The sequence below is a fragment of the Aquimarina sp. genome, assembly GCF_977115655.1.
In genome coordinates this window covers 1-54,347 of record NZ_CDSBKO010000042.1, presented here as the reverse complement: position 1 = coordinate 54,347, position 54,347 = coordinate 1, and the positions used below count along the sequence as shown (strand labels likewise).

General features: G+C 32.9%; 44 protein-coding genes and 3 tRNA genes. 18 read left to right on the top strand and 29 right to left on the bottom strand.

Features of this window, described 5'->3' with window-relative positions; translation table 11 throughout:
• Positions 1-727 precede the first annotated feature (727 nt).
• Positions 728-2,188, bottom strand: coding sequence for an aminoacyl-histidine dipeptidase (locus ACZIYX_RS16500; RefSeq protein ID WP_462683352.1), 1,461 nt, complete (start codon positions 2,186-2,188; stop codon positions 728-730).
• A gap of 168 nt (positions 2,189-2,356) precedes the next feature.
• Here ACZIYX_RS16500 and ACZIYX_RS16495 point away from each other — a divergent pair, with 168 nt between their 5' ends.
• From ACZIYX_RS16495 to ACZIYX_RS16485, 3 genes are all read left to right on the top strand, one after another.
• A complete protein-coding gene (locus ACZIYX_RS16495) occupies positions 2,357-3,424 on the top strand; it encodes a DUF3810 domain-containing protein (RefSeq protein ID WP_462683351.1) in 1,068 nt (355 codons plus the stop codon).
• Between the two features lie 428 nt (positions 3,425-3,852).
• On the top strand, positions 3,853-6,831 hold the full coding sequence (locus ACZIYX_RS16490; RefSeq protein WP_462683350.1) for an amidohydrolase family protein: 2,979 nt from the start codon (positions 3,853-3,855) through the stop codon (positions 6,829-6,831).
• Positions 6,832-6,882: 51 nt separating this feature from the next.
• Positions 6,883-8,178 carry an amidohydrolase family protein gene (locus ACZIYX_RS16485; protein ID WP_462683349.1) on the top strand — a complete coding sequence of 432 codons (1,296 nt, stop codon included), beginning with the start codon at positions 6,883-6,885 and terminating at the stop codon, positions 8,176-8,178.
• Positions 8,179-8,438: 260 nt separating this feature from the next.
• On the opposite strand, the gene ACZIYX_RS16480 is transcribed toward ACZIYX_RS16485, so the two are convergent.
• From ACZIYX_RS16480 to tgt, 7 genes are all read right to left on the bottom strand, one after another.
• The gene (locus ACZIYX_RS16480; RefSeq protein ID WP_462683348.1) at positions 8,439-9,257 is read right to left on the bottom strand and encodes a lipoprotein; all 819 of its coding nucleotides are present in this window, start codon (positions 9,255-9,257) and stop codon (positions 8,439-8,441) included.
• A gap of 82 nt (positions 9,258-9,339) precedes the next feature.
• The gene (locus ACZIYX_RS16475) at positions 9,340-10,665 is read right to left on the bottom strand and encodes an asparagine synthetase B (RefSeq protein ID WP_462683347.1); all 1,326 of its coding nucleotides are present in this window, start codon (positions 10,663-10,665) and stop codon (positions 9,340-9,342) included.
• On the bottom strand, positions 10,640-12,187 hold the full coding sequence (dnaB, locus tag ACZIYX_RS16470) for a replicative DNA helicase (RefSeq protein ID WP_462683346.1): 1,548 nt from the start codon (positions 12,185-12,187) through the stop codon (positions 10,640-10,642). The genes ACZIYX_RS16475 and dnaB overlap by 26 nt, the downstream gene beginning before the upstream one ends.
• A 168-nt stretch (positions 12,188-12,355) precedes the next feature.
• Complete coding sequence (locus ACZIYX_RS16465; protein WP_462683345.1) at positions 12,356-13,309, bottom strand: acetyl-CoA carboxylase carboxyltransferase subunit alpha; 954 nt, start codon at positions 13,307-13,309, stop codon at positions 12,356-12,358.
• A gap of 50 nt (positions 13,310-13,359) precedes the next feature.
• Complete coding sequence (locus ACZIYX_RS16460) at positions 13,360-14,292, bottom strand: DMT family transporter (protein WP_462683344.1); 933 nt, start codon at positions 14,290-14,292, stop codon at positions 13,360-13,362.
• Positions 14,279-15,349, bottom strand: a complete 1,071-nt coding sequence (locus ACZIYX_RS16455) for an LptF/LptG family permease (protein WP_462683343.1) — start codon at positions 15,347-15,349, stop codon at positions 14,279-14,281. Before ACZIYX_RS16455 ends, ACZIYX_RS16460 begins: the two co-directional genes overlap by 14 nt.
• Positions 15,350-15,426: 77 nt before the next feature.
• Positions 15,427-16,557 carry a tRNA guanosine(34) transglycosylase Tgt gene (gene tgt / locus ACZIYX_RS16450; RefSeq protein WP_462683342.1) on the bottom strand — a complete coding sequence of 377 codons (1,131 nt, stop codon included), beginning with the start codon at positions 16,555-16,557 and terminating at the stop codon, positions 15,427-15,429.
• A gap of 280 nt (positions 16,558-16,837) precedes the next feature.
• Between tgt and ACZIYX_RS16445 the strand changes: the two genes are divergently transcribed.
• From ACZIYX_RS16445 to ACZIYX_RS16435, 3 genes are all read left to right on the top strand, one after another.
• On the top strand, positions 16,838-17,683 hold the full coding sequence (locus ACZIYX_RS16445) for a transketolase (RefSeq protein ID WP_462683341.1): 846 nt from the start codon (positions 16,838-16,840) through the stop codon (positions 17,681-17,683).
• A gap of 22 nt (positions 17,684-17,705) precedes the next feature.
• The gene (locus ACZIYX_RS16440; protein WP_462683340.1) at positions 17,706-18,659 is read left to right on the top strand and encodes a transketolase family protein; all 954 of its coding nucleotides are present in this window, start codon (positions 17,706-17,708) and stop codon (positions 18,657-18,659) included.
• 162 nt (positions 18,660-18,821) lie between these two features.
• Positions 18,822-19,406 carry a porin family protein gene (locus ACZIYX_RS16435; protein WP_462683339.1) on the top strand — a complete coding sequence of 195 codons (585 nt, stop codon included), beginning with the start codon at positions 18,822-18,824 and terminating at the stop codon, positions 19,404-19,406.
• 180 nt (positions 19,407-19,586) lie between these two features.
• Here ACZIYX_RS16435 and ACZIYX_RS16430 read toward each other — a convergent pair whose 3' ends face one another.
• Entirely contained in the window at positions 19,587-20,561 is a 975-nt protein-coding gene (locus ACZIYX_RS16430) for an FKBP-type peptidyl-prolyl cis-trans isomerase (protein WP_462683338.1), read from the bottom strand.
• 174 nt (positions 20,562-20,735) lie between these two features.
• Here ACZIYX_RS16430 and ACZIYX_RS16425 point away from each other — a divergent pair, with 174 nt between their 5' ends.
• The 3 genes from ACZIYX_RS16425 to ACZIYX_RS16415 all read left to right on the top strand — a co-directional run bounded on the left by ACZIYX_RS16425 (position 20,736) and on the right by ACZIYX_RS16415 (position 22,303).
• Positions 20,736-21,125, top strand: a complete 390-nt coding sequence (locus ACZIYX_RS16425) for an RNA-binding S4 domain-containing protein (protein WP_462683337.1) — start codon at positions 20,736-20,738, stop codon at positions 21,123-21,125.
• Positions 21,122-21,706: a methyltransferase domain-containing protein gene (locus ACZIYX_RS16420; protein ID WP_462683336.1), complete on the top strand. Its 585-nt coding sequence runs from the start codon at positions 21,122-21,124 to the stop codon at positions 21,704-21,706. Before ACZIYX_RS16425 ends, ACZIYX_RS16420 begins: the two co-directional genes overlap by 4 nt.
• A gap of 96 nt (positions 21,707-21,802) precedes the next feature.
• On the top strand, positions 21,803-22,303 hold the full coding sequence (locus ACZIYX_RS16415) for a phosphoribosyltransferase family protein (protein WP_462683335.1): 501 nt from the start codon (positions 21,803-21,805) through the stop codon (positions 22,301-22,303).
• Here the strand turns inward: ACZIYX_RS16415 and ACZIYX_RS16410 are convergent.
• Positions 22,295-22,816 (bottom strand): shikimate kinase, encoded by a 522-nt coding sequence (locus ACZIYX_RS16410; RefSeq protein ID WP_462683334.1) that lies wholly within the window; start codon positions 22,814-22,816, stop codon positions 22,295-22,297. The genes ACZIYX_RS16415 and ACZIYX_RS16410 overlap by 9 nt on opposite strands.
• A 133-nt stretch (positions 22,817-22,949) precedes the next feature.
• On the opposite strand from ACZIYX_RS16410, the gene ACZIYX_RS16405 reads away from it, so the two are divergent.
• From ACZIYX_RS16405 to ACZIYX_RS16395, 3 genes are all read left to right on the top strand, one after another.
• Positions 22,950-23,022: transfer RNA gene (locus tag ACZIYX_RS16405), tRNA-Lys, on the top strand.
• A 76-nt stretch (positions 23,023-23,098) separates the two neighbouring features.
• A tRNA-Lys gene (locus ACZIYX_RS16400) sits at positions 23,099-23,171 on the top strand.
• Positions 23,172-23,236: 65 nt separating this feature from the next.
• A tRNA-Leu gene (locus tag ACZIYX_RS16395) sits at positions 23,237-23,320 on the top strand.
• 99 nt (positions 23,321-23,419) lie between these two features.
• Here ACZIYX_RS16395 and ACZIYX_RS16390 read toward each other — a convergent pair.
• The 4 genes from ACZIYX_RS16390 to ACZIYX_RS16375 all read right to left on the bottom strand — a co-directional run bounded on the left by ACZIYX_RS16390 (position 23,420) and on the right by ACZIYX_RS16375 (position 28,440).
• Entirely contained in the window at positions 23,420-23,614 is a 195-nt protein-coding gene (locus ACZIYX_RS16390) for a hypothetical protein (protein WP_462683333.1), read from the bottom strand.
• Positions 23,615-23,672: 58 nt separating this feature from the next.
• On the bottom strand, positions 23,673-23,813 hold the full coding sequence (locus tag ACZIYX_RS16385) for a transposase (protein ID WP_462683332.1): 141 nt from the start codon (positions 23,811-23,813) through the stop codon (positions 23,673-23,675).
• A 136-nt stretch (positions 23,814-23,949) separates the two neighbouring features.
• On the bottom strand, positions 23,950-27,192 hold the full coding sequence (locus ACZIYX_RS16380; protein WP_462683331.1) for a TonB-dependent receptor domain-containing protein: 3,243 nt from the start codon (positions 27,190-27,192) through the stop codon (positions 23,950-23,952).
• An 84-nt stretch (positions 27,193-27,276) separates the two neighbouring features.
• Positions 27,277-28,440, bottom strand: coding sequence for a FecR family protein (locus tag ACZIYX_RS16375; protein WP_462683330.1), 1,164 nt, complete (start codon positions 28,438-28,440; stop codon positions 27,277-27,279).
• Between the two features lie 85 nt (positions 28,441-28,525).
• Between ACZIYX_RS16375 and ACZIYX_RS16370 the strand changes: the two genes are divergently transcribed.
• Together ACZIYX_RS16370 and ACZIYX_RS16365 are read left to right on the top strand one after the other, a co-directional pair.
• Positions 28,526-29,083, top strand: a complete 558-nt coding sequence (locus tag ACZIYX_RS16370) for an RNA polymerase sigma factor (RefSeq protein WP_462683329.1) — start codon at positions 28,526-28,528, stop codon at positions 29,081-29,083.
• Between the two features lie 233 nt (positions 29,084-29,316).
• Entirely contained in the window at positions 29,317-30,213 is an 897-nt protein-coding gene (locus ACZIYX_RS16365; RefSeq protein WP_462683328.1) for a MerR family transcriptional regulator, read from the top strand.
• A gap of 164 nt (positions 30,214-30,377) precedes the next feature.
• On the opposite strand, the gene ACZIYX_RS16360 is transcribed toward ACZIYX_RS16365, so the two are convergent.
• From ACZIYX_RS16360 to ACZIYX_RS16315, 10 genes are all read right to left on the bottom strand, one after another.
• On the bottom strand, positions 30,378-30,938 hold the full coding sequence (locus tag ACZIYX_RS16360) for a TlpA family protein disulfide reductase (RefSeq protein WP_462683327.1): 561 nt from the start codon (positions 30,936-30,938) through the stop codon (positions 30,378-30,380).
• A 563-nt stretch (positions 30,939-31,501) separates the two neighbouring features.
• Complete coding sequence (locus ACZIYX_RS16355) at positions 31,502-32,410, bottom strand: hypothetical protein (protein ID WP_462683326.1); 909 nt, start codon at positions 32,408-32,410, stop codon at positions 31,502-31,504.
• Positions 32,411-32,483: 73 nt separating this feature from the next.
• The gene (locus ACZIYX_RS16350; protein ID WP_462683354.1) at positions 32,484-33,152 is read right to left on the bottom strand and encodes a Crp/Fnr family transcriptional regulator; all 669 of its coding nucleotides are present in this window, start codon (positions 33,150-33,152) and stop codon (positions 32,484-32,486) included.
• Positions 33,153-33,496: 344 nt separating this feature from the next.
• The gene (locus ACZIYX_RS16345) at positions 33,497-35,767 is read right to left on the bottom strand and encodes an aconitate hydratase (protein ID WP_462683325.1); all 2,271 of its coding nucleotides are present in this window, start codon (positions 35,765-35,767) and stop codon (positions 33,497-33,499) included.
• 903 nt (positions 35,768-36,670) lie between these two features.
• Complete coding sequence (locus ACZIYX_RS16340) at positions 36,671-37,099, bottom strand: hypothetical protein (protein ID WP_462683324.1); 429 nt, start codon at positions 37,097-37,099, stop codon at positions 36,671-36,673.
• 149 nt (positions 37,100-37,248) lie between these two features.
• Complete coding sequence (locus ACZIYX_RS16335) at positions 37,249-38,442, bottom strand: IS4 family transposase (RefSeq protein ID WP_462683353.1); 1,194 nt, start codon at positions 38,440-38,442, stop codon at positions 37,249-37,251.
• A 545-nt stretch (positions 38,443-38,987) separates the two neighbouring features.
• Positions 38,988-39,944: an AAA family ATPase gene (locus ACZIYX_RS16330; protein ID WP_462683323.1), complete on the bottom strand. Its 957-nt coding sequence runs from the start codon at positions 39,942-39,944 to the stop codon at positions 38,988-38,990.
• 1 nt (position 39,945) lies between these two features.
• Positions 39,946-41,394, bottom strand: a complete 1,449-nt coding sequence (locus ACZIYX_RS16325; RefSeq protein WP_462683322.1) for a peptidylprolyl isomerase — start codon at positions 41,392-41,394, stop codon at positions 39,946-39,948.
• A complete protein-coding gene (locus ACZIYX_RS16320; RefSeq protein ID WP_462683321.1) occupies positions 41,387-42,235 on the bottom strand; it encodes a peptidyl-prolyl cis-trans isomerase in 849 nt (282 codons plus the stop codon). The genes ACZIYX_RS16325 and ACZIYX_RS16320 overlap by 8 nt, the downstream gene beginning before the upstream one ends.
• Before the next feature lie 49 nt (positions 42,236-42,284).
• A complete protein-coding gene (locus tag ACZIYX_RS16315) occupies positions 42,285-44,240 on the bottom strand; it encodes a peptidylprolyl isomerase (protein WP_462683320.1) in 1,956 nt (651 codons plus the stop codon).
• Between the two features lie 170 nt (positions 44,241-44,410).
• Between ACZIYX_RS16315 and ACZIYX_RS16310 the strand changes: the two genes are divergently transcribed.
• From ACZIYX_RS16310 to ACZIYX_RS16300, 3 genes are all read left to right on the top strand, one after another.
• On the top strand, positions 44,411-44,866 hold the full coding sequence (locus ACZIYX_RS16310; protein WP_462683319.1) for an SRPBCC family protein: 456 nt from the start codon (positions 44,411-44,413) through the stop codon (positions 44,864-44,866).
• Between the two features lie 76 nt (positions 44,867-44,942).
• Positions 44,943-45,182, top strand: coding sequence for a hypothetical protein (locus ACZIYX_RS16305; protein WP_462683318.1), 240 nt, complete (start codon positions 44,943-44,945; stop codon positions 45,180-45,182).
• 85 nt (positions 45,183-45,267) lie between these two features.
• On the top strand, positions 45,268-45,786 hold the full coding sequence (locus ACZIYX_RS16300) for an OmpH/Skp family outer membrane protein (RefSeq protein ID WP_462683317.1): 519 nt from the start codon (positions 45,268-45,270) through the stop codon (positions 45,784-45,786).
• A gap of 81 nt (positions 45,787-45,867) precedes the next feature.
• On the opposite strand, the gene guaB is transcribed toward ACZIYX_RS16300, so the two are convergent.
• Entirely contained in the window at positions 45,868-47,343 is a 1,476-nt protein-coding gene (gene guaB / locus ACZIYX_RS16295; protein WP_462683316.1) for an IMP dehydrogenase, read from the bottom strand.
• 311 nt (positions 47,344-47,654) lie between these two features.
• Here guaB and ACZIYX_RS16290 point away from each other — a divergent pair, with 311 nt between their 5' ends.
• On the top strand, positions 47,655-47,990 hold the full coding sequence (locus tag ACZIYX_RS16290; RefSeq protein WP_462683315.1) for a hypothetical protein: 336 nt from the start codon (positions 47,655-47,657) through the stop codon (positions 47,988-47,990).
• A 299-nt stretch (positions 47,991-48,289) separates the two neighbouring features.
• On the opposite strand, the gene ACZIYX_RS16285 is transcribed toward ACZIYX_RS16290, so the two are convergent.
• From ACZIYX_RS16285 to ACZIYX_RS16270, 4 genes are all read right to left on the bottom strand, one after another.
• Positions 48,290-48,769, bottom strand: a complete 480-nt coding sequence (locus ACZIYX_RS16285; protein ID WP_462683314.1) for a hypothetical protein — start codon at positions 48,767-48,769, stop codon at positions 48,290-48,292.
• Between the two features lie 401 nt (positions 48,770-49,170).
• On the bottom strand, positions 49,171-50,406 hold the full coding sequence (locus ACZIYX_RS16280; protein ID WP_462683313.1) for a DUF3999 family protein: 1,236 nt from the start codon (positions 50,404-50,406) through the stop codon (positions 49,171-49,173).
• Positions 50,390-52,756 (bottom strand): DUF2339 domain-containing protein, encoded by a 2,367-nt coding sequence (locus tag ACZIYX_RS16275; RefSeq protein WP_462683312.1) that lies wholly within the window; start codon positions 52,754-52,756, stop codon positions 50,390-50,392. The genes ACZIYX_RS16280 and ACZIYX_RS16275 overlap by 17 nt, the downstream gene beginning before the upstream one ends.
• Positions 52,757-53,371: 615 nt before the next feature.
• Positions 53,372-53,809 carry a hypothetical protein gene (locus ACZIYX_RS16270; protein WP_462683311.1) on the bottom strand — a complete coding sequence of 146 codons (438 nt, stop codon included), beginning with the start codon at positions 53,807-53,809 and terminating at the stop codon, positions 53,372-53,374.
• Between the last annotated feature and the right edge of the window lie 538 nt (positions 53,810-54,347).

Here is a 54,347-nt window from a genome sequence, read left to right as displayed (position 1 = left end):
AAACTTTCATTTAAGCAGTATTGGTCGTGGATTCCGTTTTGCAACGGAATGACAACACTTTGACTGCCCTACTTGTTCTCGATACATTTTCTTTGCTTTGCAATCCAAGAAAACACTCGAACTGACCCAGATGATACATTTTCTTTGTTCTGTAACGGAATGACAAATCCGATTATGTGTGTGCCCTGTAATTGTTGTACTGTAGGTAAACTTTTACTTAAACAGTATTGGTCGTGGATTCCGTTTTGCAACGGAATGACAACACTTTGACTGCCCTACTTGTTCTCGATACATTTTCTTTGCTTTGCAATCCAAGAAAACACTCGAACTGACCCAGATGATACATTTTCTTTGTTCTGCAACGGAATGACAAATCCGATTATGTGTGTTCCCTGTAATTGTTGTACTGTATGTAAACTTTTATTTAAGCAGTATTGGTCGTGGATTCCATTTTGCAACGGAATGACATATCAGGTCACTATTATGTCTTAATTTTTTGTCTCATAGGTATCCAAAACTAGTATCTATAGTTCTACAAAAAAAATGAGGCTGTCTAAAAAGTAATTTTTGATAAAATTAAGCTGAATTATTTGTAGTATTTTCTAAAAAAAACTTTATTTCTTTCAGTAAAACCTTCTTTTAGAGTCGGTTTTTTGAAGTATTCATAATAAAAAAGAGGGTATCTAAAAAGTCAGACACCCTCTTTTTTTAATACACTATTTTTTATTTATCGCTTAGGGATTTCTTTTAAAATCTCTTTTACAAATTTCCAATATTTTTGCACCGATGATATGCTTGCTCTTTCGTCCGGAGAGTGTGCTCCTAATATTGTTGGCCCAAAGGATATCATATCCATATCTGGATAATTTTGCCCAAGGATACCACATTCTAAACCAGCATGGCAGGCAGCAACATGTGCTTTTTCGCCATTTAATTTTTCATATAGTGTATCCAATACTTTTAATATTGGCGAATCCATATTTGGTGCCCATCCCGGGTAATCTCCACCTGTAGTTACCTCGCATCCTGTAAGCTCAAAAGTGGCTCTTAGTTTGTTTACCAAATCTTGTTTAGAGGTTTCTACACTACTACGGGTTAAACACTTTACAGAAATTTCTCCATCTGCAATAGTTACTTTTGCTATGTTATTTGAGGTTTCTACCAAATCGGGTATCGATGCACTCATGGTATACACCCCATTATGTGCTGCATACAATGCTTTTATAATCCCTTCTTGCACCCCTAACTCCATTACATTATCCGGGGTAGCTATTGCAGTAACTTCTATTACCAAATTAGGTTCTGTTATAGCCAGTTCTTTCTGAATTATTTTAGACAACTCTCCTGTTTCAAACTCAAAAGCTTCTGCCTGTATCTTATCTACTACTACAGTGGCAAAACTTTCTCTTGGAATTGCATTGCGTAGGCTTCCTCCTTCTATATTGTTTATTTGTAACCCAAAGTTTTCGAACCCGTCAAATAAAAGACGGTTCATTATCTTGTTTGCATTACCCAAACCTTTATGAATATCCATACCCGAATGCCCACCATTAAGTCCTCGTATGGCAATAGTATATGCTGTTTTACCTTCTGCTACCGTTTCTTGTTTATAACTTCTTGTTGCAGTAACATCTATACCACCGGCACATCCCACTCCTATTTCATCATCCTCTTCGGTATCCAGATTTAGTAATATCTCTCCGTCTAACAAACCTCCTTCTAGCCCCATTGCCCCTGTCATCCCTGTTTCTTCATCGATAGTAAACAATGCTTCGATTGCAGGGTGTGGTATATCTGTAGATTCCAGAATCGCCATAATAGTTGCTACTCCCAATCCGTTATCTGCTCCCAGAGTAGTGCCATTAGCTCTCACCCAATCCCCATCGATACGCATTTCTATTCCCTGAGTATCAAAATCAAAATCGGTATCTGCATTTTTTTGATGTACCATATCCAAATGCGATTGCATCACTATCGTTTTGCGATCCTCCATACCTGCCGTAGCTGGTTTTTTGATAATAACATTACCTACGGCATCAACATGCACAGGTAATCCCAAGGATTCTCCATAGTTTTTCATAAATGCAATCACTCGTTCTTCTTTTTTTGAAGGGCGCGGTACTGCATTAAGGTCTGCAAATTTATTCCAAAGGTTTTGGGGTTCTAAAGCTCTTATTTCTGAATTCATAGATCTGTTATTTTTAGAACTGCGAAATTCTATATTTTAAATTAAGTATCAAAGTTTAAGAAGAGTAAAGTGTATAAGTTTATAAATTACTTTTAATAGATACTAAAAAACTCTTAATTCTTGATTCTTCTACCAATTTAACTTTGAAATTGTACATATATTTACGCAATGCAAGCAAAGACAAAACTATATCTTACTATATTATTACCTGTTCAAATCCTTATTATTAAGGGGATTTCTTTCTTTCCTGAAACTGTAGAACGGTTTTATAGTAACGGTTTATTTGTGTATACTTCAAAAATTTTGCGATATGTATTTGGATGGTTACCGTTTTCGTTTGGGGATATTTTATATAGTGTATGCATCGTTTTACTTATTCGGTTTTTCATAAAAAAAATACGCTCAAAAGCTTTATTTAAAAAAGAAGTTCTACTTGATATTGGCGCCACACTATCTATTATTTATGCCAGTTTTCATATACTATGGGGGATAAATTATTACAGGTTACCGTTACATGAAATATTAAAGATTGAAGATACTTATACTGAAAAAGAATTAATCATGGTTTCTGAAAAACTAATCGCTCATGCCAATTCTTTGCATGCTACTTTAGAGCCCAAAGATTCTTTATCTATACAAATACCATATAATAAGGAGCTAATATTTGAAAAAACCATTCCGGCTTACGATCAATTACATACACTACTGCCAGGTTTAAAATACCATCCAAAAAGTATTAAAAAATCTATATTAAGTCTCCCGCTTACATACATGGGATTTAGCGGATACTTAAACCCTCTTACCAACGAGGCACAGGTAAATGGTTTGATCCTTAACTATAAAACCCCTACAACAAGCTGCCACGAAGAGGCACACCAATTAGGTTTTGCCAAAGAAAATGAAGCTAATTTTATTGCTGCATTAACTACCATGAATTATGAGGATCTGTATTTTAAGTATAGTGGAACCACTTTTGCTTTAAAATTTTGCCTTAATGATTTATACCTGCGCAACGAAGAAAAGGCAATTTGCCTGGCAGAAGAATTAAGACCCGGCATACGAGCAAATTATCGTGAGGTAAATGAGTTTTGGGAGTCTTATGAAAATCCGTTAGAGTTTATTTTTGAAAGTACTTACGACAAATACCTAAAAATCAACAACCAACCCGATGGTATGGAAACCTATAGCTATGTGGTGGCTTTGCTGGTTAATTATTATAAAACAAAACCGATCTAATACGTAAGGTCGGAGGCTGGAGGCTGGAGGTCGGGTGTCCGAAGTCGGGTGTTTGAAGTCGGGAGACGGAGGTTGAGAGTCGGGTGTTTGAAGTCGGGTGTCCGAAGTCGGGAGACGGAGGTCGGAGGTCGGGTGTTTGAAGTCGGGAGTCGGAGGTTGGGAGTATAGAAATGTCCGTTTACTTGTAAATGTTGTAGCACCCTACAAACTCCCTTCCCTTTGGGAAGGGCCGGGGATGGGAGAAATGTTGAAGTGTGAAGCCCGATGCTGAAAGACGGGAGACAGAGGTCAAAAATTAAAACACTTCCCTAAACTAAAAAACCTCAAAATTTCAAAAACCATCCTGTTAAAAAATTATTAATTAACAGTATCTTCGTAGTGCAACTACTATCTTTAAAACCTATTCAATTTACTTTACACTATTTTCTATGAAAAAACTTCTATTATCGCTTACGGTGGTATGTGGGATTTTAAATTCTTATTCTCAGGATTATTTTCCTAAAAATGACGGGGTTAATACTACAGATTCTAACTATACCGTATTTAAAAATGCTACCATTCATACCACACCCGATTCTGAAATTAAAAACGGAACGCTGGTAATCCAAAAAGGTAAAATTGTAGAGGTCGGAAACTCTGTTACTATCCCTGCCAATAGCGTTATTATTGATCTAAAGGGAAAGCATATTTATGCTTCTTTTATCGACCCTTACACCAATTTTGGTATAGAAAAACCAAAACCTAAAGGAGGAAGCCCCTTTGAAGGCAATCCTCAATATGAAGCATCCAGAGAAGGATATTATTGGAACGATCATATTCGACCAGAAACCAATGCACTTACTCATTTTAAATATGATGCAAAAAAAGCTACAGAATATATCCAACAAGGATTTGGAGTCCTTCATACCCATAGCCCCGATGGTATTGTAAGAGGAACAGGATTACTAATTGCTTTAAATAATGAAGGAACCGAAGGAGAACGATTATTAAGCGATCGGTCTGCACAATTTTTGTCTTTTTCAAAAAGCAATAAAAGTAAGCAACTCTACCCTACCTCTTTAATGGGAGCAATAGCATTATTAAGACAAATGTATTATGATGCCAATTGGTATGCTACCGGTAACGCAAACAACAAAGATTTATCTTTAGAAGCTTTACACCGAAATAAAAACCTTCCGCAAATTTTTGAAGCAGGAAGCAGAATAAACGGTCTTAGAGCAGATAAGATAGGAGATCAGTTTAATACACAATATATTATTGTTGGTGGTGGAGATGAGTATGCAAAAATTGATAAAGTAAAGGCTACCAATGCCAAATATATTATCCCTTTGGATTTTCCTGATGCCTACGATGTGTCTGATCCTTTTGCTGCCAACTTAGTAAGTTTGGGAGATATGCGCCACTGGAATCAGGCCCCCACAAATCCATCGGTTTTATCCAAAAACGGAATCTCTTTTGCGTTGACCACACACAAACTAAAAAAAACAGAAGACCTTACCTCCAGAATAGAAAAAGCAATCCAACATGGTTTAGACAAAAAGACTGCTATTGCTGCTCTTACCACTATTCCTGCGCAAATTTTAGGAAAAAGTGATCTGCTAGGGAGCCTTAAAAAAGGAAGCTATGCCAACTTTTTGATTACCAAAGATGAATTGTTCTCTAAAGACAATATACTGTATGAAAACTGGGTACAAGGTCATAAAAATGTAATCAACGACAGGACTGCTCCCGATATAAATGGTACTTATAATCTAACCGTTGCAGACACTACCTATGAGATGTCTGTCTCAGGAAAAACTTCTGATCCCAAGGTCGAAATCAAATTAGGAGAGACTAAATTAGGAACAAAAATAAGCCGAACAGAGGATTGGGTACATCTTACTTTTACGGATGCCGATACCACAAAGACCCAATATACCAGAATTGTATCCCGGGTTAATGACACTGCCACACTTTGGAGTGGTAAAGCAATTCTGCCCAATGGATCTGAAACTTCTTTTTCTATACAAAAGAAACCAGAAGATGCTTCTGCTAAAAAACCGGAAGAAAAACCAGAAGAAAAACCAGAAATACTGCCTGTTACCTATCCAAATATTGCGTATGGTAATGCTCAATTACCAAAATCAGAAACCATCCTGTTTAAAAATGCTACGGTTTGGACAAATGAAACTGATGGAATTTTAACAGAAACCGATGTATTGATAAAAGATGGTAAAATATCTGCCGTTGGTAAAAATCTTAGTGCCACAAATGCAACTATAATAGATGCCACAGGAAAACATATTACTGCAGGAATAATAGATGAACACTCTCATATTGCAGCAGCAGCAATTAATGAGGCGGGGCACAACTCCTCTGCAGAGGTAACTATCGAAGATGTGATATCCCCGGATGATATTAATATCTACAGAAACCTTGCCGGCGGGGTTACTTCTATACAAATACTGCACGGGTCTGCAAACCCTATTGGGGGCAGGTCTGCAATTATAAAACTAAAATGGGGACAAGATGCCGATAACCTTATATTTCCTAACTCTCCTAAATTTATAAAATTTGCTTTAGGTGAAAACGTAAAGCAAAGCAACTGGCAAAGTTTTAGCCGTTTTCCGCAGTCCAGAATGGGAGTAGAACAATTGTATATGGATTATTTTTCTCGTGCAAAAGAATACGAAAAACTTAAAAACAGCGGAAAATCGTATCGTAAAGATACCGAGATGGAGACTCTTGTTGAAATCCTTAATGGAGAACGCTATATAAGCTGCCACTCTTATGTACAAAGTGAAATCAATATGCTTATGAAAGTTGCCGAAAAATTCAACTTTAAGATCAATACTTTTACGCATATTTTAGAAGGATATAAAGTAGCCGATAAAATGGCGGCTCATGGTGTTGGAGGATCTACTTTTTCAGACTGGTGGGCATATAAATATGAGGTTAATGATGCTATCCCCTATAATGCTGCTATCATGCACAATCAAGGAGTAGTTACCGCTATCAATAGTGATGATGCCGAAATGGCTCGTCGTCTTAATCAAGAGGCTGCTAAATCTGTGAAATATGGTGGTGTTAGCGAAGAGGACGCTTTAAAATTTGTAACCCTTAACCCTGCCAAATTACTACATATAGATAATCGGGTAGGAAGTATAAAAGCAGGAAAAGATGCAGATGTGGTGTTATGGACAGACCACCCATTATCCATATACGCTAAAGCCGAAAAAACAATAATTGAAGGAGCTGTCTACTTTGATCTCGAAAAAGATAAAGCAATGCGAAAGTCTATTGCTGCAGAAAAAAATAAACTTTCAGCATTATTATTAAAAGCCAAAAACAATGGTCTTAAAACACAACCTGCAAAGAAAAAAGAAAAGCAGCATTTTGAGTGTGAAACTTTAGAAACTATTAATTAAAAATAAAATTATGTCAGACTGAGCTTGTCGAAGTCCAATACAACAAAAAACATGAAAAAAATAATATGCATAACAGGACTGTTCTTAATTTTCTTCGGAAATCTGACAGCACAACAAACTCCTGCTAAGGCGCAAAGCGAAATAATTACCATAACCGGTGCTACCGCTCATATTGGTAATGGAAAAGTTATAGCAAATAGCAGTATAACTTTTGAAAACGGAAAGATAACCGCCATTGGAGTTAAAGGAAATTCTCCTGCTACAGGAAAAATAATCGATGCTACAGGAAAACATGTATATCCCGGGTTTATCGCTCCTAATTCTACATTAGGGCTTGTAGAAATAGGCGCGGTTCGAGCAACCGATGATGATAGTGAAATAGGAAATTACAATCCCCATATACGTAGTGTTATTGCTTATAATGCAGAAAGCAAGATTGTAGAAAGTATGCGTCCAAATGGTATTCTAACCGCGCAAGTTACTCCTCGCGGAGGAAAAATTTCAGGAACCTCATCGATCGTACAATTAGATGCATGGAACTGGGAGGATGCTGTAATAAAATTAGATGATGGCATACATATACATTGGCCTGGTACTTTTACCCAAGGTCGTTGGTGGCTTGGTGAAGATCCTGGTTACAAACCTAATAAAGATTATTCTAAACAAGTTACAGAATTAGTAGATTTTATACATCAGGCAAAAGCTGCTACCCCATCAAACCATACGACAACCAATCTGCCATATCAGGCAATGCATGGTATTTTTGATGGATCTAAAACCCTATTTGTAAATGCCGACACCGAAAAGCAAATTTTGGATGTAATCGATTTTGCAAAAGAAAACAATATCCAAAAACTGGTATTAGTTGGTGCATACCAAGCGCATAAAGTGGCCTCACAACTAAAACAAAATAATGTTTCGGTATTGATCGCAAGAACACATAGTACTCCTGCATTAGAAGATGACGATTACGATTTACCGTATAAAAATGCTAAGCTACTTATGGATGCCGGTGTGCTGGTTGCATTGCAAAACAGTGGTCAAATGGAACGTGCTAATGCCCGAAATCTGCCTTTTCAAGCAGGAACTGTTGCTGCACATGGATTAGATAAAGAAAAAGCAGTACAGCTTATTACGGGGAATAGTGCAAAAATTCTTGGTATTGATGCTACTACAGGCACTCTGGAAGTTGGTAAAGATGCTACTTTATTTATTAGCATTGGAGATGCTTTGGATATGCGAACAAATCAATTAGAAAAAGCTTTTATACAGGGACGTGATATTAGTTTAGAAAGTCACCAGACCAAACTTTGGAAACGATATAAGGATAAGTATACTAGTAAATAAAACAGAATAATATAAAGTGAGGCTGTCTGAAAAGGCAGCCTCCTTATTTTAAATAGGTTCATCCTACTAATAATACCATTTTAACTTTGAAACAGCACTAATAAATTATTTCTTTTTCATCTATTCTTTGTTAAAAAATATAACCGTAACTACAGCTATGCTTGATACCAGATCAAGTCTGACACAAGCTTTTTGCCTTGAATACTTAAAAAATAAATTCAATTTCTATACATACTATTTCAAAGTTAAAATGGTATAAACTATAAATTTTCGGCTTTTTCTTCTTTCGGCTTTTCAAACAACCAAGAAGAAGATTTTTCTTTACTTACTTTAGTATTTATAAAACTTACTTCGCTTTTAACATCTCCTACTTTACCATCTTTATATTCTCTCCACTTTAAAGTCTTAGGTAGTAATAACCCATTTACATCATTCCAATCTGCATATTCTACTAAACTAATTTTATCGCTGGTTTCTTTACTAAAAAAAGTAACCGTATACCCAAGAAACTTCATTTTTTTAGAATCTTTATCATAGTATAAAAAATAATTATCTTTTGGAGAATCTCCTACTCCATCACCATAAGAGATTTTATATCCCGGATACGAAATTCCTTCTACTTCCAGATTCTCTGCTTTTTGAAAGGAAATTCCTTGATCTCCTAATACAAAAGGCATTGCATAAAAGTAAAACATTAGATTATGATAGAATCTGGGGTCTCCTTTAAAATAGGCAGAGTCTTGTACTATCCAGGCTTCTTTACCATCAAAACCTAAGACAAATTTATCTGTTTCTATACGAGCATGTCGGGTTTTAAGATCTGTAGTATGCTTTTCGTTTCCTTCTGGGTTAACCATTTCAAAAACTAAGGTATTCATTTGATCAAAAGCCAAAATACCGCCATGTGCTTTAAAAACAGCAGTTATATCTTCAGGAAAATCAGCAGACCTGTCTGGTGTAGTTTCTTCTTTGAGTCCTTCTTTTTTAGATTCCTCTGTTAATTGTTGTTCTTTATTTATTTTTGAGTTACAAGATGCTAATAAAACTATTGCAAATAATAGTGTGAATATTTTTTTCATAATTGAGGTTATACAAAGTTCATACTTTAAAACACAAGTAGTCGAATTTGCTATACAACCTTACAGAAATAACTCGCTAATATCAGGTTTTTTGCTTTTTCTTTTTTGCAGCTGGAAACAATACGTTGTTCAAAATTAAGCGATACCCGGGAGAGTTAGGATGCAATTCCAGTTCTGTTTTTGGATCACCAACTCTATGTGTATAATCTTCTGGATCATGTCCTCCATAAAAGGTAAAAAAACCTTTTCCTTTAATTCCATGTATATAACGAGCTTCAGAATTAGTTTTGTTTTCACCAAGAATTAATACATTAGATTTTATTTCGTTAGGGTTATATGCGGTTGTTTGCCCCATAAAACCTTTAACCAAAGCCGTATGGTTTTGGCATAACATGGTAGGAATTGGATCCCACTTAGCCGAAAAATCCATAAGTGTAAAATAATCTGTGGTTTTAGAAATACGACGATTTCTGGTCATATCTATAGAAGAAAATTCATATACATTTGGACTACGCTCTAATGTAAAATTTTTAAATGCAAAGGTTTTATTATAATCTATCTTAGACTGATACCCGGGCTCACTGGGATCACCATCAAACATAGATTCGCAAATATCCACACCTTCTGCAGCCAATGCTATCTCAAAACTATCTGTAGCACTACACATAGCAAACATAAATCCTCCTCCAACAACGTAATCCCTAATTTTTAAAGCAACTCCCAATTTTTGTTGGGATACTTTTTGATATCCCAGTTCTTTTGCTAATTTTTCTGCTGCTGCTTTTTCTCTTATATACCAGGGAGCAGCTCTGTAAGATGCATAAAACTTACCATATTGTCCTGTAAAATCTTCGTGATGCAGGTGTAACCAATCGTATAAAATCAGATTATCTTGTAGTACTTCTGTATCATAAATAGTTTCGTAAGGGATTTCGGCAAAAGTTAATACCATAGTAACGGCATCATCCCAAGGTTGGTTTCCTTTTGGAGAGTATACTGCAATTTTTGGGGCTTTTTCCAGGACTACAGCTTCCATATTTTGGGATGGGCTGCTAATATCTTCTAAAATCTGATTAGTTTCTGCATCGTTAAGCACTTCATAAGAAACTCCTCTAATGGTGCATTCTTTTCTAATATCTTCTGTATCTGGCAATAAAAAAGAGCCTCCTCTGTAATTCAACAACCATTTAACTTTAAGGTCTTTGCTTAAAGTCCAATATGTAATACCATACGCTTTTAAATGGTTTTGTTGCCCTTCGGCATCCATAGGTATTAATACATAGGAAGCAAAGGATGGTATTGTAAATAGCAAAACCAGTATAAGAATCAAAGGTTGAAAAGATCTTTTATACCGTATCTCTGGCTTTGCTATTTGTATGTTTTTAAAAAGGTACTTCATCATCATCATTAGAGTCGTTTATACTACTCCCAAAGGCTTCATCGGCACTAGGAAGATGTTTGGCACTAAACGGTTCATCTTCTTCTTTACCATCATTCATTTTAGAATGAAACTCAAAAGGGGTGCTAAAATCATCTAAGTTATCAAATTTACCTAAGTGACCAATAAATTTTAACCTTATATTTTCTAATCCACCATTACGGTGTTTTGCAACAATGAACTCTCCTTGTCCTTGTGTTGGAGATCTTTCTTCATCATCCCATTCATCAATTTTATAATACTCTGGTCTAAATATAAAAGCTACAATATCAGCATCCTGCTCTATTGCCCCGGATTCACGCAGGTCACTAAGCAAAGGTCTTTTACTTCCCCCTCGGGTTTCTACAGCACGGGATAACTGGGATAGAGCTATTACAGGAATATTTAATTCTTTTGCCAAAGCTTTTAAGTTACGGGAAATTGTAGAAATTTCTTGTTCACGGTTTCCATTTTTACCAGAGCCCCCGGCAGTCATTAATTGAAGATAATCAATTATAATCATTTTAATGCCGTGTTGTGATGCAAGACGTCTTGCTTTTGCCCTAAGGTCAAAAATGGATAGCGAGGGAGTATCATCTATAAACAGAGGTGCTTTTTCAAGATCTTTTACTTTTACGTTAAGCTGCTCCCATTCGTGTTTTTCTAATTTACCGGTACGCAATTTTTCTGAAGAAAGCCCTGTTTCTGAAGAAATCAAACGTGTAATCAATTGTACCGAGGACATCTCTAAAGAGAAAAAAGCTACTGGTATATTACTACCTACAGCTATATTTCTTGCCATAGATAAGGTTAACGCTGTTTTACCCATACCTGGACGTGCTGCTACGATAATTAAATCACTGGGTTGCCATCCTGATGTTAACCTGTCTAGTTTATCAAAGCCAGAAGGCACACCACTCATTCCTTCTTTATTAGATATTTCCTGTATTTTTTTCTTTGCTTGTATAACCAGGTTTTGGGCGCTTTCAGTAGATCGTTTAATATTACCTTGTGTAACTTCGTATAATCTGGATTCTGCCATATCCAAAAGATCAAAAACATCTGTAGTTTCATCATAAGATTCTTCAATGATTTCATTCGAAATTTTAATCAAACTTCGTTGAATGTATTTTTGAAGTATAATCCTTGCATGAAACTCAATATGTGCAGAAGAAGCTACTTTTTGAGTTAATTGTATTAGATAATAATCCCCTCCTGCCAATTCTAGCTTAGAGTCTTTTTTAAGTTGGGTAGAAACCGTTAATAAGTCTATTGGCTCAGAGTTTTCGAAGAGTTTAAATATTGCTTCAAAGATGTATTGATGTGCTTCCCGGTAAAAAACATCTGGATTAAGAATATCAATAATTTCGTCAACCCCTTTTTTATCGATCATCATCGCTCCAAGAACAACTTCCTCTAAATCAACTGCTTGAGGTGGTATTTTTCCTTTTTCAAGCGAAATTACGTTCCCCCGACCATAATTTATTTGCTTAGTTTGCTGTACTTTTTCCATAGCTACGAATGTAAAAAAATTGTAAAGAGATGTACCTAAATACAAAGATACGAATGTCCACAAGTCTTCAACAAATGGACTGTTAATAAGTTTATTTTATTGTTAATAAGCATAAAAAAATCTGAAGTTTAACACTTCAGATTTAGGTGATTAGCGATTACTTGGGGGTTACCCTTTAAAGACTCCCATATTCGCATATTTATCCATACGTTTTTCTACCAATTCTTCTGGTGATAAGTTTTTTAATTCTTCAAAAGAAGCCAAAATGGTATCTCTTACCGTTTTAAAAGTAGTTTCTCTGTCGCTATGCGCTCCTCCAAGTGGTTCTTTAACAATCTCGTCTACTACTTTAAGTTTTACACTGTCTTTTGCTGTAAGTTTTAATGCTTCGGCTGCTTGTTCTTTTTGATCCCAGCTTCTCCATAAGATAGAAGAGCAGTTTTCTGGCGAAATCACAGAATACCAAGCATTTTCCAACATTAATACTTTATCTCCTACTCCGATACCTAATGCTCCTCCGCTAGCTCCTTCACCTATTATAAGTACAATGATAGGAACTTTAAGGCGGGTCATTTCCAGAATATTACGGGCAATTGCCTCTCCTTGCCCTCTTTCTTCTGCTTCTAAACCAGGGTATGCTCCCGGAGTATCTATAAAACTTACTACAGGGATCCCAAATTTTTCTGCACTTTTCATTAAACGTAATGCTTTACGATATCCTTCAGGATTAGCCATCCCAAAATTACGATATTGCCTGGTCTTTGTATTATATCCTTTTTGTTGACCAATAAACATAAAAGTCTGATCACCAATTTTTCCTAAACCTCCTATCATAGCTTTGTCATCGCGAACATTTCTGTCCCCGTGCAATTCTAAGAAAGACTCTCCACAAATGGCATCTACATAATCTAATGTATATGGTCTGGAGGGATGTCTGGACAGCTGCACCCGCTGCCACGGCGTAAGGTTTTTGTATATTTCTTTTTTGGTTTCTTGTAATTTTTTTTCAATTTGCTTACAAGTATCCGTAACATCTACTTCGCTCTCCTGGCCTATGGCACAAGCTTTATTAAATTGCTCTTCAAGCTCTTTAATGGGGAGTTCAAAATCTAAATATTCCATATCAAGAATATATTTATATTAACTAGGGTTAGCCGACAAATATAAAAACTTTACTTCGTAATGTTGCTTAAAGTTGCTTGTCTTTTTCTTTTTTTAGCATTTTTAAATATTCCGTTCAATACAACTGTGCACAGAATAATAATTGCTCCGTAGTAAAACTGAGGATTCATTTTTTCTGTTTCTCCAAATATTAAAAAGGCTAATAGTATGCCATACACTGGTTCTAAATTAGTGGTTAACATAACCGTATACGGGCTTAAGTATTTCATTACCTGCACAGAGCCTATAAAAGCGTATGCTGTACAAATAGATGCTAATATGGCTATAAGACCCCAATCTGAAGTTGATAATTTAAAAAATGAGACTGTAAATCCTTCTGTAGTATCTCCAAAAATTGTCATCCCAAATAAATAAATAGTTACTACTCCTACTCCACTTAATAATTCATAAAAAGAAATCATTGACGGATTATATTTTTGTGCTACTTTTCCGTTTATCAACGAAAATACCGAAGATAAAAAGGCGGAACATAGTGCATAAACAATACCAGTAAGATAGTTTCCTTCTACTTTAAAAATTATATATAACCCTGTTATTACCATTAGCCCAAAAAGAACTTCATACCATACTATTTTTCTTTTATAAAAAACCGGCTCTAAGATAGATGTAAAAAAAGCTCCTGTAGAAAGCATTGCTAAGGTTATAGAGATATTAGACACTTTTATCGCAGCAAAAAAGGTAATCCAATGCAATGCTATAACAATTCCTGCAAAAAAGAGTACAAAAAATAATCTTCGCGAAATTATTAACCTTATTTTTTTGAAACAGATATAAATATAGATAAACCCTGATGCGATAAGCATTCTGTACCAAACCAATGGTAAAGCTTCTATAGATATCAACTCTCCTAAAATGGCTGTGAACCCCCATACAAAAACTATAAAATGTAAATGCAGGTAATTAAAAAGCTTAACGTTTGGCATTATATAATAAGTAAATAGCTAAGATTCCAAAAGATACATTAGGAAACCATACTGCGATTACAGGGGGAAAATCAGATTGGTTTGCCAAAGTACCTAATACTTTGTCAAAAAAGATAAATATAAAAGCTAAAGAAATACCGACAGCCAGATTAACCCCCATACCTCCACGCCTTTTCATAGAAGAAACAGCTACTCCGATAATAGTAAGAATAAAAGCCGATACTGGTATACTCCAACGTTTATAGGCTACCACCTTATATCTGTTTATATCTGAAGATCCTCTTTTACTCTCTTTTTCTATAAACTTATTCAGCTCTGTATAGTTAAGGGTTTCTGCTACATAGGTAACTGGTGTAAACTCATCTATATTAAATGGCAGGACAGTATCTTTACTTATAGCTTTTTCTATAATATCCCTATCTTCCAGAATTATTCGTTTTACGTAATCTTTCAATTCATAAATACTATCTTTAAAAACAATACTATTTGCAGAAATTTTAGTTTTTAATTTATTTTCATCAAAATGCTCTAATGTAAAATTAGTTGCCGATTTTTCTAAAGGTTTAAAATTATTGGCATATAAAAACATGCTATCATTAAGTTGGCGGTATACATTTTGTGTTTCTTGAACTTTTCTGTTTTTATGCAAATAATTATACTTAAACTCATTAAATCCCTGACTAGCTTTTGGTGCCAGAAACAACCCCATAGCCAATGCCCCAAAACAAATAATGACTGCCCCAATCATATAAGGTCTTAAAAACCTCCAAAAAGACACCCCCGAGCTTAAAAAAGCTATGATTTCTGTTTTATTGGCAAGTTTGGAGGTAAACCAAATTACAGATAGAAAAACAAATAAAGGAAACAACAGGTTTGCAAAATATACCGTAAAATTAATATAATAGAATATTATTGCATTAAAAGGGACTTCATTTTTTAAAATATTATCAATTTTTTCAGACACATCCACTATAATTCCAATAGGAATAAAAAGCAGGATCATCATAAAAAATGTCCCTAAATATCTTTTAAGTATATACCAATCTAATATTTTCATAAAATATCATTCTAAATTCAAACCTTTATATGTTATTCACAACTAGTCCCGATTCTTAGTATTAATTTTTGGGTTCTCTATAATCTTTTATCCATTTGTTTGACCATCTTATTTTTCCAGGAGTTAAAATCTCCTGCTAATATATGTTTTCTGGCTTCGCGAACCAACCACAAATAAAATCCTAAATTATGTATGGTTGCTATTTGTTTGCCCAACAATTCATTTACTGAAAAAAGATGTTTTAAATATGCCTTAGAATACTCTGTATCCACAAAGGTAATACCCATTTCATCTATTGGAGAAAAATCATCTTTCCATTTATTGTTTTTCATATTAATGGTTCCATGTGCTGTAAAAAGCATTCCATTACGTGCATTTCTTGTTGGCATTACACAATCAAACATATCAATCCCTAATGCTATGTTTTCTAATATATTGATCGGGGTACCTACTCCCATTAAATACCTTGGTTTATCCTCTGGTAAAATAGCAGTTACAACTTCGGTCATCGCATACATTTCTTCTGCGGGTTCCCCTACAGATAACCCTCCTATTGCATTACCCACCGCACCTGCATTTGCTATATACTCTGCAGATTGCTGCCTAAGGTCTTTATAAGTACTTCCTTGTACTATTGGAAAAAAAGCTTGGTCATACCCATACTTAACTGGTGTTTTTTCCAAATGTTTCATACAACGATCCAACCATCTATGTGTCATGTGCATGCTTCGTTTTGCATATTTATAATCACAAGGGTAGGGTGTGCATTCATCAAACGCCATTATTATATCAGCTCCGATAGTTCGTTGAATTTCCATTACATTTTCTGGGGTAAACACATGATAAGAACCATCTATATGAGATTTAAACTTTACTCCTTCTTCCTTAATTTTACGATTAGAGGATAATGAATATACTTGATAGCCTCCACTATCTGTAAGGATATTACGATCCCAATTCATAAACTTATGTAGTCCACCTGCTTTTTCTAAAATAGATGTTCCTGGCCTTAAATATAAATGGTATGTGTTTCCTAAAATAATATCCGGATTGATATCCTTTTTTAATTCACGCTGGTGTACTCCTTTTACTGTAGCTACAGTTCCTACTGGCATAAAAATTGGAGTTTCAATAATTCCGTGATCCGTTGTTATTTTGCCTGCTCTCGCCTTACTTAGAGGGTCTTTTGATAAAAGGTCAAATTGCATAATTCCTGTTTGGTAGGGCGCAAAGATAACCAACAAATTTAAGTTGCACCTCTATAGTTATTTTTTTGTTTAATGGCCATACTTTGTTGAGTAAGTAAAAACGCCATAAATAAAGGTATATTCTTTATTATTTTTTTATTGTTTTTTTTTAAAAGAACATTATTTTTAAAAACTTTTTGTTACTAACAACAGTTTCTTGATTAAAAGCAAGCTATTCATTTTGTCACCGTATTCAAAACGTGTATTTTTGAGGCTTTAATATCAAGAAATCAGCATTATAATGCCAAAAACAAAACAATTAGAAGATTTTGCAACGCAAGTTCGTAGAGATATTTTACGACAAGTGCACAAGGTTAGTTCTGGTCACCCGGGAGGTTCTTTGGGGTGTACCGAGTTTTTTGTAGCCCTGTACCAAGAGGTTTTAAACCGAAAAGATGATTTTGATATGGATGGTATCGGTGAAGATATTTTTTTCCTGTCTAACGGTCACATTTCACCAGTATACTACAGTGTGCTTGCACGAAGTGGCTATTTTCCGGTAGAAGAACTAAACACTTTCAGGTTAATCAACAGCAGATTACAAGGGCATCCCACAACTCATGAGGGGCTTCCCGGAATACGAATTGCTTCGGGATCTCTGGGACAAGGGATGTCTGTAGCCATTGGCGCTGCACTTGCAAAAAAGTTAAACAACGACGACCATCTTGTATATAGCTTACATGGTGATGGCGAATTGCAGGAAGGACAGATTTGGGAAGCTGCAATGTATGCCTCTGGAAAAAAAGTAGATAACCTTATTTCTACAATTGATTATAATGGTCAGCAAATTGACGGAGCTACAGACGATGTGCTTCCGATGGGAGATTTGAGAGCAAAATTTGAAGCTTTTGGCTGGGATGTTATGGAAATTAAAGAGGGAAATAATATCTCTGCTGTAATTGAAGGATTAAACGAAGCAAAAAGCAGAACAGGCAAAGGTAAACCTGTTTGCATTTTAATGCATACCGTAATGGGCAATGGGGTTGATTTTATGATGCATACCCACGCTTGGCATGGTAAAGCTCCTAATGACGAGCAATTAGCTATAGGATTAGCACAAAACCCTGAAACCTTAGGAGACTATTAATCTACCAAATTCAAAAAAGAAAATGAAAAAATATATTGACACAGGAAAAAAGGATACTCGTTCAGGTTTCGGTGCTGGTTTAGAAGAATTAGGTAAGACCAATGAGAACGTTGTGGCACTATGCGCCGATTTAATAGGCTCTTTAAAAATGGATGCTTTTATTGCTAACAATCCGGATCGTTTTTTTCAAATAGGAATTGCTGAAGCTAATATGATGGGAATTGCTGCCGGATTAACCATAGGCGGAAAAATACCTTTTACAGGAACATTTGCTAATTTTTCTACCGGACGTGTTTACGACCAAATCAGGCAATCTATAGCATATAGCGATAAAAATGTTAAAATTTGTGCTTCGCATGCCGGATTAACATTGGGAGAAGATGGTGCTACTCATCAAATTTTGGAAGATATTGGTTTAATGAAAATGCTGCCGGGAATGACAGTAATCAATACCTGTGACTATAATCAAACCAAAGCTGCAACAATTGCTATAGCAGATCATGAAGGTCCTGTATATTTACGTTTTGGAAGACCTGCTGTACCTAATTTTACTCCTGAAGATCAAAAATTTGAAATAGGAAAAGCCGTTTTATTACAAGAAGGTAGTGATGTAACTATAGTTGCAACCGGACATTTGGTGTGGGAAGCTATACAAGCTGCAGAATCTTTACATGAGCAAGGTATTCATGCCGAAGTAATTAACATTCACTCTATCAAACCATTGGATGATGAAGCTATTTTGGCTTCGGTAAAGAAAACAGGATGTATTGTTACTGCCGAAGAACATAATATACTAGGTGGTTTGGGTGAAAGTGTTGCCAGAGTACTAGCGCTACATAATCCGGTTCCGCAAGAATTTATTGCAACCAATGATACTTTTGGAGAAAGCGGAACTCCCGCACAATTAATGGAAAAGTACGGTTTGAATGCAGCATCTATAAACAAAGCTGCCCAAAAAGTGGTTAAAAGAAAATAAAAATACTTTTTATATTTTTAAGAAAACCTTCTGATTTGTTTCAGAAGGTTTTTTGTTTTTAACCAAAATAAAAACAACCTTAAATCGTTTTTATAAGTACTAGCCTTCATACCAAAAATACTCAAGCTATTTATTAATCTTTTAAGTAAAAAACATTTTGCAATGAAAAACAGATTCATTTTTTGTATGCTATTTTTTTCCTGTGCATTACTTGCGCAAGAAAAAAAAGTCACTTTTGGAGTTAAAGCCGGGCTTAATTATGGAGACAATGGAAAAATTGAAATTTCTGACATCACCAAGGCATCGGCAGAAGATCGTGTTGGATATCACCTAGGCATTTTTTTAAGAGGAAATTTGACCGATAACATCTACATCAAGCCTGAATTGCTATATACAGTAAACAACAGCAAATACACGGTTACAGAAAAAAACCTGAATTATAATATTAAAAAAATAGATTTACCCATTCTTGCCGGAGTTTCTGTCTTAGGACCTGTACATATTTTTGGTGGACCTGCACTGCAATATATCGTAGAAAATGATCTGGAAGATGTAAAACTCGGGGATGTAAAAAATAAATTTACACTAGGAGTACAATTTGGTGCCGGATTACAATTTGATCGTTTTAATATAGACATTCGATACGAACAAGGACTTAGTAAAAACCGGGCAGAATCTATAGATGAAAGAATTAGAGTAGATTCCAGACCAAACCAAATTATTTTTAGTCTGGCTATAGATTTGTAACTTATCTAAAAAAAGAGGGTATCTAAAAAGTCAGACACCCTCTTTTTTTATTATGAATACTTCAAAAAACCGACTCTAAAAGAAGGTTTTACTGAAAGAAATAAAGTTTTTTTTTAGAAAATACTACAAATAATTCAGCTTAATTTTATTAAAAATTACTTTTTAGACAGCCTCTTTTTTTTAGTTTTTAGAATCCCTATCGTCTTTATCTAAGTGGTTTTTTATACCATCGCCATCATCATCATAAAATGTTATTTCATCTAATGTAATCATATTGTCTCCATTAAGATCCTTAACTGTTATTTCATCTTTGGTTTGGGTACCATCGCCATCATCATCGGCATCTAAATAGTTTGTCAGACTATCCCCATCTGTATTATCATCTACATCCAACACCAGTATTTTGTCTCCATCCAAATCTTCCAGATAAGATGGTATACCATCTCTGTCATGATCTGCTTCATTAACCTTATACAATTGTATGTTAAAAATAAGAGGGGAATATGAAGGAATAGAAGATCCTGCCGGTGGTTTATCAAAATAAGCTAATCCCGAAGGCATAAATACTACCATGTCTCCAAAATCATCAATATAAGTTACTGTTCCATCATTATTAGAAACAACTCCAGAAGCTCCTCTAAAATCAACCAAAGCCTCTCTAAAACCTTCTACAACAGATGTTAAATCAAACCACACAGGATTAACTGCGCTGTCAAACACTCTTCCTGCATTGTTGTATGGCAATTGCCCTCTATACGTTACCAAAGTTGAATCTGCAAAAGTTGGTTTTTGTTTTGTACTACTACCTTCTCTTAACTTAAGTACATATATTGTATATTCTACACCTTCTCTGGTAACTTTTTTTGTTGTTACCAATCCCGAATCCATAATAGATGGCTTATTACTATTTTCTCCAGCTATAGTATCAAACTTTACTATTTTGTGTTTTATAGGGCTATCATTATTTGTATCTACATTTTCTGAAGTGTAAAAATGTGTCTTTAAATAATCTTGAAGCAATGCGTCGTCCTTTACTTGCTGTTCTCCTCTATCTCTGGGAGGCACAATAGTTACCCCTTCATCGTCATCTTTTTTGCATGCCGACAGAACCATTACAATTAAAGCAGTTACAAAAATATATGTCTTAATATTCATTCTGATTACTTTTTTGAGGGCGCAAGATACGATTTTCTTGTACTTTTGTTACCTCTGTTTATGTTTTTGTTTTTAATAAGCAGATGAAATTTGTTAAAATAAAAAATAGCAGTAAATTTTATTTTAACAAATTTCAAAATTATGTAATATAAAAACGCATTTTAATCTTATTTTATGCGAATTGATAAATATTTATGGTGTATCCGATACTTTAAAACACGAAGTGTTGCTACAAAGGCTTGTAAAGAAGGAAAAGTACGTGTTAATGGCGACCTTATTAAACCTTCCCGAGAAATTTACCCCTCAGACAAAATTACTATTCGTAAAAACCAAATTAGTTATGAACTTGTGGTATTAGATACACCAGATAATCGAATTGGAGCTAAACTCGTCGATATCTATCGTAAAGACACTACTCCTAAAGAAGCGTTGCAAAAGTTGGATCTTTTAAAATATTCTAAAGATTATTATAGAAAAAAAGGAGCAGGAAGACCTACCAAAAAAGATCGCAGGGATATTGATGATTGGCATACAGATAGTACAGAAAACGATAGCGAAGAATGATCCCTGATAAAAATTTTTGGAAAGATCGTTATAAAAAAAAGCTAACCGGGTGGGATGTTGGCTATGCATCCCCTCCTATAGTTAATTATTGTAACCAATTATCTAATAACGATATTAAGATCTTAATACCGGGTTGTGGCAATGCATACGAAGCTGAATATCTTTTTAAAAAGGGTTTTAAAAACATCTACATATTAGATATTGTAGAGGAAGTTTTAAGAAGTTTTAAAGAACGGATTCCTGAATTTCCTTCAGAAAATTTAATCTGTGAGGACTTTTTTAAGTATAACAATTCATTTGATTTAATTCTGGAACAAACATTTTTTTGTGCATTACCTATAGAACTAAGAAAAGATTATGTTTTGAAATCCTCCAGCCTGCTCAATCCCAAAGGAAAGTTGGCAGGTGTTTTATTTTCTTCAGAGTTTAAACAAAACGGACCTCCTTTTGGTGGCTCGAAAAAAGAATATGAACTTATTTTTTCAAAACACTATACTATAAAAACGCTAGAAAATTGTTATAATTCTATAGATCCACGCATGGGTAACGAACTCTTTTTTATATTTGAAAAACCATTATAAACATTCTTTATAAGTTACAACAAAGTTTAAGCTCATAAAGATAAAGTATTAACAATATTTACAGATACTACTGTATCTGCAATCTATAATATAAATATGCAAACAGACCAAAACATAATTCTTACTCATGAGCAAATACAACACAAAATAAAACGTATTGCTTATCAAATTTATGAAACCAATGTTAACGAAAAAGAGATTATAATCGCAGGAATTTCTGAGAATGGTTACATATTTGCTCAACGTTTAAAAAGCATATTGGAAGATATCTCTGATATAAAAATAACATTATGCGAAGTTACTATGGACAAAAAAACTCCTCAAAATACTGTAAAGACTTCTATAACGCCAAATGAGTATCAAAATAAGTCTGTAATACTTGCCGATGATGTATTAAATTCTGGAACTGCTCTTATTTATGGTGTAAAACATTTTCTGGATGTTCCTCTTACTAGATTCAAAACAGCAGTTTTAGTTAACCGTAATCATAAAAAATACCCTATCAAAGCAGATTTTAAAGGGATTTCTTTATCTACTTCTTTACACGAACATGTTATTGTACAATTTGGACAAGAGGATCTTGCTATCTTAAAATAAAAGAGATATACACTCTTTACTTATTTGCTCAGGATCTTTTTTATCGGTTATAATTTTATAATCTGCTTGGTTATAATAAAAAGATCTTTCAAATAAGTGTTTACGAACAAAATCGTTTAGTTCGTCTTTTGAAATAATATGAGAAATTAACGGGCGTTTTTCTCGCTCTGCAAAAAGTCGTAGCACCAATTCATCCAACGAGGTTTGTAAATAAATACTTTTTGAATTTTTATCTTGCAGTATATTTTCTAAATTTCCTGCAAAACAAGGGGTGCCTCCTCCTAGCGAAATAATGGTGTTTTTATACTCTTCTAAAACCACTTTGAGGTATAAAGATTCCTTATTTCTAAAATATATTTCGCCTTTATCCGCAAAAATCTCAGAAATTTTTTTTTTTTCTTGAATTTCAATAAAATTATCTAAATCTAAATAATCAAATTTCAATTTACGAGCCAAGTCCCTACCAATCAAAGACTTTCCGCTACCCATGTATCCCATTAAAACTATATTCATAGCATCAAAATTAGTTAGATATCTTTAAAAAAAAAGCAGATTTAAAATAAAATGTAAATTTATATCAAATTCTTCTTGAAAAATAAATTAATGATAGTATATTTGCACCCGCATTCAAGGAAAAAGAATGTATGACCTGGTAGCTCAGTTGGTAGAGCATCTCCCTTTTAAGGAGAGGGTCCTGGGTTCGAGCCCCAGCCCGGTCACTAAGAGATAAATAGCTATGATGCTTTTTAAATTATCTATTTAGTTCTTATTTTATTATGTTAGCAATTTTTCTATGACCTGGTAGCTCAGTTGGTAGAGCATCTCCCTTTTAAGGAGAGGGTCCTGGGTTCGAGCCCCAGCCCGGTCACTAAAAAGTACCGTATTTTATACGGTACTTTTTTGTTTTTATATTATCTTGTAAGATAATAAGTCGCCCAGGTGCTGGAACTGGTAGACAGGCATGGTTGAGGGCCATGTGTCCATTAGGGCGTGCGGGTTCAAGTCCCGCTCTGGGCACTTTTAATGTTTTAAACTCCTGAATAACACGTTCCTAATATTATAATGGTAACTTTTGTGGTAAGTAAAGCATTTCTTAATCTTTGTTTTTTTTAGATTTTATTTTAATCTCGCTTCAATATTAAAAATTTCTCTAATCAGAATTTCTATTTTTTGAAAATCATTCTCTCTACCTTTAATAAGGGTTGATATTGAGTTATGGCTTTTTTGAAAAATTTCAATAATAAAATCTGAAGCAAACTTTAAATTTAATTCATAAAATTTTAAAATTAAATACTTGAGTTTTTCAATCATTATTGAATCATTTTCTAGTTATTCGATGGTTTTAATAAATCAATACCAAAAGTTGTGTTTATGCAAATATTCTGGTTAGTCTGAACAGAAAGAATTCTACATTTTTGACACCTCTGAATTGTGCTCTGAATGCTTTTATCTTTGCATTAAAAGATTCTGCTGAAGCATTAGGTACTTCAATTAGTAAAATAGGAATCAAGGCTAGTTGTTGTGTTTATGCAAATATTTGGGTTAAATCTATACAAACTAAGATTAAATTTATCATAAAGCAAGAAAAGAGGCAATAAAACCTGCCTCCTCTTCTTGCTCTGTTATCCTATATTAATTAAACTTAATTATAGACTAAAATTAATTCTTGCAAATAAGAATCTTCCTGAATACCCAAACTGTGATGTTCTTCGAGAATACACAAATTGATCTCCAGAACTCCCTCCTTCTCGATTTTCATCGGGGTATATATCTAACAAATTATTAGCACCTACTGTAATATTAAGGTTTTCAAAAATCTTTGTAGAGACAGACAGATCTGTTACTATTTTCCCTCCATAAACTGCATCAGGACTAACTACAGCTCCTTCTACTCTTGGATCCCCATTAAAATCATCAGGATCTGTTACTTCTCCAAAAAATACATTTCTTAACAGCAAACTGTATTTCCCTATAGATAATGCATTAGTAAGGCTTAGTTTGGTTCTTGGTTGCGCCAATGTTAAAAACGCTTCTTCCTGAGCATCAAAAAAGTTACCTCCCTGACCTGCATTGGCTATTTTTTCTGGAACTCGAATTTCTTCTACTTCAGTTTCTGCAAAGGTTCCTGACAAGTCATTTTTCAAACTTACATTTTCCCCAAAATTAGCTCTGTGAGAGATCACAACATCTATACCTTGAGATTTTGTATCAATAGCATTCACAAAGAAACGTGCACTGGTAGCTCCTGCATCCTGAAATATTCGGGTAAGCTCTGCATCTCCCCCATTTCCAAAACTTCCACTATACACAATCCTATCATCAATATTAATCAAATAAGCATCTGCCGTAATTGTAAAGTTCTTAATTTTGGCTGTAAAGCCAAGACTATAACTGTCTGAGGTTTCTTCTTTTAATTTTGCTATTCCAATTAGAGTTGCTGCTCTACTATCATTGGTAAAAGTTCCTTGTTCAAAAGGTTGATTATCTACAAAAACTGTACTGGTTCTACTAAAAAATTGTTGATGCAAAGATGGGGCTCTAAACCCTGTACTATTAGCTGCGCGAACAGAAATATTTTCTGATATTTTGTATCTTGTAGCTATTTTATAATTAAAAGTGTTTCCAAAATCAGAAAAGCTTTCATATCTACCTGCTAAACTCACTAACCATTGTTCTGTAAAATCTGCTTCGAGGTCAACATAACCAGCAATACTATTTCTAAATTTATCAGTCTGATTACCGGGGTCATATCCTCTAAATACCTGCGAACCACCACCAAGTGGGGTTCCTGTAAAGTTGTTGCGTACCAATTCATTATCCGGAGTAGTACTGGTTACAGGATTTCCATTAATATCATAGCTTGTGTATGAAGTTTCTTCTCCTGCTGTGATCGAATAATTTTCGACTTTATACTCTGCTCCTATTGCCAAATTAAATCCGCTAAAAATATTCTCGTAAAATTTATTGATATCCAGATTTGTTGTGTTTTGCATAAAACTTAAAGATCCTGCATCAAAAGTTCTTGCAGTTGCCACTCCAAGCGTTCCATTACTAGAATTACCAACGGTAATATCAAAAATATTGATTCCGTACGTATTAGAAAAATCTATATTCCAATCCTTAACCTTACCCTTGATCCCTACAGCAAGTGATTTATCTACAATATCGGTTCCTATATTTGGCAAAAAACCATTAGGAAAAGCAGGAGTATTGGCTCTACCATCATCTTGTGCTGGTCTACGATAGAATCCAGATGCTAATCCTTGTCGGTAACTGATTCCTCCAAAACTGTATATTTCTGTATCTTTACTTAATGGAATCGCCATATTAGCAAAAAATTTACCTTCTCTTAACTTAGCTGTTCCTACTTTAAACCTGAAATCTTTACGTGTTAATCCGCGAGCAGTTAATTCGTCTTCATCTACATTAACATCAAGTAATCCTCTAAATGTTTCTATATCATCGGTATTATTAACATCTAACGCAGCGATCTGATCTCTGGTAATTTGATCCAGATACGCAAGGCTCTGTGCTGCTATTTGATAATCTGCTAGTGTCATTTCAGCAACATTTCCTCCACCAGCGGCAAAAACTCGTTCTGCTCCATGATATCCTCGAAAAATATCTCCTTGATAATCTTTATTTCGCAATGCAGGTTCTCTTGTTGAAAATGCCCCTGTAAAATTAATATATCCACCATTTTCTCCAATAGCTAATCCATAATTGGCTTCTAATTTTACTTTTTCCCCATCGCTTCCTCCATCAAATTGATTAGAGTTTTCACTAAAATTAGCTCCGGTAGTCAGAGTAAGACCTAACTTTCCAGTTGCTTTTTTCAATACAATATTAATTACGCCAGCTATAGCATCAGAACCATATTGTGCTGCAGCTCCATCTCTTAGTACTTCAATTCTTTGAATTGCGGCTGTGGGAATAGCATTCATATCTGTTCCTACACTACCTGCACCTACAGTACCATTCACATTAATTAAAGATGTATTATGTCTTCTTTTTCCATTTATTAGTACCAAAACTTGATCTGGTCCTAATCCTCTTAATGATGCGGGATCAATATGATCTGTTCCGTCTGAAACAGTTTGCGTTTGAGAAGTAAAAGAAGGAGCTACATAATTTAGAATTTCATTTACAGAGGTCTGCGGACCTTGAGTTGCTATCTCTGTAATATCAATAATATCAATTGGAACCGTAGTTTCTGTTGCGGTACGACCGGGGTTTCTAGAACCAACAATTACAATATCATCCAATTGTGCAGCTCCGTCTTTTAAGCGCACAGAGATAAAATCTTTACCAGTAACATCAACTTCTAAGGTCTCAAACCCCAAATAAGAGATAATCAATATATTATTATCATCTGCAAGGTTAAGCTGAAAATTACCTTCAAAATCTGTCTGAGCTCCGTTTGTAGTTCCTTTTACCAATACATTAGCTCCTGGTAGCGGACTTCCGTTAGAATCTTTGACATTTCCATTTATTTCGCGTTGTGGTTTTATGATTTTATCCCGTATAGGTGTTTTTTTCAAAATCACCTGTTTTCCTATAATAGAATAAGAAATATCTGTATTACCGAACAAGAGATCTAAGACTTTATCAAGAGTTTCTTTATTTACCTGAATTGTAGTCTTCTGATTTAAATTCACCTCTTCGTTAATGTAAAAAAACTTATACGAGGTTTGATTTTTAATTTCATATAGAATTTCTAACAAAGGAGTTTCTTCAAAGTTTAGTTCTATTTCTCCTTGTGAAAACCCTGAAATAGCCATCATCTGAAGGATTGAAAAACTGAATAAAACTAATGTGAGCTTCATTTTTAATGCAATTGACTGGTTCGCTATATATAAGAATAGCGTACGATTTCCTATTTTTTTCATATTTTTGAAAAGTTTTGATTGTTAAGTACTCAAATAAATAATAATCTGGCTAGTGTGGGAAGTGTGACAGCACTTCCTTCTTTTTTACTTACCGATTATAATATTCTTATCTTTTATATCATATTTAAATTTTAAAGTTTCTGAAAATGTTCTAAATATCTCTTCTATATTTTCTACATCAAATTCTCCTGTAAAATGTGTATTATTGAGTTCTTTATTATGGTTTATAATCGATACATTATAAGTACGTTCGATTCTTTTTGATACCTCTGCAAAAGATTCATTTTCTAATACTATTTTTTTATCCATCCATGATGTATACAGCAATGTATTTACTTTCTTTTTTAACAAACCTTTTTTATTCTTATTAAAAATTGCTTGATAACTTGGAGTTAGCTGTAAGAAGTTTTCACTATCTCCTTCATTAACCTCTACTTCTCCTTCTACTAATGTTGTTTTTACTGTTGCATCCTCGATATAAGAAGATACATTAAACCGTGTTCCTAATACTTTTACATTTACAGCTCCCGTTTTTACGATAAAAGGCTGGTCTTTATTTTTGGTTACATCAAAAAATGCTTCCCCTTCGAGATAAACAATACGTTTCTTTTCTGTAGCTACAAAATGTTGCGGGAATCTTAAACTACTTGCCGCATTCAGCCATACTTTAGTTCCATCGGATAATGTAAGCTGAAATAATTTTCCTTTAGGAATGGAGACTTCTATATACTTAACTTCAGCTATAGCTGTATCGGATTTAACTGTAAATTGCCCCTTATCTTTTTTTCCTATTAAACTCCCGTTAGCATTTACCACTTCAGAACTATTATTAAAATCCATATAGGTAATAGTACCATCTGCCTGAACCATTTTAATCTTATCTACAGGTGAGTCATCTACTGTTACAATCTCAGGACTGGTCCTAAACGAAGACACGTTCGATGTAGTATAATAATACCCTCCCCAGAAAATACCTCCTACCAAAGCAGCATACTTGACAATACTAAACAATTGTTGTAGCCTTACAACCTTTCTTTTCTTTTTATCTACAGTACTCACAAAACGCTGATAAGCTTGCTCAGAATCAACAGGTAGTTCTTTATTTAAAGTATACCATTCTTTTATTTTTTGTTTAAAGAGTACTTTATTATTTACGTCTTCAGATAACCATTCTTGCAATGCTTCTTTATCTGATGAAGAAATATCCCCTTCTATGTATTTCTTAATTACTGTTAAATAATCATCCATTCTTCATATTTTCTACTTAAAAGATGCAGGAAAACTAAAATTCCCCTACTTTAATTTTATTTTATTTAATTTTGTAACTGGTTTTATGATGAAAAACAGTACTATATATATAGAAAAATTACTAATTCAAGAGCTTAAAGACGGGAATCAAAACGGTTACAAAACATTGTTTGATCAATACTACTTTTGGCTATATAACTACGTTTACAAGCTTTCTAATGATCCTGTATTATCAGAAGATCTGGTACAAAATGTTATGCTTAAACTATGGGAAAAAAAATCATCTTTACAAATTACTACATCTTTAAAAAATTATCTGTTCAGAGCTTGTTATAATGAATTCTTAATGCATTTAAGACAACAAAAAAAAGAATATAGCACTCTTGAAGCATTAAAATGGGAGTCAATATTAGAAATATACACTGAAGAAGAAAATCAATTTGAGACAGATTGGCTAAAACTAGAAAAAGCTATAGAAAAGCTTCCAAAAAAATGTAGAGAGGTTTTTAAATTAAGCCGGTTTGAGCAAAAGAAACATAAAGAAATAGCAAATATTTTAGGAATCTCAACAAAAACCGTAGAAGTACACATTAGTAAAGCGCTACGTTTTTTAAAAGCTAATGCTTCTATCTTTTTCTTCTAAAAAAAACTCATTGCATCTTGTAATTCAAACAATTATATTCAAGTTAGATAATCCAAAGACATTAAACATCCCCCAACTAAAACATATCGTTATACTAATATGCTGAGATTATTATAATACCTCATGAATCTTTATATTAAATCTAATTTTTAACAATTATTACTATTATTTTAACATTTAATTAAAAAAACTACTTCTTTTAATTAGTTTTGTTTAGCAATTTGAATAAAGAAATGAACAATATTAAACAATTCTTTAGTATTAAAGATCTGGAAAATCTTTGTGGTATAAAAGCCCACACTATACGTATTTGGGAAAAAAGATACAACTTACTTTCTCCTAACCGAACTGAAACTAATATAAGAACCTATAGTTTAGAAAATCTTCAAAAACTACTTAATGTAACCTACCTAGTAAATAGTGGCTATAAAATATCCCGAATATCTAAATTAAACAATCAAGAAATCAATGAATATGTAAGAAATATAGTTTCTGATAATAGCACAAAAAATCAAGCTATCAATTCTTTTAAAATAGCTATGCTAAACTACGACCTGCATCTTTTTTCTGGCACGTACGAACAATTAGCGAGCAAACGAAACTTTAGACAAATCTTTATAAATGTACTTATTCCTCTTCTTAAAGAAATAGGATTATTATGGCAAACCAATACTATAAGCCTATCTCATGAGCATTTTATCACCAATCTTATAAAACAAAAACTTTTATTGAACATCGAAAAACTACAATACTCTAAGCCCTCAAAAAAAGACAAGGCTTTTATACTTTTTCTTCCTGAAAATGAAATACATGAATTAGGATTATTATATATACATTATGAGATTCTTTTACATGGGTACAAAGCTATTTATCTTGGGTCTAGCATACCTTTGTACAGCCTGCCCAACCTACTCTCTTTTCATGACAACAACATATTTATTTCTTATTTCACAATTAAGCCTGAAAAAGAAAATATAAGCGAATATTTGAATGAGTTTAATAAGGTGGTATGTACAGACAAAATGAATGAGTTTTGGATATTAGGAAAACAAATATTAAACAGCCCAAAAAGCAACCAAAAAAACCACCGTTATTTTGAATCTATTAACGAATTTATTTGTGAACTATGACTTAAAAAAACTCTTGATTTATATCTATAATTGGTTCTGGATTTTCATTGCTTTCTACCTCTTGTTTTAATATCCTATAAGTAGAAAGAGGAGACTGCTTTGGCTTGTTACTGATTTCTTTTATACATTTCAAAAAACAGATACAAAAACGATTTAACATTATCTTATTCTGCCAATAATCTGTCAATAGTTTCTCTTACTTTATCACTGTTCCAGTTTGCTGCATTAGTTTTATCTATAACAATATTGCCTTTTTTATCTATAAGATATGTTTGGGGAATAGGGCTGTTTACAAAAGGTTTTGGATGATCTGATAAGGATCTGTATATCGGATAATAATAACTTTTGTCTTTCATAAACTTATTAATTTCGGGATCATCGTCTGTAGTAACAAAAAGAAACACAACCTTATCCTTATAATCATTATACAGGTTTTGCAAAGAAGGCATTTCGGCAATACATGGCGGGCACCATGTTGCCCAATAATTAATCAAAACAACTTTTTCTTTGGCGGTGTCAAAATTAATAGATTCTGTGTTTACTCCATGTAATTTCCAATCATAGGACACTACTTTTACCCTCTCCTCTACCTCTACCAGTCCAGGGCTAAAAGAAAAAAATCTAGTCAAAAATATTTGCATCATACCTCTTGTATTAGGTATAAAAAACAAGATTAATATGGTTACAAAAATTACATTGGAAATATTCTTTTTATTAAATTTCATATTCTTTTATTAAGATTACCTGGTGGTTAATACCCAATTAACTTTACAATAGTAGGGTTTGTCTTAAAACCCTTAACAACTTACAAAATTATATAAATAATCGATAAGATTACCCAAGGATTTATATATTAAAACCGGATTATATATTTAGAAAATTCATTACAATTAAAAAGCTCTTCAAAACAGGTGTTATACTGTGTTTTTAATTTGACCACAGCCTTTTTATCGGGATCAGGGCAAACTCCTGTACTGAAATTAAAAAGACACCTGTATATATTTATTTTCCTGCTTCAAAACGAAGTTCTTACACATAATCTATTCAATATCATTTAGTTAATATGTGTTTTTTGAGGATTAAATATCTGTAAAAGCAAAATACCCCTTTACTTCTATTATGGATTCCAGGTCTACGCTGGAATCTACCATTAACAAACTTTAAATCAATAGTTTAAATTCTTGATTTAACGACATTGATAATCTGGTGTAAATAATAGCATAATACTATATAAATTAGTAAAGCGCAATCATAGATCACGCTTTAAGGTTAACAAAAAACAATAAACTTATCTTGACACTGTCCCTGAAGGAAAAGATGCATTACTAAATTCGAAAGGGTAACTAGTGGGAGCTGTTTGTGTTCCAGCCTTACCTACCAATGGTTTTAATAAAAATGGTGCAGTTGCATTATCTGGAAATGGCTCTACAGATATTACTACAGTTTTTTCTCTTACATCCAATGGAAAAGTTATTCCCTCTGGTGCATTTCTAAAAAAGTCTTCTCCTGGTAATTGAGGCCCGTTAGATGCTGTTTCACTAAAACCATTAATATCCCCGGCATTATCATCTGCTGCGCTGGCCACAGTAAATGTACCTGTTGAAATTGGCACTCCATTAGATACCACCCATCCTTCATATTTCCATCCAGCGTTTAATATTGGCAGATTCAAGCTGGCAACAGGGGGCATTCCCGGTGTTCCAAACCATACTCCAAACTGATCGTTACCATTATTAGCGGATCCTAAATTTTCATCTGTGGGGGTTCTTAAAAAAAAATTGCCCGAAGAACCTGTAAATCCCTTTTCTGCCACAGGATCCAACCCAACTGTTGCTGTATTTCCTGTTCCAAAATCCCCTTTTAATAATTTTGTGTCCGCTGGTGCAGGGTTTGGATCCGGATTAGGCTCTATTGTCAACACAAAGGATGTAGCTTTTTTAAGAGATTCTGAAATAACAGAAAAAGTGGTATTAGACAATTTACCTTCGTTATTTACAGAAAATGTACCTGTAGAAACCGGAACGCCATTAACAATAATCCATCCTTCATAAAGATAGTTTTTTCCTAAATCTTCTAAACCGGTAAGATTAAATGTTAAATCAGATTTGGCAGGGACATTATTAGAATCATCATCCTTGTTACAAGAAGAGGCAATACATCCAATCACCAAAGCTCCTATAATTGTTTTTTTAAACATGGTTTTTCTTTTTATAGTTATTATACTATAAAAGTATCTACCCTGACTGTAATAAAGTGTTAGACATCTAACACTACGCAACATTTTTTAACCGAATCTCTTTTCTATTAAAATCGATAATATTAGATTCTTTTAATTCATTCAAAATAATATTTAAAGTAGGTCTGGATGTCCCTATAAGATTAGCTATATCTTTTTGGGTATAGGGGTGCTCTATTACCATATCACCTGTATCCGGGCAACAATGTCCGTAATCTTCTTTAAGTTCGTTTAAAAACTCTAACAATCTTGTCTTGGTATCTTTAAAAAGAAGTAACTGTAACCTTCTTTCTAAGCGCTTAAAACGCATACCTATAAATTTATAAATTCTTAAACTAAACGATTGATTATCCCGCATGAGCCCATGCATTGTTTCTACCCCAATTGGACATATTGAAGTCGTGTTATCTACAGATTGTGCAAATTCTGTCCTTTTATTTTCACCCAGAATGGCTTTTTCCCCAAAAATCTCGCCTCTTGTTAAAATTGCTTTTATTATCTCGTAACCGTCATCTGCATAATATCCTATTTTTACCTTGCCTTGCTCTATAAGATATATTTTATTGGCAGAATCTTCTTCGAAATAGATGTAATCGTTTTTTTTATAGGCGTCAAAATCATGCTCCTCTTTATATCTCTTAAATTTATGAGGACATAATAATTTAAGGAGATTTGCATCCTCAAAAAACCAGATAGTACTCATCATTTTTATGTTTTATAAGATTAGTCTCATCTCTTTAGTTCGTAAACGGTGAAAAATCTTACATTATTGCATAAAAACCTTTCAACTATTTAATAATAAATCAAATACAGTATTATTTTTTAAACAAAATCAAATACCAAAATCATTTCTTTTGCTCCAGATGAAAAATAATTCAATTTCTTTATCCGGATTTTATTCAAGGCTTATATAATACCTTTTGCACTGTTAAATACATAAAAGATGTATCTGGTACGAGTAACTACTGCTACAAGTGTTATAAAAAAGCAAACTCCTGAAAATTAATTTTCAGGAGTTTGCTTTTTTATATAGATAGGTTCTAGTTATTATTGATTATTTTGTTTTTTAATCAAATTTAATGCAGAACCTTCTTTAAACCATTCTATTTGAGAATCATTATACGTATGATTTAGCATCACATTATCTTTAGACCCATCTGCATGAACAATTTCTAATGTTAACTGTTTTCCTGCTGCAAATTGGTCAAGATCTGTAAAATCAAAAGTATCATCCTCTTGTATCAAGTCATAATCATTTTCATTAGCAAACGTTAATCCAAGCATCCCTTGCTTTTTAAGGTTTGTTTCGTGGATACGGGCAAATGATTTTACAATTACTGCACAAACCCCTAAGTGACGTGGTTCCATTGCAGCATGTTCTCGCGATGATCCTTCTCCATAGTTATGATCTCCTACAACAATAGTAGGTACTCCTGCGGCTTTATATGCTCTTGCTGTATCAGGCACCCCTCCAAACTCTCCTGTTAGTTGGTTTTTAACAAAGTTTGTCTTTTTACCAAATGCATTTACAGCTCCGATTAAACAGTTATTAGAAATATTATCTAAATGCCCTCTATAACGCAACCATGGCCCTGCCATAGAAATATGATCTGTAGTACATTTGCCAAATGCTTTTATAAGTAATTTAGCTCCTTTAATCTCGTTACCTATTGGTTCAAACGGTGTTAATAACTGTAATCTTTCAGAAGTTGGACTTACTTTTACTTCTACCCCACTACCATCTTCAACTGGAGCTAAATACCCATTATCTTTTACATCAAACCCTTTTGGAGGTAATTCCCATCCTGTTGGTTCATCGAACATTACTTCTTCGCCATTTTCATTAATCAATTTATCTGTTAATGGATTAAAGTCTAGTCGTCCTGCTACAGCAATTGCGGCAGTTAATTCTGGTGATGCAACAAAAGCGTGTGTATTAGGGTTACCATCTGCACGTTTAGCAAAGTTTCTGTTAAAAGAGTGTACGATACTATTTTTTGGAGCATTTTTAGGATCACTATACCTTGCCCATTGTCCGATACAAGGTCCGCATGCATTAGTAAATATTTTTGCATCTAGTTTTTCAAATATCCCAAGAATACCGTCTCTATCTGCTGTATATCTTACTTGTTCAGAGCCTGGGTTAATCCCTAATTCTGCTTTCATCTTTAAACCTTTATCTAATGCTTGTTGTGCGATTGAAGAGGCACGAGATAAATCTTCGTAAGAAGAATTTGTACAAGATCCTATTAATCCCCATTCTACTTGAATTGGCCAATCATTAGCTTTTGCCTTTTCTGTCATTGCACTACCAACTGCTGTTGATAAATCCGGGGTAAATGGTCCATTTAGCAATGGTCCTAATTCAGACAAATTAATTTCGATTACTTGGTCAAAATAGTTTTCTGGATTTGCATAAACTTCAGGATCTCCTGTAAGGTGTTCTTTTACTTTATTTGCAGCATCTGCTACTTCTGCTCTATCTGTAGCTCGCAAGTAACGTTCCATAGAGTCATCATAACCAAAAGTAGATGTTGTAGCACCAATTTCGGCTCCCATATTACAAATAGTTCCTTTTCCTGTACACGACATGGATGTTGCTCCTGGCCCAAAATATTCTACTATAGCACCAGTACCTCCTTTTACAGTAAGAATTTCTGCAACTTTTAAAATCACATCCTTAGGTGCTGTCCAACCAGATAACTTTCCTATTAATTTTACACCTATCAGCTTAGGGAATTTTAATTCCCAAGCCATGCCTGCCATAACATCTACAGCATCTGCTCCACCAACACCAATTGCAACCATTCCTAAACCACCTGCGTTCACTGTGTGAGAATCTGTACCAATCATCATTCCTCCAGGAAAAGCATAATTTTCTAGCACAACCTGATGAATAATCCCTGCTCCTGGTTTCCAGAATCCAATTCCGTATTTATCTGATACAGATTCTAAGAAATTAAATACTTCACTACTAATATCATTAGCATTTTTTAAATCTTTTACCGCACCTTCTTTTGCTTGAATTAAGTGATCACAGTGTACTGTTGTAGGTACTGCAACTTTAGTTTTTCCTGCTTGCATAAATTGTAGCAGTGCCATTTGTGCAGTTGCATCTTGACAAGCGATACGGTCTGGTGCAAAATCAACATAATCTTTACCTCGTACAAATGCTTTTTCTGTCTTTACATCCCACAGGTGTGAATATAAAATTTTCTCTGCCAATGTTAAAGGTTTACCTGTAACTTCGCGTGCTGTATTAACACGATCTGCTACCTGATCATACACCTTTTTTATCATATCGATATCAAATGCCATATCTATTTTTTTTTAAGTATTGAAAAGTCTTGCGAAAATACGAATTTTAAAGGATTTTCTTAAATGATTATCTCTAACACTATCTTTTTGCGTTTTTTAAAAAATAAGGGTAGTCATTTATTGAAATTCATAATTTTAAATTATGAATACTATAAAATCATTAAAAATCAAGACACAAAAATGTTTCTATATTAATTTAATTTACGAAAACGTTATAGTAGTTGTTAAAAAAACAGCTTCAAAAAGATCTGCAATCAATAATATCATTTTAACTTTGAACCTATACTAACAAATTATTTCTTTTTTGTCTTGAAATTCTTAAAGTATAAATTCAATTTCTATACGAACGATTTCAAAGTCAAATTGGCATAGCCTCCAGGCGGTATCACCTGGGTGTGTTTCTAAAAACACTTCTCACATTAGTTTTTTACACCCTATTTATTTTGAAGAACCTTTGGGTAATTAATGCCTCTATGCGAGAAACCAAAAAAGGCAAAGCTTTACAGCTGTGCCTTTTACAATTCTAAAACTATTTTTAACCCCGAATTATCAATGTCGTTTAGTTAAGCTGTATCTTTTTGAGGATTAAATGTCTGTAAAAACAAAATACCCCTTTACTTCCATCATGGATTCCCCCATCCTGCGCTGGAATCCATGATTAACAGACTTTAAATCAATAGTTTAAATTCTTAACTAAACGACATTGCCCGGATTATGAAACAGAACTTTGTTATGAGACTTTGAGACATCATAAATACAATAATTCTCTTAGTTTTAGCATAGCAGTTTACCCTGAGTTTATCAAAGTGCTATGGTCAAATCAAAAAACCAAGTGTAACAGTTGTATTTACAGCAGATTAAAGGTGTAATAGATTTTCTGTTGCATAATCCGGATTAAAACAATTATCCCTTTTTTTGCTGCCTTATTTTACATCTTTTCTTTTCCAGCTTTTCATACTGTTCTATTTGTATATCTGATAATGAGGTTTTAAACTTTTTGTGTTCTTCCTTCATAAATGCTTTATGATTTTCAAACATTTCTTTCTGTTTATCACTAAAAGTTTTTCTGAGAGCTTTTCTTTTTTCTTGTTTTGAAAGTGTTTCATCTTCTACAATTGCTAACTGGTCTTTGGTAAAACTGGCTTTCATTGTTTCTTTATGTTCTTTTCTCAATCTTTTTTTATTATCTAATGCATCTTTTTGTCCTTGTGACAAATTCTGATAAAATTCTTTTTTTAATGCTCTATGATTTGCTCGACCTTCTTTATGTTGTGCAGATACTGATAAAATCCCAAAAAACAATACCAGAATATATATTATGTTATTTTTCATATTTTACTTTTCTAATTTTTTAAACAATATAATTATTGAACGTTCTATACTAAGACCCGTAAATTTTGTAAAGGTTTAACCCAGATTATCAATGTCGTTAAGTTAAGGTTTATAACACATAAAATTTGCTGGTTTAGCGGCATACCGTTTTATTCTTGGGTTGATCTATTGGGCCTATGTCTTTCTACTTGTTTTATTAGCGCCATAGCATAATTCTGTATTTTTTTACAAATCTGATCAAATCCTTGGGTCATTCCTTTTATTAAAACTTTTACTTTTCTGTATGCTTGTGTCCTGTTAATTTTATATGTTTTCTTTCTAGTTTGATTGATTTTTCTTACTCCTTTTCGCGTTATTTGATCACTTAATATGGTAGTAAGATTAGCTCTCATAATGATCCTGTGAAAATCTTGCTGCACTGTAATATGACTTTTACCACTTAAGTTTTCTAATTCAGCTCTTAGTTTAAGGTGTTTAAATGATTCTTCTACAGGCCATCTCTTCTTGTATAATTTACAAAGTTCAATATGCTTATATTGTTGTCCATCTGTTAGGTTAGTAATCAAAACTTGATCCTCCCCGTCTTTTATAGTTACTCTTATTAGTCTTAATTGAAGTGGGGTTATTGGTGCGCCAACCTCTTTACACTTCTTAACAGCTTCGTTGGAAGGGGTCAATGTAATTAATTGTTCTTTTTTATGAGAAGCCAAGAAAGTTTTACCAACTTTAAAACGCTTTGCTTTTAGTCGTATCAAGAAATTGCATGATTTTTTAGTTAATAATGACATAAGCCAAAATGCAGAATATCCTCTATCCATCAGCAATAAATCTTTAGTATTAATATGGGCTAAGTGTTTATGTGCAAAAGAAAGTTCACTTGTTCTATAATGATCAATTTGGGCATCAATACTAATTTGATTTAGTACATCATAGGCTTGGGAAACCCGAGCTAAAACTACTTTTCTATTGTTTTCAGTTCGAGTTTGAAAATGACCATAATTCTCAACTAAATTATCACTAAATGGCAATTGTATGGTACTCCCATCAATAGCAACCAAGCGATAGCCTTTCCATTTCTTTATGTGACTTGCTTTACTGTAATAAAAATCACATTGAAACCTATTCAGATCTACAAATAATTCAGGTTTCAGCTTTAACCGGTGCTGATTTAATGCTGACTTTGTATAAAAATGTTCATCAAAATAGACATCTAACTCTTGTTGAAGACTTGATTTGCCAAGTTGGAGAAGAAAGTAAACTAAACTTGAAAAAGATAAACTACGATTTCGGGTAAAACAGATTTCAGAAGTCCGATAGGATTTCTTAGTAGTATCATTTTCAATTATGTTTTTAATGTTTTTTAAAAGGGCTTTAGAAAATTTCTCCGCCCTTTTTACTAATAAAAATTTAGGATTCGTATGATTCCTTTTCTTTACAATAAAGATAACTAATTTTCTTAACTTAACGACATTGATAATCTGGGTTTAATGTTTTGCAAAAAAATCACAAAGGATTAATGAATCTGCATGTTTCGGAAGGATGTTTCTAAAAAAATGATTCTTGTTTTCTGGATAAGTATCAAGGAATTACCTCTTTTTTTGATATTAAACCTTTAATGAGGTGTTAAAAACGGGGGGGGTATGCAGTACCGTAAAAAATGTGTTTGGAATAACAGTCAGAGATTGCTTTTGTACACGACCAACTTGCCTGATACAATTTCTTTTGTTACTACTACAAAAATCGAAGAGACAAGTTGTTTTATATTAAATATTGTCAATCCAATTTTATTTTTTGCTTTAGATAATTATTCATCTACTGAGCTTTAAAAACTTGTTACCGAATATCAAAACCAAAGTAATGAGTTGATAAAAGTATTGCTCAATAAAAATCAGAATAAACTATTTATGATATCTTCTACACTAACACCTTCTGCTTCGGCTTTATAATTTTTTATCATACGATGACGAAGTATCCCCATAGCAACTGCCTGTACATCTTCTATATCCGGAGAAAATTTTCCTTGTATAGCGGCATTTGCTTTTGCTGCAAGGACTAAGTTTTGAGAAGCTCTGGGTCCTGCGCCCCAATCTATATAGTTTTTAACCAAATCTGTAGCGGTTTCTCCATCAGGTCTGGTTTTGGTTACCATACTTACAGCGTATTCTATCACATTATCTGCTACTGGTATACGGCGTATTAAGTGTTGAAAGTCAATAATTTCTTGTGCTGTAAACAATGGTTCAATTTTGTTGGTTGTATCTCCTGTGGTGCTTTTAACTACCTCAACTTCTTCCTGAAAGCTTGGGTATTTTAACTCTATAGCAAACATAAACCTGTCTAGTTGCGCTTCTGGCAAAGGATAGGTTCCTTCTTGTTCTATAGGGTTTTGAGTTGCCAGAACAAAGTAGGGTAAATCCAAATTATAATGATGCCCAGCCACAGTAACCGATCTTTCCTGCATTGCTTCTAATAGTGCTGCTTGTGTTTTTGGAGGTGTACGGTTAATTTCGTCTGCAAGGATAATATTAGAAAACACAGGTCCTTTTATAAATTTAAAATGTCTTGTTTCATCTAATATCTCGCTTCCTAAGATATCGCTTGGCATTAAATCGGGGGTAAATTGAATTCTTTTAAAATCCAACCCCAAAGCTTGAGATATAGTATTAACCATCAAGGTTTTTGCTAATCCCGGAACTCCAATCAACAACGCATGACCTCCAGAAAAAACAGAAATAAGTATCTGATCAATAACTTTTTCCTGACCAATAATTACTTTAGAAATTTCTTTTTTCAGGTCTGAATGTTTTTTTACCAGTTTTTCTACAGCCGCTACGTCGTTTGACATATTATTTTTCTTTTTTTAACCAATTACCACTATACTCGCAGTTTCTATAATCTCCGTTTACTTTAATATAAGTATCCATTATTTTTTCGTCCTGCCATTTACGAATAGCGTCTATTTGTTTTTTTCTAAGCGCCAGTTCTTGTATTTTGAGATAATCTTTTGCGTAATCTGCTATATGCTCATCATACCGGTTAAGCACTGTTATCAACTTAAACTTTGTACGTCCCTGACGATCCTGATCCGGAATTACCAAAGAAACTTCATTTGTTTTCAATTTAGACACTTGATCGTACAATATAGGATCAATTTTGGTAAGTTCAAAATGTGTATCCCCTGTAGTTGGATTTATTAATTGTCCTCCGTTTTCGCGAGTTTCTTTTTCGTCGCTAAATTTTTGTGCGGCTTCTTTAAAATTTATAGTTCCAGAAACAATGGCTGTACGAAGAGAGTCTATCAATTTTTTTGCTTTTTCTTCACTTTCTCTGGTAACTTCTGCCATAAGAAGAATATGTCTTACATCTATTTCTTCTCCTCTAATCTTATCTACTTTTATAATATGCCATCCAAAATCAGTTTTAAAAGGCTCACTTACTTCTTCTTCTTGTAAGCTAAAAGCTACATCTTTAAATTCTTTTGCAAAGTTTGTTTGGCGATCCAAAGTATATTTTCCTCCTGTGGATTTAGATCCGGGGTCTTGAGAATACAACACTGCTTTTGTTGCAAAACTACTTCCGTTTTCAACAATATCTTCTCTAAATTGTTTTAAACGATCTATTACTTTTTGTTCTTCTTCTTCTGTTATTTCTGGTTCTATCACAATCTGAGCCAGCTCTATTTCTGTTCCAAAAAGAGGCCTTTCTTCTTTTGGAATATCATCAAAAAACTCTCTGATCTCTTCGGGAGTAATCTCGATATCTTTAATAATTTTGGTTCTCATTTGTTCAGATAATCTATTAGATTTATTGATTTCAAAAAGTTCTTTCTTAAAATCTGCCAGATTATCTTTTTTATAAAACTTCAGTACTTTTTCTACTGTTCCCAACTCGTTAGTCATATAACTTAACTGCTGGTCTACCATAGAATTAACTTCTGCATCTTTAACTTCTATACTATCCTGAATTGCATGATGTGCATATAATTTACTTTCAAACAAGCTTCCGGCTAGTTCACAACGACTTACTTCTGCCGCTGAAACCCCCTCGCTAACTAATTGTTGGTATGCTATGTCTATATCGCTGTCTAAAATCACATTTTCTCCAATAACTGCGGCTACACCATCAATTTTCATTCTTTGAAAAGGTTGTTTTACAGAATCTACTGCAATACTTATCGTATCATTTTTTATAATAGTATCGGTATCTTTGGCTCCCTCTTCTATAACTTCTTGAGCATAAATTTGTATTCCTGTAGCAATGGTAAATACCGCAAATAGCGTTGTAGTTTTAATCATAAACTTCAAATTGTTTGTTCTCAACTGCATCTTTTGTAATTTCTTTTTCAATTTTTTTTATAAGCTCCAGCTTTCGTTTATTTAATATAATTTGCCTTATAGTCGGCTTAATATATTCAATTGGTGCTATTTCTTTACGCTTAAGGATATCTTTTATCATAACCAAATATACTCCTGTAGAGTCTCTAAGTTGTATAAAATTTTTCTCTTTCAGGAGTTTTGTTTTATCCTGTTTTTTCAGGATCGGGATTTTATTTAATACTTGATCCAATTTAATCCAAACAGAATCATTTAACGAATATGTCAGGAACTCTATTTTTTTTTCTTTAAGCTCTTCTACATCTTCTTTATTAAAACGACTCAATTGTTGTTGCGTTGCAGCAATATTTTCGTAATCTGGTGGCAAATGTAAGTAACGTAATTTTACTAACTCCTCATTAAGATTAAAATTTTTTAAATTTTGTTCATAATATGCCTGAAGATCTTGTTCTGTAATCTCCATATTTATAGATTTATTGATTACAGCATTTTTGTATGCATTTATGTACAAAGTACTTTGGTAATTTTCAACAAGATCCTCAAATTCTTTAAGTTCTTCTTCGGTTAGGTTCAATTTTGCTTTATCAATAAATAATTGACGGGTAGCCCATGTATTAATATAATTGTTCACAATATTTATACTATCTTCCTTAGATGTATTTTTGGGGACTAGTTTTTCTATATCACTTTTATATAAATATGTTTTGTTAACTCTGGCTACTGCTTCTTCTTTAATTTGATTTCTAAAGTTCTGACAAGAAACAATTGTAAGCAATAACACTATCAATTTACAATATTTCACACGTTATATTTTTTATTATTAAATTGGTAAGTAGAATATGTGACAGTTATTAAATGGACAATTCTTTTTTTGCCTTTTTTAATATTCTTTCATTAATTTTTACCGAATATTTATTTTTTAACTGCCCTAACCATTGTTTTTCTATACTTTCTTGAAAATCATTAATAACTTCTCCTTTAATTTCTTCAAATGTTTTAATTCTGGAAGGTACTATTTCTTTAACCATAATCAAAGTGATGAAATTATCTTCTTTTGCAACTGTGATCCCTCCTTTTTCTATAGAAAAATCTTCAGGAAACATATCTTCTCCTTTTATCAATTCTTCTTCTGAAAAGAGAACTAAAGCCATATTTTCTTTATTAATTTCTTTCTTTATTTCTTCAATGGTTTTTTGTTTCCTTAACAATTCACGAACTTCATCTATTGCTTTGTGTTTTGAGGAGGAGGCTTTAATTATTTTATACGTTTCATTTTGTGCATAATTTTCCTTTTGTGCTTCATAATATTTTTTCAACCCAATAGAATCTGTTTTTGATATATTCCATATTTTGGATTCCATAAGATCAAAAAACAAAAGACCATCTCTATATTCTCCAATTACATTTGCAAAATCCTCGTTGTCTTCTTCCAGATGTTCTTCATAATATTTTAGTAGTACAGATGATTCATACTTTTTATACATTTCTTCTACAAAAGCTGTAACATCGACAAATTCTCCTGTTTGTCTTTGATTGATTTGCAAGAATTGCACAAAATCTTCGTACAGGTATTTTTCTTTTTTTATGCTAAACAATTCTTCTTTTAAAATTTTATCTTCAGGAAAGCTCCATTCTTCTTTAAAAAATGTCTCCGGGATTGTTTCTTTAAAATAACCAATAGCTTTTTCATTTTCTACAATCGAATATTTCTTTTTTAAAGATTGAATAAATGATTCTGTTACCAATTTTGATCTGCTATCTCTTTTTACTTTTTCTGTTAGCCCTGTTTTTTCTTCTTCAAAAGTTTTTGGGGGATGTTTTTCTATTAATTGAATTATATGCCATCCATATTGTGTTAAAACAGGCTTGGATATTTCTTCTGGCTCTTTTAGGCCAAATGCTACTTTTTCAAACTCTTCAGAGTTTAATGCTCCTTGTCCAAAGCGTCTGATTTTACCTCCCTCAATTGCTGTACTGGGATCATCACTATATTGTTTTGCCAAAGAGGCAAAAGAAACTCCTTGTAACAGTTGTTGATTGATTTCTTTAATTCTTTTTTCTGCTTCGTCAGAGCTTCTGTTTTTATTGATTGCCACCATAATATGTGCTACAGTGACTTCACCTTGCTTTTTTTCTCTGCCATTGACTTTTAATATATGATAGCCAAATTGCGTTCTAAAAGGATTTGAAACCTCTCCAACTTTGGTATTATAAGCTGCTTGCTCAAAAGGATATACCATTTTAAAAACAGAAAACCATCCCAGATCCCCTCTATTATTAATAACCGAAGGGTCTTCGCTATATGTTTTGGCTACAACATCAAATGGTTCTCCTTTATTAATTTTATTTCTTGCTTCTATAATTTTTTGGTATGCTGCAAGCGTGTCCTTTGCAGGTGCATTAGGTTTTACTTCTATCAAAATATGGCTTGCATTTACCTGCTCTAATGAGCGTTCATAGGCTTCTTTTATTAAAGTTTCAGAGGTTCTTGTATCGGTAAGGTACCCCATTGCCAATTGTTTTTTATACCCTTCCAACTCTCTTAAATAGGTTTCTTTTTTATCTAATCCCAAAGATTTTGCTTCTTTTAATTTTAATTTGTAATTAACAAACAGATCCAGATATTTATCTATATTTTTTTGAGTATCATCTTTTACTAAATGTATATTTTTAAGATACACTCTTTTAAATTCTGATATATAGACAGGAGAGCCATCTATTGTAAACAGCACATCTTTTGATTGCTGTGCATTTGTAATTGTAAAAATGATACTCCCCAAAAAAAACAATACTAACTTTTTGTACATAATTTCTATATGATAAAGTCCTAAACCGGACAAAAATAATAATAATAATAAGATGTTTTGCAACTACTTTTGTAACGAAGCAAATATACATTGTAGTATTAGCTTTTGATTTTTTTATGATCTATATATATTGTACCTATGTATTTAACCCCGTAAACACACGTCAAATCATGGAATATAAACTTAGCATAGAAATAAAACATCCTAAAAACCAATTGATTAAAATACTTCATAATCCAGAGAACCTTAAACATTGGCAAAAAGGCTTTGTAAGGATGGAGCATATAAGTGGTGAAAAAGGAAAAACCGGGGCTGTGTCTAAACTAGTTTACAAAATAGGCAAACGTGAAATTGAGATGATAGAAACTATAACCCTTTTGGATTTACCTGATACTTTGCACCTTACTTTTGATACAAATAACGTTTATAACATTCAAGAAAATTATTTTGAAGAGCTTGCTAACGGAAATACTAAATGGATATCTAAAAACGAATTTAAGTTTAGTGGCTCTATGAGGTTTATAGGATTTATATTATCCGGAGCTTTTAAAAAACAATCCTATACTTATATGAAGGATTTTAAAGCTTTTGCTGAAGAAAACAAAAGTGTGCTGACTAAAAAATAGAACATCTTCTGGGATTTTATTTAAGTTTTTCTATTTTAGATCTTAAAAAGTATAACAATTTAATCCAACGATAATTTTGGAACAAAAACTAAAGTTAATTTGGGATTTCAAAGGTCCTAATGCTAGTAAAACTGCGCAACATCACCAGGTTCACCTTAAAGAATATATTCATTTAGAAAAAACATCCCTTAATATTACAGGCTATCAAGATATAAATGAAATGCACAGTCTGGCTTTTATGATTGTTACAGATTCTGAAATGAAAAAAGTGCGGGATGCTTTAAAACCACATCGCGGACAAGTGTACAAGGAGTAGTTTTTAAAAATAATAATTCATGGCACGTATATTGGATAAGACCTTATATATTTGCAAAAACTAAAAAAATAGAAAAAAAATCACGATGAAAAAAGTAATAATATCCTTCTTAGTATTGGTTGCTGGTTTGCAATTAAATGCTCAATCAAAAACCGGAACAATCGATACCGATTTTATTCTGTCTAAAATGCCTGAACTAACTAAGGTACAAGAAGACTTAAAGGCTTATAATTCTAAACTTGAAGGTGAATTGAAGGTAAAAGTTGATGAGTATCAATTAAAGGTAAAGGAGTACCAGGAAAAAGTAGCTTCTTTTACAGAGCCTATGAAAAAAACCAAACAAGAAGAAATCATTGGCTTGGAAGATGGTATTGCAAAATTTCGTCAAAATGGAGCTCAATTGGTTCAATTACAACAAAATAAATTATTACAGCCGCTTTATCAAAAAATTGGCAAAGCATTAGAAGAAATTGCTAAAGCTGAAAGTTTTACCCAGGTATTTACTATAACTACCAGTGGTTTGGCGTATATAGATCCTAATTACGACCTTACCGAAAAGGTAATGAACAAATTAGGTATAAAAATAGAAGAGCCTAAAAAGTAAAGAATATAAACGCCCTTGAAAGAGATCAAACAAAAAACGCATCTGTTGATGCGTTTTTTGTTTACTATACTTTAACTATAATTATCTTCTACTGTAATTAGGTGCTTCTTTGGTTATAGTTACATCATGTGGATGACTCTCATTAATACCACTAGCTGTAATTTTCACAAAACGGCCATTATTTTGCAATGCTTCAATATCCTTGGCACCACAATACCCCATACCGGCACGCAATCCTCCTATAAACTGATGAATACTTTCTATAAGATCTCCTTTGTAGGCTACCCTTCCAACAATACCTTCCGGAACCAATTTTTTAATATCGTCTTCAACATCTTGAAAATACCGGTCTTTGGAACCTTTATTCATTGCTTCTACAGATCCCATACCTCTGTATGTTTTAAATTTTCTACCTTCATATATTATGGTTTCTCCAGGAGATTCTTTTGTTCCTGCTAACAGGGACCCCAACATTACAGTATCTGCTCCGGCGGCAATAGCTTTTGGGATATCTCCTGTATATCTAATTCCTCCATCTGCAATTACAGGCACCCCAGAGCCTTTTATAGCATTAGCTACTTCAAGGACTGCCGAAAACTGGGGGAACCCTACACCGGCAACTACTCTTGTTGTACAAATAGAACCTGGCCCAATACCAACTTTTACAGCATCTGCTCCTGCGTCTACCAAATATTTTGCTGCTTCTGCGGTAGCTATATTGCCTACTACTACTTCTAGTTCCGGAAATTTTGCTTTTACTTCTTTTAAAACAGCAACCACTCCTTTGGTATGACCATGGGCTGTATCAATAACGATAGCATCTACTCCAGATTTAACCAATGCTTTTGTTCTTTCAATAGCATCTCCGGTAACTCCGATTGCTGCTGCTACCCTAAGGCGCCCCAACTCATCTTTATTAGCCATTGGTTTTAGAGTTAGCTTGGTTATGTCTCTAAAAGTAATCAGCCCAACTAATGTATTGTTTTTATCAACTACAGGCAGTTTTTCTATTTTGTTCTTTTGTAAGATCACCTCGGCTTGTTGCAATGATGTTCCTTCTCCTACAGTAACCAAATTTTTGCTGGTCATCACTTCTGATATTGATCGTTGATCATTTTTCTCAAAACGAAGATCTCTATTAGTTACAATACCAATCAATTTATGGTTTTTATCGACAATAGGAATCCCTCCAATACTATGCTCCCGCATATTATTTTTGGCATCTATCACTTTAGCATCTACAGGAAGTGTTACAGGATCGATAATCATCCCACTCTCGGCACGTTTTACCTTGCGTACTTTAATTGCCTGTTCTTCTATCGTCATATTCTTGTGCAATACTCCTATACCTCCTTCTTGAGCCATAGCAATTGCCATACGACTTTCTGTTACAGTATCCATAGCTGCAGAAACGATAGGAACATTAAGTGTAATATTTTTTGTGAATTTAGTCCTGATACTTACCTCTCTGGGTAATACTTCAGAAAAAGCGGGGACTAAAAGAACATCGTCATAGGTTAAACCTTCTCCAACGATTTTGGATTCATGTGCTGTCATGGCAATTAAAATTTAATTGCGTGCAAATGTACATCTTTTAAATGAATATAGAACTATCTCTATTTATTTTAATATCCTTTATTATTCTATTCTCTAAAATTTTACATCCTTAACCTACAATACGTCAAAATAGCAATAGTATAACCTAAAGTGTTTAACTAAAGAAAAATCAATCTTATAATATTTTTAACCTTAAAAAGGCTACAGGGGAAATCCCCCCTTACAAACTCCGTGTTTTCCCTCTACTTCGACAAGACATTATATCCTACATTTGAAAAAGCAAAATCAATAAAACTCAAAACACATTCATAATGATTGTTTCACACAAAATAGAAAGTTATAGCCTTCAAATTGTAAGTAACTATGCAGGAGGAGGAGGATATCAAACAGGCTTTGTATACCTATATGGTTGTAACCAACAGTACCTGGGGCATTTGGGTATCATTAAAAACAACAAAACACTTCCTCAAAACAGACAATATAATAACGGGACTATAACTATTTATTTTCATGAAACCGAACTACAATCTATCCTTGAAACCCTTAGAAATGAAAATCCTGTGTCTATAAAATTTAATACAAGTTCAAAATGGGGAGCTATTGAAACAGGTAAAGAAGCAGTTGGCAATGGGGAGCTTGCTGCTTAGTAATTAAAAGATCTGAAAAAACCATAAGTAAAACTACTCTCAAATAACACATGGGCCATCCAGGAACGAGAGTATAAAAAATATCTGTTGTGAAGAATGTAATTGGATCACAATCTGGTAATAGTGGAAGTGTGTTAATATATAGTGGCACCTAGGTTTTTTCAGGTCTTTAAATACCTTTAACAGGGAGGATAAAAGGTGCTATTATACACACAAACAATTGCATTAAGTTACGCTTACATTTTGCCAATATCCTTATTCCTTTAAATTTAAAAATCCCATACAACCTTTTCAGGTTATTACTTCTTTAATTGCATTCCGTAATCACAATCTTTTATCAAACCTTTTGAGTAACTACATCGTGTTTTTGTGTCCATTACAAGATATAGATCTTTTTTTATAAACACGGCAACATATTCTTTTTCCCAATGTACCTTTATGTCTTTTTTCTTTAAGTTTTCAACATAGCTATATTCATTTGCAAATATTAAAGGTAATGGAGCATCTTTTTTTTTGTGAGTAATCTCCTGAGGAGTTATATTAGATGTAAAAGGGTCTGTAACTGCACATAAAAAACCGTCAAAATCTATATTTTCTTTATCTTCACAAAGAAGATATGCCCATACGGCATAAGTTTCTTCTTCTATCATAAGAGTTCTGCCTGAAGAAATATCTGTGTCCGTTAAAAAGATTTTGGACGCACTATCATTCTCTACATTTTTTTCTTTGAGATTCATTCCAAACAACATATCAAATATGGTAACTAACTGGGTCTTCATTTATTCTTTTTTATAGCTGTATCCTAATTTTAAATAACCATAATTTCATTTTACCTGTATCACATTTATGTTTTGATAAGATGAATCATCACGGTATACTTCATTTAATTTTTCTTCTTCGTGCAAACAAATTTTAGCTAATCTTTTTATAGCGAATCTAATGTGCATTTTGCATAACGCACTGAGCAGCAATAACGCTATAGCAAGATTTTAATGAAAAACTTATGAAGCCACTAACTTAGTTAATTATCTTTTTCTTTTTTTACGGGTTTCCGCATTGAGGTTGTTATTTTTGATTCATTAATCAAAACCTATGAAACAAGTTTATGAAGTATACACTTGTAATACCAGTCTAACTTAGAAATCTGGTAATACACAAAAGGGTTGGCAATAAAATATAATTATTGTTTTTTCATCATAGATAATGTAAAACCTCCTAATACCAAAATCACGATAACCATTATACTCCAAAGCCATATTTTATTTACAAATAATGGCTGGACAATAGTGGATTTTTCAAAATTTATTACTTGTGCTTTACCCGGGGTTATTGTAGATATTTTTTCAGGGATTTTTGCAGATAAATAGTTAAGATCATAAACTGGTTTTTTTGCTTTTTTATTTCCATAAACAATATAATATGTAGCGGGGGTGGTAAAACGTGCAACTAGCTCATGCTTGTATCCTTTTACTACAACTTTACCAATTTTTAACGGTTGATTATCATAATTATCTATTGTTATTCTAATTTTCTTCGCTATTGTACTTGTACAAGTAAACACATTTTCTTCTACAGAACTTAACACTCCAGAAGTAAGCTCCTGATATAAAGGTTTCCAAATTCCAGACCGGGTTTTTATACTATCTGCCAAATATTTAATGGATAATACACGGTAGTAATCAAAGGCATGCTCTGTTTCAAGATAAATATAACTTACAGGAACCGAGTTTTTAAGTGTTATATCTATAACTGTTTTTTTAATATCATTTTGGTTTTGGACAGCAAAATCAGTAACATCATATTTTTGGTAATCTGCACTTTCTTCTTTATATCTTATCACCTTTGCCGATTGTAAAACAGGCTTTTCTTTACTATTAATATGTATTCTATAATAATTATATACTGTTTCAGGAAACCGCAGTGTAGTGAATTGATAATCTGTATATTCATTTTTAATAGAAAGAATACGATAATCTTTTTCAATAGTATACCATTCTTTTAGATCCTGACTTCCTTCTAACTTAATTAACCAGTCAAAATTTGGTTTTTCAAAATCCAATAGAATCTGATTAACAGATTGTTTTGATGGAATTTTTAATGTTATGTAAGTTCCATTATCATTATATACTGTATTAAGCACAGAAAATGGTATTCCTTTTTCTGAAACTTTTTCACTTTTTAATCGCAAAAGATAAGGAGCCTCTATGGTATCTTTTTTATTTGTTATACCATAAATTCTAATATCAGATAAATCTGGAGAAACTCTGTCAAACATATCTTCGGGCAAGTATATTGCATACCATGTATCTGCTATATCGGGCAAAACACTTTTATAAGTGTACTGATTAATTTGTGCCTGGCTTTTAAAAACAAACAATACTATAAAAAGTTTTATAAAATTAATCTTCTTTTTCATTTGCAATGATATGTTTGTACTTATTATATAAAAACGAGATTATTAAAAGAAGTACCCCCAAGGATAAGAACACAATGGTTTTAGCAATTGTTCCTAAATTAGAGATGTCATAAAAAAACAATTTAATGAGTGTAACCCCAAATACGATAATAGCAAGGATACGCAAATACTTTTTTCTTTTCCCTATTCCAAGAGCTATTAGAAACAACGCATAAACTCCCCACAAAATACTCAATCCCAACTTATTGGTTTCTGGATAATCTGCCATATCCAACCAATGTATTAACTCACTGCTTACTACCCAAATTAATGTACAGTGCAGTATAACCTCATAAGCAATCTTAAATGTCCTGCCTAAAAACTTTTGTTGTACATATTTATAAAAAGTAAATAACAACCCTGCCAAAAACATAAACGAAAGATATCGTATCCCTATGCAAAAAAACAAACTGGCTTTATATTCTGTTGTTTTTAAATCTAAATAGTTAATTCGTATCTCACTTAATAAATAAAGACCGCGAGTCAAAAATCCAAAAAGAACAAATAAGATAAACATTAGAGTGACATACCCAAAAATATTATTTTTAATTTTTTTAATATTCAAAAAAGATAAAATAATAAGAAACAGCACGGTATAATTAAGCAGCCAAATGGCTTTAAAACTTTTAATATTAGATAAAACAGTATACTCGTGATTTTCCTGGATATTTTGAGACAAGAAAAATTGTTCTTTATTTATATAAATACTATTCCAATAAGTATCTATTTCTATCCAAAACGCAAAATAACTTGTACATATCAACAACACCCCAGCAATAACTGTAAGAAGGGTATATAACCAAGGTTGTGCAGGCCAGGGAAAGGTAAGTTTTTCTTTGTTATGTATTATATAAATGGATATATAGGCTGCGATACATAATATTGATGTCATTAAATAAACATTAAACACAGGTATTAGAGCCGTTTCTATAGATAGCGAATCATATCTATAATAAACTGTTATCCAGTCATGCATCAAGCTAAAAAAAGTTAGAAACCACAGTGGATAAGAGAGTATCTCATAAAACTGAACTTTTTTTGTTCTCCCTATCCAAAATAACAATACCGCTTCTCCTGCCCATAATAGCGTAACCCAATTACCATCTAACTGTACAGGAAATGTAATTGTTAGATAAACCAAAACCATACCCGAAACAAAATTTAATAAGTTTTGATTTACTAATTTTAGCCTATATACAACTACACTAACTACAAAATGAATTATAGCATTAACTAGTGTAAATACTCCTAACAATTCTTTACCAAATTCATGTTGTTGCAACATCGAATAACCTATTCCATAAAAAACAAATGAATTTAAAAGTTGCAAAACAACATCGGTTGTTCTAAAACTTTCCTTTTTTCTTAGTTTATATACCAAGAAAATTAAATAGAATATAACAAAAAAGATCGTTAGAAATATAAACCCTAAAACAAAGTGTTCCTCTTTATTATATCCAGACAAGTACCAGGATACAAAAACAATCCAGGTAAAGAAGAAAGATGAGCTATAAAGAGGTTTCCAGTATTTTTTTATTGCTATGATAAGGATTCCGATATTAATTATCGACATATAACTAAATAGTACCCCAACCCTTCCTGAACCATCACTTAATAAAAACGGAACAGCATACGCCCCTACTAACCCAATATGTGCAATAATTTGTTTGTTATATTGTATAGCCGCATAAACAGTAAAGACTGTAAATAATAACATAATTATAAATGTTATGATCTGCGGAATAAGCCCATATAAATCATAAGCTAAATAGGTTATAAAATAAAGTATTGCCATCGCCCCGCTTATTAAAACGGCACTAAAATTTTCGTATTTCTTTTTTAGCTTTATTGCTACTCCCATGAGCCCTAACCCGGTTAAGTACCCTAAAACAATCCTTGTTAACGGCCCTATAAGATCATGTTCTATACTATATTTTGCACCTATAGCAACTCCTATTATAATAATAACAATACCTATTTTATTAATCAGGTTTTCCCCGATAAATTTTTCTAAGTTTGATTTCTTTTTTGGAGAATCAATTTGGGAGGTTACCGTTTTACCTTTTGATTTGTTTACTTGTTCTTCAATAATTGATTTAGGGACACTATTTTTATCTTCTGTCTTTTGGGGAATATTGGAAATATTTGCAGGAACTTCTACTTTTGGTTCTGACTCAATTTTTGACAGGTTTTGTAAATCATATACCCTGTTTTTAAGATTTTGTATTTGGTTTGAAAAATCTTGTTGTTTTTTTTGAAGATTTTCTAATTCTTCTATAAGCTTATTAATATAGTCTTGATTATTTTTCATATAAATATGATCTAAGTCACTTATTCAGCCTTTAAATATAAAATATTACGTTTACACACTCTATTATACATCAAATATTTGACACCTAATATAGTTCTAAATTTATTAGACTATTTATTCTGCAAAACTGTATTCTATACAATTTTTAAGTTCCTATAATTAAGTGTTACCATGAAAAGGTAAAAAATATTTTCTATAATGACACTATCCTACAATATATAAGATGTTTTTTGACTTTAAAACATTATAAATAAAAGAAGAGGGTGCCTGAAAAATCAGGTATCCTCTTCTTTTATTTATACTATTATTAATGAATTTAGTTAACCATGAACACTTACTATCTCTATTGTAAATAACTATTTTATCAGCTATATAAAGAAACAGATAAGTTCTTGTTATTTCATAGTAAATACAATCTGAAGTTCCTATGCAAATTTCATGATCTTTGGGTTTTTCTGTTAAGGTAAAATCGGTATTAAAAACAAGAATTGTTCCCGGATCATTATTCTTAATCCATGTACCTGCTTATCCTCTATGATCTTTTTGTTGTCTATAAATTTGATCTCTTGATTGTAATCCAAAACAAGAAATCATATTATTATATTATAAATAATACTACCCTCTATATCTTATATAGTGAATTTCCATATCATTCATTGTTAGAGTAAGTTTATCCTCATCCAACTCATAATCCAAACACATTTCCTTGTTTTTTTGTGCCGGGGTTGCTTTTATACATAATTTATTATCCTTTACTAACCAGTATCGCTTTAAAGGTTCTCCTAAAGATTTTTCGACCACGACACCATTCTCTCCCAGATTTATATATGTTTCCGGATCCCCATCCATAATCCATTTTCCTATTAAGTTTTGAGGCTCTAAACCTTCTTGATAAGCACATTTGTTTTTTACACTCCCAACCTCGATCGGTTTAAAGTTATTTTTATAACCACTCATTATAATGGTTATAAAAATGAGAATAACTATATTAAATTTAGAATACATAGACCGGAATTTTAAGAAGTTTAAACTTACTATTTTTTTTAGCTTCATTCTTCTCCTTTTTTTAAGTTTAAATATTTTAAAGCATCAACAATTATGCCTAGATATTACATGAGTATGATTTTTTATTTAAAAAAAAACTTCAAATAACAGGTAGGGTATTCTTTTATGTAAACGTTTTTATAAAAAAGAATATACCCCTTGACTTATCTATAACGTAAATGGCAAAAGGGAACATCATTTTTTGCATGTTCCCTTTTTAATTTAAAATCATATTCGAATAAACTTTTACCTTAAAAAATATAGTATTATTATTTATGGCAATAATTTCATTTAAGGCTAACTTAAGTTTAATCCTTTGTTTTTAAGCTCTCGGGGGTATTTCCTTCTTTTTTAACCCGGATTATAACCTAAAGGGTCACAAAACCTTCTTACCTTAGTTCGATTAATCCCAAATGTTGGTTTTCGACACAAAATCCTTAGTAGAATTTCACTACCATAAACGTATTTCAGACTAAGCTAAGGTTTCTTGTTCTTATACCATTTTAACTTTGAAATAGCACTAATAAATTATTTCTTTTTCATCTGT

Bases quoted from the DNA above. Each gene is read 5' to 3' on its own strand.
- ACZIYX_RS16345 (WP_462683325.1), bottom strand. From the start codon at position 35,767: ATGGCATTTGATATCGATATGATAAAAAAGGTGTATGATCAGGTAGCA.
- ACZIYX_RS16370 (WP_462683329.1), top strand. From the start codon at position 28,526: ATGATGAAAAACAGTACTATATATATAGAAAAATTACTAATTCAAGAG.
- ACZIYX_RS16465 (WP_462683345.1), bottom strand. From the start codon at position 13,309: ATGGAATATTTAGATTTTGAACTCCCCATTAAAGAGCTTGAAGAGCAA.
- ACZIYX_RS16270 (WP_462683311.1), bottom strand. From the start codon at position 53,809: ATGAAGCTAAAAAAAATAGTAAGTTTAAACTTCTTAAAATTCCGGTCT.
- ACZIYX_RS16390 (WP_462683333.1), bottom strand. From the start codon at position 23,614: ATGATTGAAAAACTCAAGTATTTAATTTTAAAATTTTATGAATTAAAT.
- ACZIYX_RS16365 (WP_462683328.1), top strand. From the start codon at position 29,317: ATGAACAATATTAAACAATTCTTTAGTATTAAAGATCTGGAAAATCTT.
- guaB (WP_462683316.1), bottom strand. From the start codon at position 47,343: ATGACAGCACATGAATCCAAAATCGTTGGAGAAGGTTTAACCTATGAC.
- ACZIYX_RS16355 (WP_462683326.1), bottom strand. From the start codon at position 32,410: ATGTTTAAAAAAACAATTATAGGAGCTTTGGTGATTGGATGTATTGCC.
- ACZIYX_RS16300 (WP_462683317.1), top strand. From the start codon at position 45,268: ATGAAAAAAGTAATAATATCCTTCTTAGTATTGGTTGCTGGTTTGCAA.
- ACZIYX_RS16445 (WP_462683341.1), top strand. From the start codon at position 16,838: ATGCCAAAAACAAAACAATTAGAAGATTTTGCAACGCAAGTTCGTAGA.
- ACZIYX_RS16280 (WP_462683313.1), bottom strand. From the start codon at position 50,406: ATGAAAAAGAAGATTAATTTTATAAAACTTTTTATAGTATTGTTTGTT.
- ACZIYX_RS16360 (WP_462683327.1), bottom strand. From the start codon at position 30,938: ATGAAATTTAATAAAAAGAATATTTCCAATGTAATTTTTGTAACCATA.
- ACZIYX_RS16420 (WP_462683336.1), top strand. From the start codon at position 21,122: ATGATCCCTGATAAAAATTTTTGGAAAGATCGTTATAAAAAAAAGCTA.
- ACZIYX_RS16285 (WP_462683314.1), bottom strand. From the start codon at position 48,769: ATGAAGACCCAGTTAGTTACCATATTTGATATGTTGTTTGGAATGAAT.
- ACZIYX_RS16435 (WP_462683339.1), top strand. From the start codon at position 18,822: ATGAAAAACAGATTCATTTTTTGTATGCTATTTTTTTCCTGTGCATTA.
- ACZIYX_RS16340 (WP_462683324.1), bottom strand. From the start codon at position 37,099: ATGAAAAATAACATAATATATATTCTGGTATTGTTTTTTGGGATTTTA.
- ACZIYX_RS16440 (WP_462683340.1), top strand. From the start codon at position 17,706: ATGAAAAAATATATTGACACAGGAAAAAAGGATACTCGTTCAGGTTTC.
- ACZIYX_RS16485 (WP_462683349.1), top strand. From the start codon at position 6,883: ATGAAAAAAATAATATGCATAACAGGACTGTTCTTAATTTTCTTCGGA.
- ACZIYX_RS16425 (WP_462683337.1), top strand. From the start codon at position 20,736: ATGCGAATTGATAAATATTTATGGTGTATCCGATACTTTAAAACACGA.
- ACZIYX_RS16475 (WP_462683347.1), bottom strand. From the start codon at position 10,665: ATGATGATGATGAAGTACCTTTTTAAAAACATACAAATAGCAAAGCCA.
- ACZIYX_RS16275 (WP_462683312.1), bottom strand. From the start codon at position 52,756: ATGAAAAATAATCAAGACTATATTAATAAGCTTATAGAAGAATTAGAA.
- ACZIYX_RS16490 (WP_462683350.1), top strand. From the start codon at position 3,853: ATGAAAAAACTTCTATTATCGCTTACGGTGGTATGTGGGATTTTAAAT.
- ACZIYX_RS16315 (WP_462683320.1), bottom strand. From the start codon at position 44,240: ATGTACAAAAAGTTAGTATTGTTTTTTTTGGGGAGTATCATTTTTACA.
- ACZIYX_RS16380 (WP_462683331.1), bottom strand. From the start codon at position 27,192: ATGAAAAAAATAGGAAATCGTACGCTATTCTTATATATAGCGAACCAG.
- ACZIYX_RS16410 (WP_462683334.1), bottom strand. From the start codon at position 22,816: ATGAATATAGTTTTAATGGGATACATGGGTAGCGGAAAGTCTTTGATT.
- ACZIYX_RS16290 (WP_462683315.1), top strand. From the start codon at position 47,655: ATGATTGTTTCACACAAAATAGAAAGTTATAGCCTTCAAATTGTAAGT.
- ACZIYX_RS16455 (WP_462683343.1), bottom strand. From the start codon at position 15,349: ATGAAAATATTAGATTGGTATATACTTAAAAGATATTTAGGGACATTT.
- ACZIYX_RS16415 (WP_462683335.1), top strand. From the start codon at position 21,803: ATGCAAACAGACCAAAACATAATTCTTACTCATGAGCAAATACAACAC.
- ACZIYX_RS16310 (WP_462683319.1), top strand. From the start codon at position 44,411: ATGGAATATAAACTTAGCATAGAAATAAAACATCCTAAAAACCAATTG.
- dnaB (WP_462683346.1), bottom strand. From the start codon at position 12,187: ATGGAAAAAGTACAGCAAACTAAGCAAATAAATTATGGTCGGGGGAAC.
- ACZIYX_RS16480 (WP_462683348.1), bottom strand. From the start codon at position 9,257: ATGAAAAAAATATTCACACTATTATTTGCAATAGTTTTATTAGCATCT.
- ACZIYX_RS16430 (WP_462683338.1), bottom strand. From the start codon at position 20,561: ATGAATATTAAGACATATATTTTTGTAACTGCTTTAATTGTAATGGTT.
- ACZIYX_RS16330 (WP_462683323.1), bottom strand. From the start codon at position 39,944: ATGTCAAACGACGTAGCGGCTGTAGAAAAACTGGTAAAAAAACATTCA.
- ACZIYX_RS16325 (WP_462683322.1), bottom strand. From the start codon at position 41,394: ATGATTAAAACTACAACGCTATTTGCGGTATTTACCATTGCTACAGGA.
- ACZIYX_RS16350 (WP_462683354.1), bottom strand. From the start codon at position 33,152: ATGAGTACTATCTGGTTTTTTGAGGATGCAAATCTCCTTAAATTATTA.
- ACZIYX_RS16495 (WP_462683351.1), top strand. From the start codon at position 2,357: ATGCAAGCAAAGACAAAACTATATCTTACTATATTATTACCTGTTCAA.
- ACZIYX_RS16375 (WP_462683330.1), bottom strand. From the start codon at position 28,440: ATGGATGATTATTTAACAGTAATTAAGAAATACATAGAAGGGGATATT.
- tgt (WP_462683342.1), bottom strand. From the start codon at position 16,557: ATGCAATTTGACCTTTTATCAAAAGACCCTCTAAGTAAGGCGAGAGCA.
- ACZIYX_RS16500 (WP_462683352.1), bottom strand. From the start codon at position 2,188: ATGAATTCAGAAATAAGAGCTTTAGAACCCCAAAACCTTTGGAATAAA.
- ACZIYX_RS16460 (WP_462683344.1), bottom strand. From the start codon at position 14,292: ATGCCAAACGTTAAGCTTTTTAATTACCTGCATTTACATTTTATAGTT.